At 70.0% G+C, this 56,540-nt stretch carries 52 protein-coding genes and 2 riboswitches (2 of these 54 cut by a window edge); of the genes, 26 read left to right on the top strand and 26 right to left on the bottom strand.

The window, feature by feature from the left end; genetic code table 11:
* The 11 genes from FCG67_RS15940 to FCG67_RS15890 all read right to left on the bottom strand — a co-directional run.
* Positions 1–1,041, bottom strand: the 5' portion of a protein-coding gene (locus FCG67_RS15940; protein WP_169310545.1) for an amidase. It extends 387 nt beyond the left edge of the window; only the first 1,041 of its 1,428 coding nucleotides appear in the window; it begins with the start codon at positions 1,039–1,041; its stop codon lies beyond the left edge, outside the window.
* Between the two features lie 156 nt (positions 1,042–1,197).
* The gene (locus tag FCG67_RS15935; RefSeq protein WP_097211899.1) at positions 1,198–1,557 is read right to left on the bottom strand and encodes a hypothetical protein; all 360 of its coding nucleotides are present in this window, start codon (positions 1,555–1,557) and stop codon (positions 1,198–1,200) included.
* A gap of 83 nt (positions 1,558–1,640) precedes the next feature.
* Positions 1,641–2,048 carry an arsenate reductase/protein-tyrosine-phosphatase family protein gene (locus tag FCG67_RS15930; RefSeq protein WP_136910708.1) on the bottom strand — a complete coding sequence of 136 codons (408 nt, stop codon included), beginning with the start codon at positions 2,046–2,048 and terminating at the stop codon, positions 1,641–1,643.
* A gap of 13 nt (positions 2,049–2,061) precedes the next feature.
* Positions 2,062–3,144, bottom strand: coding sequence for an ACR3 family arsenite efflux transporter (gene arsB, locus FCG67_RS15925; RefSeq protein WP_136910707.1), 1,083 nt, complete (start codon positions 3,142–3,144; stop codon positions 2,062–2,064).
* Positions 3,141–3,512: an ArsR/SmtB family transcription factor gene (locus FCG67_RS15920; RefSeq protein WP_136910706.1), complete on the bottom strand. Its 372-nt coding sequence runs from the start codon at positions 3,510–3,512 to the stop codon at positions 3,141–3,143. The genes arsB and FCG67_RS15920 overlap by 4 nt, the downstream gene beginning before the upstream one ends.
* Positions 3,513–3,601: 89 nt before the next feature.
* Positions 3,602–5,929, bottom strand: a complete 2,328-nt coding sequence (gene lon / locus FCG67_RS15915; RefSeq protein WP_136910705.1) for an endopeptidase La — start codon at positions 5,927–5,929, stop codon at positions 3,602–3,604.
* A 396-nt stretch (positions 5,930–6,325) separates the two neighbouring features.
* Positions 6,326–7,564, bottom strand: coding sequence for an APC family permease (locus FCG67_RS15910; protein WP_281282343.1), 1,239 nt, complete (start codon positions 7,562–7,564; stop codon positions 6,326–6,328).
* 53 nt (positions 7,565–7,617) lie between these two features.
* Positions 7,618–8,430 (bottom strand): ABC transporter, encoded by an 813-nt coding sequence (locus tag FCG67_RS15905; protein WP_136910704.1) that lies wholly within the window; start codon positions 8,428–8,430, stop codon positions 7,618–7,620.
* 58 nt (positions 8,431–8,488) lie between these two features.
* The gene (locus FCG67_RS15900; protein ID WP_136910703.1) at positions 8,489–8,803 is read right to left on the bottom strand and encodes a DMT family transporter; all 315 of its coding nucleotides are present in this window, start codon (positions 8,801–8,803) and stop codon (positions 8,489–8,491) included.
* A 14-nt stretch (positions 8,804–8,817) separates the two neighbouring features.
* Positions 8,818–8,880: riboswitch (guanidine-III (ykkC-III) riboswitch) on the bottom strand.
* 65 nt (positions 8,881–8,945) lie between these two features.
* Positions 8,946–9,938, bottom strand: a complete 993-nt coding sequence (locus FCG67_RS15895; RefSeq protein ID WP_136910702.1) for a GAF domain-containing protein — start codon at positions 9,936–9,938, stop codon at positions 8,946–8,948.
* Between the two features lie 19 nt (positions 9,939–9,957).
* Entirely contained in the window at positions 9,958–11,445 is a 1,488-nt protein-coding gene (locus FCG67_RS15890) for a cytochrome P450 (RefSeq protein WP_425467847.1), read from the bottom strand.
* A 408-nt stretch (positions 11,446–11,853) separates the two neighbouring features.
* Between FCG67_RS15890 and FCG67_RS15885 the strand changes: the two genes are divergently transcribed.
* Positions 11,854–12,564 (top strand): response regulator transcription factor, encoded by a 711-nt coding sequence (locus tag FCG67_RS15885; RefSeq protein WP_211243224.1) that lies wholly within the window; start codon positions 11,854–11,856, stop codon positions 12,562–12,564.
* A complete protein-coding gene (locus FCG67_RS15880) occupies positions 12,564–13,976 on the top strand; it encodes a sensor histidine kinase (RefSeq protein ID WP_136910700.1) in 1,413 nt (470 codons plus the stop codon). Before FCG67_RS15885 ends, FCG67_RS15880 begins: the two co-directional genes overlap by 1 nt.
* Positions 13,977–14,082: 106 nt before the next feature.
* Here FCG67_RS15880 and FCG67_RS15875 read toward each other — a convergent pair whose 3' ends face one another.
* From FCG67_RS15875 to FCG67_RS15865, 3 genes are read right to left on the bottom strand one after another with little or no spacing between them, the layout of a single operon-like run.
* Complete coding sequence (locus FCG67_RS15875) at positions 14,083–14,508, bottom strand: HIT family protein (protein WP_136910699.1); 426 nt, start codon at positions 14,506–14,508, stop codon at positions 14,083–14,085.
* A 7-nt stretch (positions 14,509–14,515) separates the two neighbouring features.
* Positions 14,516–15,139 carry a dihydrofolate reductase family protein gene (locus FCG67_RS15870; RefSeq protein ID WP_136910698.1) on the bottom strand — a complete coding sequence of 208 codons (624 nt, stop codon included), beginning with the start codon at positions 15,137–15,139 and terminating at the stop codon, positions 14,516–14,518.
* 43 nt (positions 15,140–15,182) lie between these two features.
* Complete coding sequence (locus FCG67_RS15865) at positions 15,183–16,019, bottom strand: alpha/beta fold hydrolase (protein WP_136910697.1); 837 nt, start codon at positions 16,017–16,019, stop codon at positions 15,183–15,185.
* Positions 16,020–16,197: 178 nt separating this feature from the next.
* On the opposite strand from FCG67_RS15865, the gene FCG67_RS15860 reads away from it, so the two are divergent.
* From FCG67_RS15860 to purB, 8 genes are all read left to right on the top strand, one after another.
* On the top strand, positions 16,198–17,433 hold the full coding sequence (locus FCG67_RS15860; protein ID WP_136910696.1) for a bifunctional glycosyltransferase family 2/GtrA family protein: 1,236 nt from the start codon (positions 16,198–16,200) through the stop codon (positions 17,431–17,433).
* The gene (locus FCG67_RS15855) at positions 17,430–19,541 is read left to right on the top strand and encodes a glycosyltransferase family 39 protein (RefSeq protein WP_425467846.1); all 2,112 of its coding nucleotides are present in this window, start codon (positions 17,430–17,432) and stop codon (positions 19,539–19,541) included. Before FCG67_RS15860 ends, FCG67_RS15855 begins: the two co-directional genes overlap by 4 nt.
* A gap of 10 nt (positions 19,542–19,551) precedes the next feature.
* Positions 19,552–20,805 carry a phosphoribosylamine--glycine ligase gene (gene purD / locus FCG67_RS15850; RefSeq protein WP_136910695.1) on the top strand — a complete coding sequence of 418 codons (1,254 nt, stop codon included), beginning with the start codon at positions 19,552–19,554 and terminating at the stop codon, positions 20,803–20,805.
* Between the two features lie 246 nt (positions 20,806–21,051).
* Entirely contained in the window at positions 21,052–22,641 is a 1,590-nt protein-coding gene (locus FCG67_RS15845) for a GMC oxidoreductase (protein WP_211243223.1), read from the top strand.
* A gap of 321 nt (positions 22,642–22,962) precedes the next feature.
* Positions 22,963–24,546, top strand: coding sequence for a GMC oxidoreductase (locus tag FCG67_RS15840; protein WP_136910693.1), 1,584 nt, complete (start codon positions 22,963–22,965; stop codon positions 24,544–24,546).
* A 289-nt stretch (positions 24,547–24,835) separates the two neighbouring features.
* A complete protein-coding gene (locus FCG67_RS15835; protein ID WP_136910692.1) occupies positions 24,836–26,005 on the top strand; it encodes a pyridoxal phosphate-dependent aminotransferase in 1,170 nt (389 codons plus the stop codon).
* A 76-nt stretch (positions 26,006–26,081) separates the two neighbouring features.
* Positions 26,082–26,711 carry a TetR/AcrR family transcriptional regulator gene (locus FCG67_RS15830; RefSeq protein WP_136910691.1) on the top strand — a complete coding sequence of 210 codons (630 nt, stop codon included), beginning with the start codon at positions 26,082–26,084 and terminating at the stop codon, positions 26,709–26,711.
* A 61-nt stretch (positions 26,712–26,772) separates the two neighbouring features.
* Complete coding sequence (purB, locus tag FCG67_RS15825; RefSeq protein WP_136910690.1) at positions 26,773–28,194, top strand: adenylosuccinate lyase; 1,422 nt, start codon at positions 26,773–26,775, stop codon at positions 28,192–28,194.
* 62 nt (positions 28,195–28,256) lie between these two features.
* Here purB and FCG67_RS15820 read toward each other — a convergent pair whose 3' ends face one another.
* Positions 28,257–28,676, bottom strand: a complete 420-nt coding sequence (locus tag FCG67_RS15820; RefSeq protein ID WP_136910689.1) for a MarR family winged helix-turn-helix transcriptional regulator — start codon at positions 28,674–28,676, stop codon at positions 28,257–28,259.
* Between the two features lie 87 nt (positions 28,677–28,763).
* On the opposite strand from FCG67_RS15820, the gene FCG67_RS15815 reads away from it, so the two are divergent.
* The gene (locus FCG67_RS15815) at positions 28,764–30,620 is read left to right on the top strand and encodes an ABC transporter ATP-binding protein (RefSeq protein ID WP_136910688.1); all 1,857 of its coding nucleotides are present in this window, start codon (positions 28,764–28,766) and stop codon (positions 30,618–30,620) included.
* On the opposite strand, the gene FCG67_RS15810 is transcribed toward FCG67_RS15815, so the two are convergent.
* Positions 30,561–32,036, bottom strand: coding sequence for an FAD-dependent oxidoreductase (locus tag FCG67_RS15810; protein ID WP_136910687.1), 1,476 nt, complete (start codon positions 32,034–32,036; stop codon positions 30,561–30,563). The genes FCG67_RS15815 and FCG67_RS15810 overlap by 60 nt on opposite strands.
* A gap of 110 nt (positions 32,037–32,146) precedes the next feature.
* On the opposite strand from FCG67_RS15810, the gene FCG67_RS15805 reads away from it, so the two are divergent.
* Positions 32,147–32,599, top strand: coding sequence for an HIT family protein (locus FCG67_RS15805; protein ID WP_136910686.1), 453 nt, complete (start codon positions 32,147–32,149; stop codon positions 32,597–32,599).
* Positions 32,600–32,607: 8 nt separating this feature from the next.
* On the top strand, positions 32,608–33,618 hold the full coding sequence (locus FCG67_RS15800; protein WP_136910685.1) for a 1-aminocyclopropane-1-carboxylate deaminase/D-cysteine desulfhydrase: 1,011 nt from the start codon (positions 32,608–32,610) through the stop codon (positions 33,616–33,618).
* A 4-nt stretch (positions 33,619–33,622) separates the two neighbouring features.
* Here the strand turns inward: FCG67_RS15800 and FCG67_RS15795 are convergent, their stop codons facing one another.
* Genes FCG67_RS15795 through FCG67_RS15775 form a run of 5 tightly spaced genes read right to left on the bottom strand, consistent with a single transcriptional unit; the run spans position 33,623 to position 37,506 of the window.
* Positions 33,623–33,916 (bottom strand): Rdx family protein, encoded by a 294-nt coding sequence (locus FCG67_RS15795; protein ID WP_136910684.1) that lies wholly within the window; start codon positions 33,914–33,916, stop codon positions 33,623–33,625.
* On the bottom strand, positions 33,913–34,665 hold the full coding sequence (locus FCG67_RS15790; RefSeq protein ID WP_136910683.1) for a (2Fe-2S) ferredoxin domain-containing protein: 753 nt from the start codon (positions 34,663–34,665) through the stop codon (positions 33,913–33,915). Before FCG67_RS15790 ends, FCG67_RS15795 begins: the two co-directional genes overlap by 4 nt.
* Positions 34,662–35,474, bottom strand: a complete 813-nt coding sequence (locus FCG67_RS15785; protein ID WP_136910682.1) for an ABC transporter ATP-binding protein — start codon at positions 35,472–35,474, stop codon at positions 34,662–34,664. Before FCG67_RS15785 ends, FCG67_RS15790 begins: the two co-directional genes overlap by 4 nt.
* Complete coding sequence (locus FCG67_RS15780; protein WP_136910681.1) at positions 35,471–36,529, bottom strand: FecCD family ABC transporter permease; 1,059 nt, start codon at positions 36,527–36,529, stop codon at positions 35,471–35,473. Before FCG67_RS15780 ends, FCG67_RS15785 begins: the two co-directional genes overlap by 4 nt.
* The gene (locus FCG67_RS15775; RefSeq protein WP_246045105.1) at positions 36,526–37,506 is read right to left on the bottom strand and encodes an ABC transporter substrate-binding protein; all 981 of its coding nucleotides are present in this window, start codon (positions 37,504–37,506) and stop codon (positions 36,526–36,528) included. Before FCG67_RS15775 ends, FCG67_RS15780 begins: the two co-directional genes overlap by 4 nt.
* 31 nt (positions 37,507–37,537) lie before the next feature.
* Positions 37,538–37,722, bottom strand: a riboswitch (cobalamin riboswitch).
* A gap of 67 nt (positions 37,723–37,789) precedes the next feature.
* Here FCG67_RS15775 and FCG67_RS15770 point away from each other — a divergent pair.
* Genes FCG67_RS15770 through FCG67_RS15755 form a run of 4 tightly spaced genes read left to right on the top strand, consistent with a single transcriptional unit; the run spans position 37,790 to position 42,732 of the window.
* Positions 37,790–38,683 (top strand): phosphoribosylaminoimidazolesuccinocarboxamide synthase, encoded by an 894-nt coding sequence (locus FCG67_RS15770; RefSeq protein WP_136910679.1) that lies wholly within the window; start codon positions 37,790–37,792, stop codon positions 38,681–38,683.
* 37 nt (positions 38,684–38,720) lie between these two features.
* A complete protein-coding gene (locus FCG67_RS15765) occupies positions 38,721–40,859 on the top strand; it encodes a S9 family peptidase (protein ID WP_136910678.1) in 2,139 nt (712 codons plus the stop codon).
* A 32-nt stretch (positions 40,860–40,891) separates the two neighbouring features.
* A complete protein-coding gene (locus FCG67_RS15760; protein ID WP_136910677.1) occupies positions 40,892–41,560 on the top strand; it encodes a hypothetical protein in 669 nt (222 codons plus the stop codon).
* Positions 41,557–42,732 carry a PrsW family intramembrane metalloprotease gene (locus FCG67_RS15755; protein WP_136910676.1) on the top strand — a complete coding sequence of 392 codons (1,176 nt, stop codon included), beginning with the start codon at positions 41,557–41,559 and terminating at the stop codon, positions 42,730–42,732. Before FCG67_RS15760 ends, FCG67_RS15755 begins: the two co-directional genes overlap by 4 nt.
* Positions 42,733–42,750: 18 nt before the next feature.
* Here the strand turns inward: FCG67_RS15755 and FCG67_RS15750 are convergent, their stop codons facing one another.
* Positions 42,751–43,392 (bottom strand): TetR/AcrR family transcriptional regulator, encoded by a 642-nt coding sequence (locus tag FCG67_RS15750; protein WP_136910675.1) that lies wholly within the window; start codon positions 43,390–43,392, stop codon positions 42,751–42,753.
* Between the two features lie 85 nt (positions 43,393–43,477).
* Here FCG67_RS15750 and FCG67_RS15745 point away from each other — a divergent pair, with 85 nt between their 5' ends.
* Genes FCG67_RS15745 through FCG67_RS15735 form a run of 3 tightly spaced genes read left to right on the top strand, consistent with a single transcriptional unit; the run spans position 43,478 to position 46,337 of the window.
* Positions 43,478–44,260, top strand: a complete 783-nt coding sequence (locus tag FCG67_RS15745) for an SDR family oxidoreductase (RefSeq protein ID WP_077043901.1) — start codon at positions 43,478–43,480, stop codon at positions 44,258–44,260.
* Between the two features lie 47 nt (positions 44,261–44,307).
* Positions 44,308–45,375, top strand: coding sequence for an NAD(P)H-dependent amine dehydrogenase family protein (locus FCG67_RS15740; RefSeq protein WP_097211933.1), 1,068 nt, complete (start codon positions 44,308–44,310; stop codon positions 45,373–45,375).
* Complete coding sequence (locus tag FCG67_RS15735; protein WP_136910674.1) at positions 45,372–46,337, top strand: NAD-dependent epimerase/dehydratase family protein; 966 nt, start codon at positions 45,372–45,374, stop codon at positions 46,335–46,337. Before FCG67_RS15740 ends, FCG67_RS15735 begins: the two co-directional genes overlap by 4 nt.
* 4 nt (positions 46,338–46,341) lie before the next feature.
* Here FCG67_RS15735 and FCG67_RS15730 read toward each other — a convergent pair whose 3' ends face one another.
* On the bottom strand, positions 46,342–47,031 hold the full coding sequence (locus tag FCG67_RS15730) for a response regulator (protein WP_136910673.1): 690 nt from the start codon (positions 47,029–47,031) through the stop codon (positions 46,342–46,344).
* Complete coding sequence (locus FCG67_RS15725) at positions 47,028–48,596, bottom strand: sensor histidine kinase (RefSeq protein WP_136910672.1); 1,569 nt, start codon at positions 48,594–48,596, stop codon at positions 47,028–47,030. Before FCG67_RS15725 ends, FCG67_RS15730 begins: the two co-directional genes overlap by 4 nt.
* A gap of 123 nt (positions 48,597–48,719) precedes the next feature.
* Here FCG67_RS15725 and FCG67_RS15720 point away from each other — a divergent pair, with 123 nt between their 5' ends.
* Together FCG67_RS15720 and FCG67_RS15715 are read left to right on the top strand one after the other, a co-directional pair.
* Positions 48,720–50,141: a cation:dicarboxylate symporter family transporter gene (locus FCG67_RS15720; protein WP_136910671.1), complete on the top strand. Its 1,422-nt coding sequence runs from the start codon at positions 48,720–48,722 to the stop codon at positions 50,139–50,141.
* On the top strand, positions 50,138–50,629 hold the full coding sequence (locus FCG67_RS15715) for a glutathione peroxidase (protein ID WP_027503422.1): 492 nt from the start codon (positions 50,138–50,140) through the stop codon (positions 50,627–50,629). The genes FCG67_RS15720 and FCG67_RS15715 overlap by 4 nt, the downstream gene beginning before the upstream one ends.
* A 54-nt stretch (positions 50,630–50,683) precedes the next feature.
* Here the strand turns inward: FCG67_RS15715 and FCG67_RS15710 are convergent, their stop codons facing one another.
* Complete coding sequence (locus FCG67_RS15710; protein WP_136910670.1) at positions 50,684–51,250, bottom strand: TetR/AcrR family transcriptional regulator; 567 nt, start codon at positions 51,248–51,250, stop codon at positions 50,684–50,686.
* Between the two features lie 80 nt (positions 51,251–51,330).
* Between FCG67_RS15710 and FCG67_RS15705 the strand changes: the two genes are divergently transcribed.
* The 4 genes from FCG67_RS15705 to FCG67_RS15690 all read left to right on the top strand — a co-directional run bounded on the left by FCG67_RS15705 (position 51,331) and on the right by FCG67_RS15690 (position 55,223).
* Positions 51,331–51,699, top strand: coding sequence for a DUF4267 domain-containing protein (locus tag FCG67_RS15705; RefSeq protein WP_136910669.1), 369 nt, complete (start codon positions 51,331–51,333; stop codon positions 51,697–51,699).
* Positions 51,696–52,196 carry a cupin domain-containing protein gene (locus FCG67_RS15700; protein ID WP_136910668.1) on the top strand — a complete coding sequence of 167 codons (501 nt, stop codon included), beginning with the start codon at positions 51,696–51,698 and terminating at the stop codon, positions 52,194–52,196. The genes FCG67_RS15705 and FCG67_RS15700 overlap by 4 nt, the downstream gene beginning before the upstream one ends.
* 77 nt (positions 52,197–52,273) lie before the next feature.
* Complete coding sequence (locus FCG67_RS15695; protein WP_136910667.1) at positions 52,274–52,978, top strand: DUF2334 domain-containing protein; 705 nt, start codon at positions 52,274–52,276, stop codon at positions 52,976–52,978.
* 94 nt (positions 52,979–53,072) lie between these two features.
* Positions 53,073–55,223 carry a phosphocholine-specific phospholipase C gene (locus tag FCG67_RS15690; RefSeq protein WP_136910666.1) on the top strand — a complete coding sequence of 717 codons (2,151 nt, stop codon included), beginning with the start codon at positions 53,073–53,075 and terminating at the stop codon, positions 55,221–55,223.
* A gap of 47 nt (positions 55,224–55,270) precedes the next feature.
* Here FCG67_RS15690 and FCG67_RS15685 read toward each other — a convergent pair whose 3' ends face one another.
* Positions 55,271–56,540, bottom strand: partial view of a long-chain fatty acid--CoA ligase gene (locus FCG67_RS15685; RefSeq protein WP_136910665.1) — the 3' portion only. Its footprint extends 353 nt past the window's final position; only the last 1,270 of its 1,623 coding nucleotides appear in the window; its start codon lies off the right edge, out of view; the stop codon is at positions 55,271–55,273.

The following is a 56,540-nucleotide window of genomic DNA, read 5'->3' as shown; positions in this document are numbered from 1 at the left end:
GTGCTTGCCGCGCGGCGCGACCAGCTCCGGCAGCGACAGGGGATGGGCGCCCTCCCCGCGCATGATCTCCGCGAAGCTGATGCCCGTCTCCTCGGCCAGGACGATGGTGGTGAACAGGCCGATCTGGCGCAGCGACGTCATCGTGACGTGCTCGACCTTCGCGCCCGCGTCCTCCAGCGCGGCGGCGGCCCGGTCCCGCGCGCGCAGCATCTCGCGACCGGTGCCCGGCAGGAACGCGTCCTCGACGAGGGTCACCCGGACGCCGGTCAGCGAGGTCGACGCGGGGTCTTGCAGCGGCAGCTCCCGCACGAGGGGGTCGACACCATCGGGTCCCGCCATGATCTCCAGCAGGGGCATCAGGTCCTGGGCGCGGCGCGCGAGCGGACCGTTCGCGCACATCCGCGCGACCCCGTAGGGCGGGGGCCAGGATCCGGTGACCGGCAGCAGTCCGGTCGAGGGCCGGTGCCCGAAGACGCCGTTGCAGAAGGCCGGAATGCGAATCGAGCCCAGCGTGTCGGTGGCGATCCCGATCGGGGACCCGCCGCTGCCGATCACGGCACCCTCGCCGCCGGAGGAGCCGCCCGCACTGCGCCGACGGTCGTAGGCGTTGTTGGTGCGCCCGTAGACCCGATTGTTGCTCTCGATCCACATGCAGCCCTCGGACGTGTTCGTCAGGCCGAGCACGATCGCGCCCGCGTCGAGGACGCGCTGCACCACCGGCGCGTGTGCCGCGGGGCGGATGTGCTTGCGCGCAACGACTCCCGCGGTGTTGGGCATGCCTGCGACGGCGAGCGACTCCTTGACGGTCACCGGAACGCCCGCGAGCGGCGGCAGCGCGTCCGGCCCGTCGGCGGCCAGCCGCGCGTCGACCTCGTCCGCGTCCCGTCGGGCCGCGTCGTACCGTTCGACCACCACCGCGTTCAGCGACGGGTTGACCCGCTCGAGCACCGCGATGTGCGCTTCGACCACCTCACGCGAACTGAGCGATCCCGCCCGGATCGCGCCCGCCAGCGCGACGGCCGACTCCTCGGTGATCTCCACGTGCCCTCCTGACCGTGCACTCTGGACGAGCCCTGCGGCTCGTGCGTGACAGTTTGACATGAGATGTCAACGTGCATCGAGCTGTGGCCGGGGACCGACGAGAACGCCCCCGCCGAGCAGGTCGGCGGGGGCGTTCTCGTCACGGTGGGGGAGCGGTCAGCACTCGCCCTTGATGCCGGCGTCCACGCCGCGCTGGAAGTCCTTCTGATCCTGCTCGGACTTGGTGGCCCAGTCCGGCGCGGCCTTCGCGAGGTTCGCGAACTCGGCGCCGATGGCCTCCGGCGTGGCGGCCTCGTCGGTGATGCCTGCGTCCTTGAGGGTCTTGATGTACTCGCTGATCCCGACGCAGGTGTCGTGGTAGATGTCGCCGGTCAGCTGCGGGGTCTCGCCGATCGCCAGCTCCTCGACCGTACTGGCGGCGGAGTCGCTCGTCTTCTCCTCGGAATCAGAGCTGCAGCCGACGAGGAGGAAGGGCACGGCGGCGGCCGCGACGGCGGCGATCAGGGTTCGTTTCATGCCCGTATCAGTACCAGACGATCGGGCCGGCTCCGACAGCGCACCCCGTTCCGTCCGATCCCGGATCCGTTGTCCCACAAGAGCTAGTCGGTCGGGGCCAGCTCGGCGATCAGGGCTTCGACGCGGGACCTGATCTCGTCGCGGATCGGGCGCACCTGCTCGACGCCCCGGCCGGCCGGATCCGCCAGCTGCCAGTCGCGGTAGCTCACGCCGGGGAACACCGGGCAGCTGTCCCCGCAGCCCATGGTGATGACCACGGTCGAGGACTCGACCGCGTCGGGGGTGAGGATCTTCGGGGACTGTGCGGAGATATCGATGCCCAGCTCGGCCATCGCGGCAACCGCGGCCGCGTTGACGGCGTCGGCGGGCGCGGAGCCTGCGGAGCGGACCTCGATCGCGTTGCCCGCGAGGTGGGTGAGGAAGCCGGCGGCCATCTGGGACCGCCCGGCGTTGTGCACGCAGACGAACAGGACGCTGGGTGTGGTTGCCATGATCGGCCTTTCGTCAGGCGGGAAGGTCGGCGGAACGGAAGCGCCCGCGCAGCGCGAGCGAGACATAGACGAGCCCGACCAGGACCGGAACCTCGATCAGTGGTCCGACCACCCCGGCCAGCGCCTGCCCGGAGGCGGCGCCGTAGGTGGCGATCGCGACGGCGATGGCGAGCTCGAAGTTGTTGCCCGCGGCGGTGAACGCGAGGGTCGTGGTGCGCTGATAGCCGAGGCCCAGGCCGGCGCCGAGCGCGTAGCCGCCGCCCCACATCACCGCGAAGTACACAAGCAACGGGATCGCGATGCGGACGACATCGAGGGGGTGCGAGGTGATCTGATCTCCCTGCAGGGCGAAGAGCACCACGATGGTGAACAGCAGCCCGTACAGCGCCCACGGCCCGACCTTGGGCAGAAACGTGCCCTCGTACCAGTCTCGGCCCCTTGCTTTTTCGCCGAGTCGGCGGGACAGGTAGCCGGCGACCAGCGGGATGCCGAGGAAGATCAGCACCGACCTCGCGATCTGCCACGGTGAGGTGTCGATGGTGGTCTGCTCGAGGCCGAGCCAGCCGGGCAGCACGGAGAGGTAGAACCAGCCGAGGGCAGCGAACATGATCACCTGGAACACCGAGTTGATCGCGACCAGGACGGCGGCGGCCTCGCGGTCCCCGCAGGCCAGGTCGTTCCAGATGATGACCATCGCGATGCAGCGGGCCAGCCCGACGATGATCAGTCCGGTGCGGTACTCGGGCAGGTCGGGAAGGAAGATCCAGGCCAGCGCGAACATCAGCGCGGGGCCGAGCACCCAGTTCAGCACCAGTGAGCTGATCAGGAGCTTGCGGTCGCCGGTGACGGTGTCGAGCCGGTCGTAGCGGACCTTCGCCAGCACCGGGTACATCATGATCAGCAGGCCGAGGGCGATCGGCAGCGAGATGCCGTCGATCTCCACCGCGCCGAGCACGTCGTCGAGTCCCGGGATCATGTTGCCGAGCAGCAGCCCGGCGACCATCGCGGCGCCGATCCACACCGGCAGGAAGCGGTCGAGGGTGGAGAGTTTGCCGACGACGGCCGGGTGGCCCTCGGTGGTCGCGGGCGCGCTCACGCGGTCACCGCGGCGGTGGGATCGGCATCCGCGAGTGCCGACGAGAGTTGGTGCAACGCGGCGGGGATCACCCGGTAATAGACCCAGGTGCCGCGGCGCTCGGAGTCCAGCAGGCCCGCCTCGCGCAGCACCTTGAGGTGATGCGAGATCGTCGGCTGGGACAGATCGAAGGAGGGGGAGATGTCGCAGACGCAGGCCTCACCGCCGTCGTGGCTCGCGATCAGGCTCAGCAGCCGCAGTCGGACCGGCTCGCCGAGGGCCTTGAACGTGCGGGCGATCTCGTGCGCGCGGCCCGCGCTCAATGGTTCGCGGACCAGCGGCGAGCACCGCTCGGTGGCGTCGGTCAGCGCCAAATCTTGATTCGACATGTGTCTATATTTACATCTGTCGATGTAAAGCGCTACCGCGACTGTGCGCGATCCGTACCCCGGTCGGGGTACGGACCGCGCACCAGCGGCTATGCCGCCTGCACCGCCTGCTCCTCGGCGGACGTGATGGCCGACCGCAGCAGGTCCGCGACGTCGGACACCAACCGCACCTCGACGGATTCGAGGACGTCAGCGGGGACGTCGTCCAGGTCCGGCTCGTTGCGGGCGGGCAGGAACACCGTGCTCAGCCCCGCCCGCTGCGCCGCCAGCAGCTTCTGCTTGGCGCCGCCGATCGGCAGCACCCGCCCGTTGAGCGTGACCTCGCCGGTCATGCCGACGTCGGAGCGCACCGGGCGACCCAGCGCCAGCGAGACCAGCGCCGTCGCCATCGTCACCCCGGCGGACGGCCCGTCCTTGGGCACCGCACCCGCGGGGACGTGGATGTGGATGCTCCGGTCCAGGGCGGCGGGGTCGACGCCCAGTTCCGTCGCGTGTGAGCGGACGTAGGACAGCGCGATCTGCGCCGACTCCTTCATCACGTCGCCGAGCTGCCCGGTCAGGGTCAGCCCCGCCTTGCCCTCGGTGGCGTTCGCCTCGATGAACAGCACGTCGCCGCCGAGCCCGGTGACGGCGAGCCCGGTCGCGACCCCGGGAACCGAGGTCCGCTCGTGTGCCTCGGGGGTGAAGCGCGGCCGGCCGAGGAGGTCCCTGAGCTGGTCGACGCCGATCACGACCCGCTCCGGTGCGGCGACGCCCGCGAGCCGGGTCGCGGCCTTGCGCAGCGCCTTCGCCAGCAGCCTTTCGAGCTGCCGGACCCCGGCCTCCCTCGTGTAGTCGGCCGCGATCTCGCGCAGCGCGTCCTCGGTGACCTCGACCTCGTCCGCGGTGAGCGCGGCGCGTTCGAGCTGACGGGGCACCAGGAAATCCCTCGCGATCGCCACCTTGTCGTCGGCGGTGTAGCCGTCGACGGTGACGAGCTCCATGCGGTCCAGCAGGGCGGCCGGGATCGACTCCACCACGTTGGCCGTCCCGATGAACACCACGTCGGACAGGTCGAGGTCGAGATCGAGGTAGTGGTCGCGGAACGTGTGGTTCTGCGCCGGGTCCAGCACCTCGAGCAGGGCCGCAGCGGGGTCGCCGCGGTAGTCCGAGCCGACCTTGTCGATCTCGTCGAGCAGCACGACCGGGTTCATCGACCCGGCCTCGTTGATCGCGCGGACGATCCGCCCGGGCAGCGCGCCGACGTAGGTGCGCCGGTGCCCGCGGATCTCCGCCTCGTCGCGGACGCCGCCGAGCGCGACGCGAACGAACTTGCGTCCCAACGCCCGTGCGACGCTCTCGCCCAGCGAGGTCTTGCCGACGCCGGGCGGGCCGGCGAGCACCATGACCGCGCCCGAGCCGCGACCGCCGACGATCTCCATGCCCCGCTCCGCGCGGCGCGCGCGGACCGCCAGGTACTCCACGATCCGGTCCTTGACCTCCTCCAGGCCGTGGTGGTCGGCGTCGAGGACCGCGCGGGCCGCCGCGACCTCGGTGCTGTCCGCGGTGCGGACCGTCCACGGGAGTTCGAGCACCGTGTCGAGCCAGGTGCGGATCCAGCCGGACTCGGGGCTCTGATCGCCCGCTCGCTCCAGCCGGCCGACCTCGCGTAATGCCGCCTCGCGCACCGAGTCCGGCAGGTCCGCGCCCTCGATGCGGGAGCGGTAGTCGTCCGCCCCGTCCGCCTCGCCCTCGCCGAGTTCCTTGCGGATCGCGGCGAGTTGCTGCCGCAGCAGGAACTCGCGTTGGCTCTTCTCCATGCCCTCGCGGACGTCGTCGCCGATCTTGTCGGCAACCTCGACCTCGGCGAGGTGCTCCTTCGTCCAATCGATCAACACGGTCAGACGCTCTGTCGCCGAAGGCGTTTCGAGGAGCTGCCGCTTCTGCAGGTCGGTCAGGTACGGGGCGTATCCGGCGGTGTCGGCGATCGCCGAGGGGTCGGTGAGCCGGTTGACCGAGTCGATGACCTGCCAGGCCTCGCGGCGCTGCAGGACCGCGACCACCAGGTTCTTGTACTCGTGGGCGAGTTCGGTGGTCCGGCCGTCGGACGCCTGGTCCTCGACGAGTTCGGCCTCGACCCACAGCGCGGCGCCCGGTCCGGTGACGCCGGTGCCGATGCGGGCGCGCCTGCCGGCCTTGAGGACGGCGGCCGGGGCCCCGCCGCTGAGCCTGCCGATCTGTTCGATGGAGGCGACCACGCCGAACGCCGCGTATCGGTCCTCGAGGCGTGGGGCGAGCAGCACGCGGCCGTCGCTGCTGCTGCGGGCCGCATCGATGGCGGCCTGTGCCGGTTCGTCGAGCTCGATGGGGACGACCATTCCTGGCAGCACCACCGGTTCCGCCACGAACAGCACGGGGAGACGTTCGGTTGTTGTCATTTCCCTGCCCTTCTGAAGTTGAGCGTGTGATGCTCAACCTCGTCGACCAGGGGTCTGTTCCCGCCGCTGCGGCGTTTCGCCGTGGGCGGACGAGGCGCTGATATGCGGCACCCTAGATAGGTGAGGCTATCCTGTGTTCTTGTTCACAAAGAGGGCCCTCTCGGGATGTAGCCAAGGCATGCCTAGCCTAAGTCTGTGTAGCGTTCCGGTCGCATCACCAGGTGCGACCCATTCCTCGAAAGGCTGACCATGTTCCCCGCGCTGACCCAGTTCCTCAACGACTTCGCCCTGTTCGGCGGCGACCTCTTCAGCTTCGCGATCCACGTCAACCTCTGACGCACGCAGCGCGATGCAGAGGGGGCGCCTCCCGGCGGGGAGGCGCCCCCTCTTCGTGCGTCACGGGGAGATCGTGTGCCGCCTGACCGCGTACACCAGCGCGCCCGCGCCGAGCACCGCCAGCCCGCTGAGCACGGAGGCGAGGGGCAGCGCGAACCCCAGCACCACGCAGCCGAGCGCGCCCAGGATCGGGATCCCCGGCCACACCCTGCCCTCCTTGCGGGTCAGCGTCAGCGCCGAGCAGTTCGCGATCAGGTAGTAGGCCAGCACGGCGAACGACGAGAACCCGATCGCGTGCCGCAGGTCAGCGACCGCGGCGAGCACCGCGACGACCGCGCCCACCAGCAACTCCGCGCGGTGCGGCACGCCGAAGCGCGGGTGCACGGCGGCAAGCCCGCGTGGCAGGTGGCCGTCGCGCGCCATCGCGAGGGTGGTGCGCGAGACCCCGAGGATCAGCGCGAGCAGGGAACCGAGTGCGGCCAGCGCCGCACCGACCCGGACCACCGGTTCCAAGCCGGGTGCTCCCGCGGCCCGCACCACCTGCGCGAGCGGATCGGTCGCCTCCGCCAGGCCCTGCGGGCCAAGGGTTTTCAGTGCCGCCGCCGCGACCAAGGCGTACACGACCAGCGTGACGCCCAGCGCGATGGGGATGGCCAGGCCGATGGTGCGGCGCGGGTCGCGGACCTCCTCGCCGAGCGTGGCGATCCGGGCATAGCCGGCGAACGCGAAGAACAGCAGCCCGGCGGCCTGCAGCACACCTACGGCGCCGCCCGAGCCGCCGTCCGCCCAGCGGCCCGGCGCCGAGGAGCCCAGGCCCACGACAACCACGAACGCCAGCACGGCGAGCACCACCGCGACCAGGACCCGGGTCAGCAGCGCCGACTTCTGCACTCCCACATAGTTGACCGCGGTCAGCGCGAGCACGGAGGCCACCGCGACGGCGTGTGCGTGCGCGGGCCAGGCGTAGGCGCCGACCGTCAGGGCGATCGCCGCGCAGGACGCGGTCTTGCCGATCACGAAGCCCCAGCCGGCTAGGTATCCCCAGAACTCGCCGAGCCGCTCGCGGCCGTACACGTAGGTCCCGCCCGAGCTCGGGTACCGGGCGGCCAGCCGGGCGGACGAGGTGGCGTTGCAGTAGGCGACGACCCCGGCGACGGCCAGCGCGAGGGGCAGCGCCGCCCCGGCAGCCCGCGCGGCCGGGGCGAGCGCGGCGAAGATCCCGGCCCCGATCATCGAGCCGAGGCCGATCATCACGCAGTCGCGGACCCCGAGCGTTCGGGCGAGTTCGGGCACCGTCACACCGTAGGGGCGGATTAGGCTCGGTGCCACCGGAACCGGTCGCCGCGCGGCGGCTAGCTGTACTCGGCGCCGTTGCCCCTGCCGCCCTTGAGCCAGCGGCCGGGCAGCCGCCCGGCGAGGTCGCCGAGCGGGCCCACCGCCGCGCTGAGGACCCCAACCGTTTCGCGGAGCAGTTCGATGCTGTCGCCCATCTTCTCGAGGTTGGGCGCCAGCGACGCCAGCGTCTCGGAGAGGCTGACGATCTGGTCGAGCGGACCGCCGTCCGCGATGATCCGTTCGAGCGCGCCGTCCCTGGCCAGCAGGGTCTCGAGGATGCCGTCCTCCTCGAGCGCGCGCTCGATGAGACCACCCTCGCGGGTGAGGGTTTCGAGCGGCCCGGCGGTGGCGGTGAGGCGTTCGAGCGGTCCCTCCTCGGCGGTGAGCCGGTCGAGCAGCCCGCCGGGGGCGAGCAGTCGCTCCACCGGTCCGTCCACATCGAGCAGTCGGTCGACCGGGCCGCCGGTGGCGAGCACCCGCTCGAGCGGCCCGCCCGGTTCGATGATCCGCTCCAGGGTGCCGCCGGGTGCGGTGAGCCGGTCGACAACGCCGCCCGGTTCGAGGAGTCGGTCCAGTGGCCCGCCGGGGCGCATCGCCTGGCCGAGTGGCCGCTGGTCCGAGGCGAGCTCGGCGACCTGTTGCAGCAGCTTCAGCGGTCCGGAGGGGTTGGCCGCGGCGAATCCGCCGAGGCTCGCCGCCGCTCCGGGGGAGGTCGAGGCGGCGAGCATGACGCGGGCGGCGCCGAGTGCGGTTTCGGCCACCCCCAGCGCCGAGTCGGTGATCGCGAGGCTGGCCCGCACCGGGAGTGTGACCATCGCCACCAGGTTCATGAGGTAACTGTAACCCTGTGGTGACGGGCAACACGCCCGGTCCGGGCGCGGCGGTCGGTCAGTGCAGGACCTTGAGTCCGACTACGCAGCCGACGATGCCGAGGATCAGCAGGATCTTCACGATCGACGACGATTCGGAGCCGGTGATCATCGCGTAACCGACCGTGAGGGACGCGCCGATGCCGACCCACACCGCGTACGAGGTGCCGATGGGAAGGCTGCGCATCGCATAGGCGAGCCCGCCCATGCTGATCACGAGGGCGACGCCGAAGACGATCGAGGGGTTGAGCTTCGAGAATCCCTCGGACTTGCCGAGGGCGGTGGCCCAGATGGCCTCGAAGATTCCAGAAATGACGAGCACAATCCATGCCATGGTGTGATTCTCCCAAGGCACCGTCTTGTCGCTGGCCGGGTACGGTGCTGCTCGTCCGGATGTCATGTTGACGTCTTTACCGTAGCAAACGAAATGCCCCGGGTGCGGGTGTCTTCGGTCACCACCGCCGCAACGACGAGCGCTAGCTCTGCGGCACCCGCGAGATCTGAACGATCGCAAGCCGATTGCCCAGCCCGCCCGGATACGGCGAGATGCGCAGGCTGGACAGTGCCCACTCGTCCTCGCCCGCCCGAAGCCGTGCCTCCGCCTCGACGGGTTCGACGGACCCGGAATCGAAGCGGGCGCGGGCCAGCTCCAGCACGCCCTGATCCTCGGGGTGGATGACCCGGTTGCCGCCCTCGATGCCGCGCCAGTGCACCCACGGGGCCGGCTCCGCCAGCCACATCGTCAGCACCCCGAGCTCGGTCTCGAACAGCGCGGTGTAGATCCCGGCCCCCCGCATCACCTCCTGCATGCCGAGCTCGGCGAGCGTCGGCCTGCGTGGCTCGACCGTGTCGGTGACGTCGTGCCAGAGCAGACGCAGGCCCGCCTGCCCCGGTTCGGTCCTGGCCCTGGCCCAGCAGTGCCACCGCATGATCCGGCCGTCGGCGTGCAGCACGCTCATGTCGGCGTCCCATCGGGCGCCCGGCTGCGGATTGAAGGCCAGTGCGAACAGCGATTCCGACTCGTCGAATTTGACCGCCTTGGCGTAGTACTCGGCAGGCGTCCGTTCGGTGACGTGGTCGGCGGGGCTGACCCCGGACATCATCGACGCCTCGAGCGTCTGCGCGATCATGAGGCGCTCGAGCAACCAGGAGATACCGGACGCCATCCGCGGTGGTGACGGCGGGGCGTCGGCCTCCCCGATCCACAGCTGGACGCCGTGGGTGTCGCCGGACGGTCCGAGGACGGGGAAGGCCTCGAGGCGGTACCGCTTGCGCTCGCCCCTCTGGCTCTGCGCCTCGAGGACCTCGCGGCGGCGGCCGGACCGCACGGCCTCGACCAGTGGTTCGACCCGGATGCCTGGGGCGGGGGACAGCCGGCCGGCCGAGGTCCACGCGCGCACCGTTCCTCCGGTGCTGACCACGGTCGGCGAGTCCTCGGCCAACGTTTCGATCAGGTGCCATTCGTTCACGGTGTCTCGACGCTCCCGGTCATCGCGATCGGATCCGGAGCGTGAAGCCGCGTGGCTTGAGGGTGACCGCTTCCTGGATGTCGAGTGTGTACGCCGGGTCGCCGGTGAACTCGTACTGGCGCAGCAGTTCCGCCAGCGTCAGCACGGCCTCGTGGAGCGCGAACTGGCGCCCGATGCAGGACCGGGGGCCGGTCCCGAAGGGCCGGTACGCGTCGCGAGGCCGCTTGCGGACTTGTTCCGGCAAGAAACGGTCCGGGTCGAAGGTCTCGGTGTCCTTGCCCCACACCGGGTCTCGATGCAGCTGCGGTAGCAGCACGAACACCCAGGATCCCAGCGGCATCGCGTACCGGCCGCCGAGCACCGTGTCCGTCCGGACCTTGCGGAAGTAGCCAGGCGCGGCGGGCCACAGGCGCAGGGTCTCGTCGACCACCCGGCGCAGGTACCGCAGCTTCCCGATCTGGTCGAAGGAGAGCGGGGCGTCGCCGGGGGCCACGGCGTCGATCTCCGCGCGGGCGGCGGCCGCGATCTCCGGGTGCTTGGCCAGGTAGTAGAGGGCGAATCCGAGTGTCCCCGCGGTGGTCTCGTTGCCAGCGACCAGAAACGTGAGTACCTGGTTGCGGATGTTCACCGGGTCGAGGGATTCCCCGCTGGCCGGGTCGACGGTGCCCAGCATCAGGTCGAGGAGGTCGTCGTGACCACCCGGGTGTCGGCTCCGCTCCGCGATCACGTCGTCGACGACCGAGCGCATCAGTGCGATGTCGGCCTTGTGCTGTATGGCGGCCTTTCTGCCGAACAGCTTTCGAATGAAAGGAAGGTCGTTCGAGGTGCGGTTGATGTGAGCCAGCGCCCGCGACATGGCCGTCACGAACGGGTCCTCTGACACTGGTCGCTCCGCGGGCTCCGCTCCTGCGGACTTCGTGAACGAGCCGAAGTCGTAGCCGAACCCGGCCAGTCCGATCACGTCGAGGGTGAGCCGGTTCATGTCCCGGGAGACGTCGACCGGGTCTCCGGTGGCCGCGGCACCGTCCCACGCAGACCGAAGGCCTTCGAGGGCCCGGAGCATCGAACCGTGATAGCCACGCAGCGCGGCCTGGCTGAAGCCGGGGGCCAGGATGTTGTGTGCCTTGGCCCAGTTCGGCTCGTTGTTGAACGCCGTGAACAACCCGTCCTCCGCAATGCTGCGGAGTTTGCGGATCGGCTGGCCGAGGGACTTCGCCCAGGTCGATTCGTCGTTGACCTCCGACACCAGGTCGACGCCCGAGACGACGACGAGGCGCTGGCCGACGATCTTGCGCTCGAAGATCGGGCCCAGTTCGGCGGCCATCCGCATTTCCTTCTGCACCGGCTTGGCCGGGTCGACGCTCAGCAGATCGCCCAGCACCGGTAGCCGGTGTCGGGGCCTCGGGATGACGGTTGCCGGTCCCACCCGCGCGGCCGGCGCGGCCGGCGCCGGATCGGTCGCAGGGGTCGGCCCGGTGATGGTGTGCGGGCACTTGTCGGCGGTCACACCCAGAGTCTGCCGCATCGCCGGGTGCGCGGATCCGCGGTGTCGGCAGGTGTTCGTCGGTGGGTCGTCCGCCGGGCGAATCCCAGGTGGGACCGCCCGGCGGGCGCCTCGCGATCCGGACCCCTCGAGAATGCGTGAGCACCCGATTTCCGGATCGAGTCGGAGGACGGCACGAAAGGGACGCCGGACGGCGCGCGTCCGGTGCTGTGACCGTCGAGGTCGGCGTGGCCCCGGAGAATCAGGCGAGCCACACCGTGAGTGCTGCATCCGGTTCCGACGTCGACAGGAACCGGGGAACTCCCGAGGGAGCGCAGGGGAAACTCTAGCGCACGGGTCCCCGTGCCGACTCACAGGAAGTTCACAGCCGATGTCCAGCCTCCTGGCAGCGATCGCGAACAAGATGGGGGAGTGAGCGCCACCAGAACCGAGGCCAGGGTGTTGGTCGTCGACGACGAGCCGACCATCGTCGAACTGCTGTCGGTGAGCCTGCGGTTCCAGGGCTTCGAGGTCGAGACCGCCGCCACCGGGCCGGAGGCCCTCGACCGGGCGCGCGGCTTCCGGCCGGACGCGGTGATCCTGGACGTGATGATGCCCGGCATGGACGGCTTCGGCCTGCTGCGCAGGCTGCGGGCCGACGGCGTCGACGCGCCGGTGCTGTTCCTCACCGCGCGGGACGCGGTGGAGGACAAGGTCGCCGGGCTCACCCTCGGCGCCGACGACTACGTCACCAAGCCGTTCAGCCTCGAGGAGGTGGTGGCCCGGCTGCGGGTGATCCTGAGGCGGGCGGCGGGCGGCGCGCAGTCCGCCGAGTCCGCACGTATCCGGTTCGCGGACCTCGAGCTCGACGACGACACCCATGAGGTGTGGAAGGCAGGCAAGCCGGTGTCGTTGTCGCCGACGGAGTTCACGCTGCTGCGGTACTTCATGGTCAACGCAGGCGTGGTGCTGAGCAAGCCGCGGATCCTCGACCACGTGTGGCACTACGACTTCGGCGGCGAGGTCGGGGTGGTCGAGTCGTACGTGTCGTACCTGCGGCGCAAGGTCGACACCGGGGACCGGCGGCTGATCCACACCCTGCGCGGGGTCGGCTACGTCATGCGCGAGCCCAGGGAGCCGTGATGGCGCGCCGGGTCCCGCTGCGGTTGTCGCTGGTGGCGGCGCTCGTGCTGCTCGCGGGCCTGGGGTTGCTCGTGTCGGGGGTCGCGGTCACCTCGTCGCTGGAGAACTCGTTGGTCGCCCGCACCGACGAGATGCTGCGCGACGCGGCGCACGGCTGGGCGAAGCCCCAGGCGCTGCCGTTGCCGCCGCCTCCTTTCGCGCTGCCCGCGCCCGGGCCCGACCGGCCGCCGACGCCATTCTTCGTCCTCGTGCAGGCCCCCGGCGGACAGCCCCAGTTCGTCATCAACGACGACGCCAAACATCAACCGGATCTGCCGCAGGACCTCGGTCCGGAGCCGGTCACGGTGGGCTCGGTCGGTGACCCCGGGCAGCGGTGGCGGGTGCTGGCCAACACCTCGCCGATGGGCACGGTGACGGTCGCGGTGAGCCTGTCCGACGTCGACGCCACCGTGCAACGGCTGGTGATCCTCCAGCTCGTGATCGGGGCGCTGGTTCTGCTGATCCTGGCCGTGCTCGGGTATTTCGTGGTTCGGCGCAGCCTGCGCCCGCTGGTCGAGGTGGAGCACACGGCCGCGGCCATCGCGGCGGGGGACCTGCACAGCCGGGTGCCCGAGTACGGCGGCAGGACCGAGGTCGGCAGGTTGTCGGCGGCGCTCAATGGGATGCTCGCCCAGATCCAGACCGCGTTCGCGGCCACCGAGGCTTCCGAGGAATCGGCCCGCCGGTCCGAGCAGAAGATGCGACGCTTCGTCGCCGACGCCAGCCACGAGTTGCGCACCCCGCTGACCACCATCCGAGGGTTCGCCGAGCTGTACCGGCAGGGCGCGATGACCGACACCGGGCTGCTGATGTCGCGGATCGAGGGTGAGGCCGCCCGGATGGGTCTGCTGGTCGAGGACCTGCTGATGCTGGCCCGGCTCGACGCGCAGCGCCCGCTCGAACGCGCGCCGGTGGATCTGCTCACCGTCGCCTCCGACGCGGTCCACGATGCCAGAGCAGTTGCCCCGCAACGCGAGATCGGCCTCGAGGTGCTCGGCGGTCCCGGGCAGGCCGAGGTCCTCGGCGACGAGGCGCGCCTTCGCCAGGTGCTCGGCAACCTGGTGGGCAACGCGCTCAGTCACACCCCGGCCGATGCCGCGGTCACCGTCCGGGTCGGGACCGAGGGGCCGGATGCCGTGCTGGAGGTCGCCGACACGGGGCCCGGACTGGACGCGGAGACGCGGGAGCGGGTCTTCGAGCGGTTCTACCGCGCGGACAGCTCTCGTACCCGGGAGTCCGGCGGCAGCGGGCTGGGCCTGTCCATCGTGTCGGCGCTGGTCGCCGCGCACGGCGGCACGGTCGCGGTGGAGTCGCCGGAGGGCGGCGGCGCGGTGTTCCGGGTGCTGCTGCCGCGGATCGAGCGGCCCGACTAGCCCCACCGGTCCGCGGCAGCGTGTGCCCCGCCGAGTGTGCAGTTGTGTGCGCACCCACTCGACGTTTGCGACCGCAGGTGCACACTCGGCCGAACCAGCGGCGGAGTCAGTCCGGGACGTTCGCCCCGTGGCCGAGCTCGCGCAGTGTCGCCTTGATGGTGGCCTGCGCCTCGTCCAGGGACTCAGGCGAGGGGTTCGGGTCGGCGCCCGAGATGTTGAAGTCGCCGAGGCTGAACGCCGGGAACACGTGCAGGTGCAGGTGCGGCACCTCCAGACCGGCGATCAGCAGTCCGGCGCGCGGGGCGTCGAAGCCCTTGCGCACCGCCTGCCCGATGATCTGCGCGACCTTCGTGCACTCGGCGAGCACCTCGCCGTCGAGGTCCTGCCACTGATCGATCTCGGCGCGCGGGACCACCAGCGTGTGGCCCTGGGTGATCGGGTTGATGGTGAGGAACGCGACGACCTCGTCGTCCTCCCAGACGAACCGGCCCGGGAGGTCGCCGGCGATGATCATGCTGAAGACGGATGCCATGCCGCGATTATGCCGGGTTACCCGTTACGTCGGCGAGATGCACTTTGGCGTCGTCGTAGCCGACGGAGCCCGAGGCATCGGCGGAGGTGTAGATCAGGTGCAGCACCCCGGTGGTGAAGGTCTGGGCGGAGATGAGGCGCAGTGGGATCGGCGCGCCCTCCTCGAACAGCCGCTTGCCGCTGCGCAGGGCGACGGGGTGCACGAGCAGATGCAGTTCGTCGATCAGCCCTGCTGCCAGCAACTGCTGGACGATCGACGGGGAACCACTCATGGCGATATCCGTCGCGCCCGGCTGTTGCTTGAGCTCGGTGACGGCGTCGACCAGATCGCCCGCCAGCTGTTCGGAGTTGCGCCAGGTGAAATCGAGATCCTGGTGGGAGACGACGATCTTGCGGGCGTCGCCGAGGGCCTTGGCCATGCCGGCGTCCTCGCCGCCCGCGGCCTCCCGTCCCGGCCAGGCTCCGGCGAAGCTGTCGTAGGTCTCGCGGCCGAGGAGCAGGGTGTCCGCCGACGCGAGCTGTGCGCCGACGGCCGCGCCCATCTCGTCGTTGAAGTAGGGGAAGTGCCAGTCCTGAGGTTCGCCGACAACGCCGTCGAGCGAAACGAACAGGCCTGCGGTGATTCTGCGCATGGGAGTACTCCTGGCGGTGTTGTCGGACGTGGGTGCGGTCGGATCAGACGGCGTAATTGGCTGTACCGGTGAGGAATTCACCGGCTGGTGGGGTGAGCAGCGCGATGTTCGGGTTGTGGCTCAGCTTGGCCAGTTCCACGTGCTGGGCGTTGGGCAAGACCGCGGTGATCGCGCGGGCGGCGGTGCGCAGCAGATCGCCGCTCTTTCCGCCGGAGATGACCAGGGTCGGCACGGTGATGTCGGACCAGTCCGCCGCGCGCAGCGGTTCACCGCGCATGTAGTCGCCCATGACGGCCCAATCATGGGCGGTCGCAGGGGCGGTCGCCTTCAGGCTCTTCCAGAACGGCGTGAATCGCATGACGGCGACGAAGGGGCGGGGCATGCCCATGGCGTGGGTCATGTAGAACTTCACGACCTCGGCGCGGCGGTCCTCGGCGATCAGCTTGTGCAGCGTCACATCAAGATTCGCGGCGGGAACGAAGTCCTCGTTGTTCACGACGAACGGCGGCTCGAAGGCGATGACCTTGGTGATGCCGGGCACCCGGCCCGAGGCGGCCGCCAGCAGCGCGAGTCCCGCGCCGGAGGACCAGCCGAACAGGGCGGCGGATCCACCCGTCGCCTCGACCAGTGCGGCGATATCGTCGATCTCGTTCTCGACGTCGTACACGCCTGGCGAATCGCTGCTGTCGCCCCGGCCGCGGCGGTCGTAATTGATGACGGTGAGACGGTATTCATCGGCCAGCTTCTGGGCCAGCTCCACCATTTTCGGGAATGTGCGGTAGCTGAATGCACCACCGACGAGAATGACTGTTCCGGCATCGCCACCGACGTAGCGGTCGAAGGCGACTGTGATTCCGGCGGGCGTGGTGATGGATTCCATGATCTGAGTCCTTTCGTCGAACTCTCTTGTCACCGTGCGGTGGGTTCAGCAATAGAGACGGCGGTCGGCTCCGGTATTCATCGCCACCATGATGTGACGTAAGTCACATCATGCGTCCGCAGGAAGTTGCCAGCCGCGGTCCAGGGACACCACAGGTTCGGCCGCGAGGGTGGGCCGCATGACGAACTCACTGGTCCGGGGCGAGACGGCGCCGGAACCGCCACCGGAGACCCAGACCGTGGCGCTCGACGTGGTCATCCCGGTGTACAACGAGGAACGCGACCTCGAGCGCTGCGTGCGGCGGCTGCGCGCGCACCTCGACGCGTCGGTTCCGTACCCGAGCCGAATCACCGTCGCGGACAACGCGAGCACCGACTCGACCCTCTCGGTCGCGGCGCGGCTCGCCGCCGAGTTCGACGGGGTCCGCGTGGTGCATCTCGACGAGAAGGGCCGCGGCCGGGCACTGAGCGCGGTGTGGGGCGGATCGGACGCACGGGTCGTCGCGTACATGGACGTGGACCTGTCCACCGACCTCAACGCGCTGCTGCCGCTGGTGGCGCCGCTGCTGTCCGGGCACTCGGACCTCGCGATCGGATCGAGGCTCTCCCGCTCGTCACGGGTGGTGCGCGGGCCCAAACGTGAGGTGATCTCCCGCTGCTACAACCTCATCCTGCGCGGCGCCCTGCGGGCGAAATTCACCGACGCCCAGTGCGGTTTCAAGGCGATCCGGACGGACGTGGCGCGCCGGCTGCTGCCGCTGGTGCAGGACACTGGCTGGTTCTTCGACACAGAACTGCTGGTGCTGGCCGAGCGGGTGGGTCTGCGGATCCACGAGGTGCCGGTCGACTGGGTCGACGACCCCGACAGTTCCGTCGACCTCGTCGCGACCGCGCTCGCCGACCTCAAGGGAGTGGTGCGGGTGGGACGGGCGCTGGCCACCGGCGCCCTGCCGGTCGCCGCGCTGAGGGAGGGACTCGGTCGGGAGCCGCTGGTTCCTGGCGTGCCGCGCGGGATGGTCGGGCAACTGGCGCGGTTCGCGGTCGTCGGGGTCGCCTCGACTGCCGCCTATGCGCTGCTCTACCTGGCACTGCATCCCGCGATCGGCGCCCAGGCGGCGAATCTCGTCGCGCTGCTCGTCACCGCGGTGCTCAACACCGCCGCCAACCGGGCGTTCACCTTCGGGGTGCGCGGCCGGTCGGATGCCGCCAAACACCAGGCCCAGGGCCTTGCGGTGTTCGCGTTCGGGCTGCTGCTCACCAGCGGATCCCTGTTCGCCCTGCACCGCTGGCTGCCCGACGCCTCCAAGCATCTCGAACTCGCGGTGCTCGTCGCCGCGAACCTCGTCGCCACCGTCACCCGGTTTGTCGCGCTGCGCTGGGTGTTCCGCAATCACCACGAAGGAGTCACGCAGTGACCACCACCACCGCTGCACCGCCGAACGTGACGGCGCACCCCGATCCCGCGCCGCCGCGCCGCCTGCCGGAGCCGTGGCTGCTGGCGGCGCTGCTGATCGGGACCGCCGTCGCGTATCTCTGGGGACTCGGCGCCTCCGGCTGGGCCAACTCGTTCTACTCCGCCGCGGTGCAGGCGGGTTCGGTGTCCTGGAAGGCCTTCTTCTTCGGCTCGTCCGACGCCGCGAACTCGATCACCGTCGACAAGCCGCCCGCCTCGTTGTGGGTGATGGCGCTGTCGGTGCGCGTGTTCGGCCTCAGCTCGTGGAGCATCCTCGTGCCGCAGGCGCTGATGGGGGTCGCCACCGTCGCCCTGCTGTGGGCGACGGTGCGGCGGTACTTCGGCGCCGCGGCCGGGTTGCTCGCCGGGCTCGTGCTGGCGCTCACGCCGGTCGCGGTGCTGATGTTCCGGTTCAACAACCCGGACGCGTTGCTGGTGCTGCTCATGGTGGCCTCCGCCTGGGCGCTGCTGCGCGGCGTGTCCGACGGCCGGACCCGGTGGCTGGTGCTGGCGGGCGCGTTCGTCGGGCTGGGCTTCCTGACCAAGCAGCTGCAGGTGATGCTCGTGGTGCCGCCGCTGGCGCTGACCTACCTGCTGTTCGGGCCGCCGAAGCTGGGCAGAAGGGTGCTGCAGCTGTTCGCTGCGCTGGCCGCGATGGTCGTCGCCGCCGGCTGGTGGCTGCTGACCGTGGAGCTGTGGCCCGCCGACTCCCGTCCTTGGATCGGCGGCTCGCAAGACAACTCGATCCTGGAGCTGACCCTCGGTTACAACGGGTTGGGCCGGCTGAACGGCAACGAGCGCGGCAGCGTCACGCCAGGGCGGGGGCCGGGGCCGGGCACGGAGGCCGCCGGGATGCCGCCTTTCGTTGAACTGCCCGGTGGTGGTCCCGGCGGGATGTGGGGGAGTACCGGCATCACCCGGATGTTCGACCTGGAGCAGGGCGGTCAGATCGCGTGGCTGATACCCGCCGCGCTCATCCTCGGCGTGCTCGGAATCGTGTTGTGTGGCAGGAGTGCCCGCGTCGATCCCCGGCGGGCGGCTTTCGTGCTGTTCGGGTCCTGGCTGGTCGTCACGGGGCTGGTGTTCAGCTTCATGGCCGGGATCTTCCACTCGTACTACACGGTCGCGATGGCCCCGCAGGTCGGCGCTCTGGTCGGCGCGGGCGCGGTGCTGGCCTGGCGCAGGCGGGCCGACTGGTGGGTCCGCGTCGTGCTGGCGGGCACCCTGGCCGCGAGCGCCGCGTGGGCATGGGAGTTGCTCGGTCGAAGCTCGTCCTTCCTGCCGTGGCTGCGCTGGACGGTGCTGGTGGTCGGCGCCCTCGCGGCGGTGGCCCTGCTGTGGCCGCGCCTGAGCGGGCGGGTGGCAGCGGCGGCCGCGGTGGCGGGGATGCTCACCGGGCTGGCGGGCCCGGCCGCGTACGCGGTAGACACCATCGGGACCCCGCACGGCGGCGCGCTGCCCACCGCGGGGCCGAGTGCCTGGGGACTGCCGTTCGACCTCGGCGAATATGCCGGTGCGGGCTGGATGATCGTCCAGGACGGCAAGGTGATGGTGGGTCCGCCGCAGACGGGTGCCGCCCTCGGGACCCCGGGGACCGGGCCTGCGCCGGGCGGACCTGCCGGGAACCCGCCGGGCGGACGCGCGGGAAACCGGCCGGGCGGGCCAGAACAGATGAGTGGGGGCGGCCCCGGCGGTGGGTTGCTGAACGGTAGCGAGCCCAGTGCTGACATGACCGAACGGCTCGAACAAGACGCAGACCGCTACACCTGGGTGGCCGCCACCGTCGGCTCCAACAGCGCCTCCGGGTACCAACTGGCCACCGGGGATCCGGTGATGCCGATCGGCGGCTTCAACGGCAGCGACCCCTCGCCGAGCCTGGCGCAGTTCCAGCAGTACGTGGCCGAGGGGAAGATCCACTACTTCATCGGGGGCGGCGGCATGGGCCCCGGCGACTCCGGCGGCAGCGGTGCGCAGATATCCGAATGGGTCGCACAGAACTTCGCCGTCACCACGGTCGATGGCGCAACTATGTACGACCTGACCGCGCCGCGGGTACAGGCCGGGCCGTAGTCTGAGGTCCGTGCGCGTACTCGTTATCGGCTCCGGAGCCCGTGAACATGCCCTTCTTCTCGCCCTCGGGCGCGACCCGGGTGTGACGGCCCTGATCGCCGCACCCGGAAACGCCGGGATCGCCAAGATCGCCGAGCAGCACCCCGTGGACGTCGCGTCCGGGGAGGCCGTGGTGGCACTGGCACAGAAGGTCGCCGCGGACCTGGTCGTGATCGGCCCCGAGGTGCCGCTGGTGGTCGGCGTCGCCGACGCCGTCCGCGCGGCCGGGATCGCGTGCTTCGGGCCGTCCGCCGACGCCGCGCGGATCGAGGGTTCCAAGGCGTTCGCGAAGGACGTGATGGCGGCCGCAGGCGTGCGGACCGCGCACAGCGAGATCGTCGACAGCCCGGCCAACCTGGATGAGGCCCTTGACCGCTTCGGCCCGCACTGGGTTGTCAAGGACGACGGGCTGGCCGCAGGCAAGGGCGTCGTCGTCACCACCGACCGCGGCGCCGCCCGCGATCACGCCGCCGAGCTGCTCGAGACCGGGCATCCGGTCCTGCTGGAGTCCTACCTCGACGGGCCGGAGGTGTCGCTGTTCTGTCTGGTCGACGGCGAGACCGTGGTCCCGCTGCTGCCCGCACAGGACCACAAGCGGGTCGGTGACGGTGACACCGGGCCGAACACCGGCGGCATGGGCGCCTACACCCCGCTGCCGTGGCTGCCCGAGGAGACGGTGACCCAGATCGTCGACGAGGTCGTCGTCCCCGTGGCCGCGGAGCTGGTCAAGCGCGGCAGCGGCTTCTCGGGGCTGCTGTATGCCGGACTCGCGATCGGCAAGGACGGCCCCGCCGTTGTCGAGTTCAACTGCCGCTTCGGCGATCCGGAGACCCAGGCGGTGCTGGCGCTGCTGGAGTCCCCGCTCGGTGAGCTGCTGAACGCCACCGCGACCGGAACCCTCGCCGAGGTGGCCCCGCTGCGCTGGCGCGACGGTGCCGCGGTGACCGTGGTGCTGGCCGCCGAGAACTACCCCGGACGGCCCCGCACGGGCGACGTGATCAGCGGTGCCGATGCGAAGGATGTGCTGCACGCGGGCACCGGCCTGCGCGAGGACGGCGCCGTGGTGTCCTCCGGCGGCCGGGTGCTCAGCGTCGTCGGGGTCGGCGCCGACCTGACCAGTGCGCGCGAGGACGCCTACGCCAAGCTCGCCGAGGTCCGGCTGGCAGGCGGGCACTTCCGCCGCGACATCGGGCTCGCCGCCGTCGAGGGCCGCATCACCATCTAGTTGGTCGCTGGTCCAGGTCGCGATGCGTAAAACAGTACCGGCGATTGTGTTCTCGCACTGTCGTTTCCGCGATCCATTCCGGACTGTGAGCGGCGTCAGGATTACCGAACGGTAACGTGCGACTTCTCTCGTATAACAGGTTCCAGTTTTGTTGGCCCTGACAGAGAGGTTCCGTTGAGCGAGTACCAGGCGTCGCGAGGCACGGCAGCGACCACTTTCAATCCCCAGCTTTCCCGCAGGAAGTTCATGGCGGCAACGGGTTTCGCGGTGGGGGCCGCGGCGCTCTCCTCCTCGTGGACCTCGGCGGCGGCATCGCCGCGGCGCGCCCTCAACAGCGGTGACCGGGTGCCAGCCCTGATCATCGGCAGCGGGTACGGCGGCGCGGTGGCGGCGCTGCGGCTGACACAGGCGGGTATCGACACCCACATCATCGAGATGGGCCGGGCCTGGACGACGCCCGGCTCCGACGGCAAGATCTTCTCCCCGATGCTCACCCCGGACAAGCGGGCCTACTGGTTGAGGACCCGTACGGCGCAGCCGGTTTCGCACTTCTCGGGTGGCTCGGTGGACAAGGACATCGAGAAGTACGTCGGCGTGCTCGACTGCGAGAACATGGGCGGGATCAACGTCTACCAGGGTCGCGGGGTCGGCGGCGGTTCGCTGGCCAACGGCGGCATGGCCGTGACGCCCAAGCGGGGCTACTTCGAGGAGATCCTGCCCTCGGTCGACTCCAACGAGATGTACGGGACCTTCTTCCCGAGGGCGAATGCCGGTCTCGGCGTGAACAACATCGATCAGGCCTGGTTCGAGTCCACCGACTACTACCAGTTCGCCCGGGTCGGTCGGAAGACCGCGCAGCGCTCCGGATTCCAGACGACCTTCGTACCCAACGTCTACGACTTCGACTACATGAAGAAGGAGGACGCCGGTCAGGTCGCCAAGTCCGCGCTGGCGGGCGAGGTCATCTACGGCAACAACGCCGGTAAGAAGTCGCTGGACAAGACCTATCTGGCGCAGGCATCGGCCACCGGCAAGCTCACCATCACCACGCTGCACGAGGTGACCAAGGTGGCGCCCGCCGCCAGCGGCGGCGGGTACTCGGTCGAGATGAAGCAGATCGACGAGCAGGGCAACACCGTCGCGACCAAGACGGTTACCGCGGACAAGGTCTTCTTCGCCGCGGGCAGCGTCGGCACCAGCAAGCTGCTGGTCGCGATGAAGGCGCAGGGTCACCTGCCGAACCTTCCCGGTGCCGTCGGTCAGGGCTGGGGCAACAACGGCAACGTCATGGTCGGCCGCGCCAACCAGGGCTGGGACCCGACCGGCGCAAAGCAGTCGTCGATCCCGACGATGGGCATCGACAACTGGGCCGACCCGGCCGGTCCGGTCTTTGCGGAGATCGCGCCGTTCCCGGCGGGCACCGAGCTGTGGGTCAGCCTCTACCTGGCGATCACCAAGAACCCGGAACGTGCCCAGTTCCAGTACAACTCGTCGACCGGCAAGGTGGGGCTGTCCTGGCAGGCCTCGCAGAACCAGCCCGGTATCAACATGGCCAAGCGGGTGTTCGACAAGATCAACTCCAAGGAGGGCACGATCTACCGCACCGACCTGTTCGGTGTGTACAAGACGTGGGGCGACGGACTGACCTACCACCCCCTCGGCGGCTGCATCCTGAACCAGGCGACCGACAATTTCGGGCGGCTCCCGGAGTACCCGGGCCTGTACGTGATGGACGGGTCGCTGGTGCCGGGCAATGTCGGCGTCAATCCGTTCGTCACCATCACCGCCCTCGCGGAACGGAACATGGCCACGATCGTCGCGAACGATCTGCATTAGTTCCACCCGTAGGTGAACGTGTTCTCGCGATACCGGGGGCGCCTCGGTGTGGGCCTGCGCCTGCACGGGGGCGTCCCCGGTGTCCGAGAATCGTTGAACAGTACTGGTGATAACGCTGCAGCACAGGCATTTCGAGCATTTCGATATGAGCTGCGGGATTTCGATTTATTACCGGTCGGTATTGCGAATCTCAACGCTGTTACGGCTGTATAACGAGTTCTACTTTATTGGCCCGTGATCAGAGAGGTTCCGTTGACCGAATACCAAGCGTCACGAAGCTATACAGCGACCGCGAAGTCGCAGTTCTCCCGCCGTAGGTTCATGGCGGCGACGGGCCTGGCGGCGGGCGCCGTTGCCCTCGCGCCGTCGCTGGCTGCCACCACGGCCGCGGCATCCCCGCGTCGCGCACTCAACACCGGTGACCGGGTGCCCGCCCTGATCATCGGCAGTGGTTACGGCGGTTCGGTGACCGCACTGCGACTGGCGCAGGCGGGCATCGACGCCCACATCGTCGAGATGGGCAGGGACTGGGGCACGGCCGCCTCCGGGGTCTTCACCTCCACCACCGCGCCGGACAAGCGTGGGTTCTGGCTGAGGAACCGCACCGCGCAGCCGATCTCGCACTTCTCCGGCGGCTCGATCGACAAGGACATCGAGAAGTATGTCGGAATCCTCGACTGCGAGAGCATGGGCGGGGTCAACGTCTACCAGGGCCGAGGCGTCGGCGGCGGCTCCCTGGTCAACGGCGGCATGGCCGTCACGCCCAGGCGTGGTTACTTCGAGGAGCTCCTGCCCTCGGTCGACTCCAACGAGATGTACGGGACGTTCTTCCCGAGGGCAAACGCGGGGCTCGGCGTCAACAACATCGACACGGCCTGGTTCGAGTCGACCGAGTGGTACAAGTTCGCGCGCACCGGACGGAAGACCGCGGAACGGTCGGGCTTCAAGACCACCTTCGTGCCCAACGTGTACGACATGAACTATATGAAGCAGGAGGCGGCGGGCTCCGTGCCCAAGTCCGCCCTGGCGGGCGAGGTCATCTTCGGCAACCACGCGGGCAAGAAGTCGCTGCCCAAGACGTATCTCGCGCAGGCGGCGTCGACCGGCAAGGTCACCATCACCACGCTGCACCGCGTCACCAAGGTCGTCCCGAGCGGGGCCGGCTACTCCGTCGAGATGGAGCAGATCAACGAGCAGGGCGGCGTCGTCGCGACCAAGACGGTCACCGCGGACAAGGTGTTCTTCGCGGCCGGCAGCGTCGGCACCAGCAAGCTGCTGGTGGCAATGAAGGCACAGGGGCATCTGCCGAACCTGTCCGGCGAGGTCGGTCAGGGCTGGGGCAACAACGGCAACGTCATGGTCGGCCGTGCCAACCATCTGTGGGACGCCACGGGCGGCAAGCAGTCGTCGATCCCCACGATGGGCATCGACAACTGGGACGATGCCGGGGGACCGGCGTTCGCGGAGATCGCGCCGTTCCCGACCGGCTTGGACATGTACGTCAGCCTGTACCTGACGATCACCAAGAACCCGGAACGCGCGCAGTTCCAGTACAACTCGTCGACCGGCAAGGTCGACCTGTCGTGGCAGACCTCGCAGAACCAGCCCGCCATCAACATGGCCAAGCGGATCTTCGACAAGATCAACTCGAAGGAGGGCACGATCTACCGCACCGACCTGTTCGGCGTCTACAAGACCTGGGGCGACAACCTCACGTACCACCCCCTCGGCGGCGCCATCCTGAACAAGGCCACCGACAACCACGGCCGGCTGCACGGGCACCCGGGCCTGTACGTGATGGACGGTTCGCTGGTGCCGGGCAACCTCGGCGTCAACCCGTTCGTCACCATCACCGCCCTCGCGGAGCGGAACATCGCCACCATCATCGCGAACGACATGCACTGACATCAGCACAATCGGTACCGAATAGCAGCCCCCCTGCCGGCAGCGGCCCCGAGGATTCGATCCTCGGGGCCGCTGTCGTCGCGGTTGCGGTCGGCCAAACGGTCCGGGCGCCGAGTGCCCCGCGCCCGAAGTCTTCTTGCGCTTGCCGGGGCCCACGCGGCGCCTCGCGGCGTTGTCGCAGGTCCAGATAGAACCCCGCTACCTGGACCTGCTCCGCCTTGCGACGCATCCACGTGGATCCCCGGCAATCATCAATGGACTTCGAGCGCAAGGCACTAGCCTCGTCCCGGTGCGAGAAGAGTCCCAGCGATCCCAGGTCCCCACGTTTCACGTGATGGACGTCTGGAAGGCCGCCACCGAGCGGGCCCGAACCCACGGCGATGTCCTGACGCTGGCCGCGGGGCAGCCGTCCACCCAGGCGCCCGGCCCCGTGCTGCGTGCGGCGCACGAGGCCCTCAGCGCCCAATTACTCGGCTACACCGAGACGTTCGGGATCCTGCCGCTGCGGGAGGCGATCGCCGGGTACCACAGCGCGAAGTCGTCGATCGAGGTCGATCCGGACGAGGTCGTGGTGACCACCGGCTCGTCCGGCGCCTTCACCCTGATCTTCCTCGCGGCGTTCGACGCGGGCGACACGGTGGTGGTGGCGCGGCCCGGCTACCCGGCGTACCGCAACACGCTCACCGCGCTCGGCTGTCGGGTGCTCGAACTCGACTGTGGGCCGGACACCCGCTTCCAGCCGACGGTCACGATGCTCGAGGCGCTGGACGAGCCGCCCGCAGGCCTGGTCGTCGCGAGCCCGGCCAACCCGACGGGCACCGTCATCGACCCGACCGAACTCGCCGCCCTCGCGCGCTGGTGCGAGGAGCACGGCACCCTGCTGATCTCCGACGAGATCTACCACGGCATCGAATTCGGCTCCGGCCACTCGGCGACGGCGTCGGCCTGGGAGACCTCGCGCGAGGCCGTCGTGGTCGGCTCGGTCTCCAAGTACTTCTCGATGACCGGCTGGCGCCTGGGCTGGATGCTGGTGCCTGCGTCGCTGCGCCGCGCGCTGCAGCGACTCGCCTCGAACATGACGGTGTGCCCGCCCGCGATCTCGCAGTACGCGGCTGTCGCGGCCTTCACCGACGAATCCATGGCCGAGCTGGACGGGCACGTGCGGCGGTACGCGGCCAACCGTGACCTGGTGCTGGCCGCGCTGCCTACACTGGGAATCACGGACCTGGCCCCGGCGGACGGCGCCTTCTACGCCTACGCCGACATCGGCCATCTCACCGACGATTCGACGTCCTGGTGCGCGGAACTGCTCCGGGAGACCGGGGTGGCGCTGGCGCCGGGCGTCGACTTCGACACGGTCCGCGGCGACAGGACCGTGCGGATCTCGTTCGCCGGCGCGACGGCCGACGTGCAAGAGGCCCTGGAGCGATTGGGGCGAAGTGCTGCACTCGGACACTGACGGGACGGCGGCCTCGCCCGCGCCCGCTCAAACGAAATCGACTCGGCGCAGCGCTTCCGCTGGCACGATGGGCCGGGTGTCTTCCGCGGCGACTCCCAAGGGCGAACGACGCCGGATGGCGCTCGTCGAGGCCGCGGCCGACCTCATGCTCGAGGGCGGGTTCGAGGCGGTCCGCCATCGGGCGGTGGCGCAGCGCGCCTGCCTGCCGCTCGCGTCGACCACCTACTACTTCGATTCCCTCGACGACCTGATCGCGCGGGCGGTGGAGCTGAGCGGCAGCCGGGAGATGGACGCCATGCGCGCCCGGATCGACCAGATCACGCAGACCGACCGCGACTCCGCGGCCGTCGTCGAGCTGATCATCGAGCTGTTGGTCGGTCCGATCGAGGGCGTCACGCGGGAACACCTCATCGCCAGGTACGAGTGCTTCATCGCGTCCGCGCGGCATCCCCAGCTGCACGAGGTGCAGAAGCGGCTGCGGGTCCGGTTCGACGATGCCCTCGGTGAGGTCTTGCGCCGGTCCGGACGGCAGGTCCGGCAGGAGGGACTGCGCAGGCTGATCTGCGTGGTGGACGGGGCCATCGTCGGAGCGCTGAGCGAGTCCGACCCCGACCCCGAGCAGCTGGCAAGGGAGATGCTGTCGGACGTCATCGAGGTCGCGGCGCCGCCGCTCCCGCCGCTCCAGCCGGAGGAGCCGGAGCTGTAGCCGCGCGCCCCGGGTGGCGCGGCTGCCGGTCCCGCAGGCGGCGGCCGTAAACTGGGCGCTCGTGAGCCGCATCCCCAACGTCCTTGCCAACCGATACGCCAGCCCCGACCTGAGGGAGCTGTGGTCGCCCGAGCACAAGATCGTGCTGGAGCGTCAGCTGTGGCTGGCGGTGCTGCGGGCGCAGGCCTCGCTCGGCATCGACGTGCCGGAGGAGGCGCTCGCCGACTACGAGCGGGTCCTCGAGCAGGTGGACCTCGACTCCATCGCGGACCGAGAGCGGGTGACCCGGCACGACGTCAAGGCACGGATCGAGGAGTTCAACGCCCTCGCCGGACACGAGCATGTGCACAAGGGCCTGACCAGCCGCGACCTCACCGAGAACGTCGAGCAGCTGCAGATCTTCCGTTCGCTCGAGCATGTGTACGCGCACGGCGTCGCGGTCGCCGCGCGGCTCGCGGAGAAGGCCGCCGAGTACTCGTCGCTGGTGATGGCGGGTCGCAGCCACAACGTCGCCGCGCAGGCCACCACCCTCGGCAAGCGTTTCGCCTCCGCCGCGGACGAGATGCTGGTCGCGCTGACCCGCCTGCGCGAGCTGATCGACCGGTACCCGCTGCGGGGCATCAAGGGCCCGATGGGCACCGCCCAGGACATGCTCGACCTGCTCGGCGGCGACACCGAGAAGCTCGACTTCCTCGAGGCGAAGGTCGCCGAGCACCTCGGCTTCGCGCACGTGCTGACCAGCGTCGGCCAGGTGTACCCGCGCTCGCTGGACCACGACGTGCTGTCCGCGCTGGTCCAGGTGGGCGCGGGCCCGTCCTCGTTCGCGCACACCATCCGCCTGATGGCGGGCCACGAGCTGGTCACCGAGGGCTTCCAGCCCGGCCAGGTCGGCTCGTCGGCGATGCCGCACAAGATGAACACCCGCTCCTGCGAGCGCGTCAACGGACTGCAGGTCGTGCTGCGCGGCTACGCGTCGATGGCCGCGGAGCTGGCGGGCGCGCAGTGGAACGAGGGCGACGTGTTCTGCTCGGTGGTCCGCCGGGTGGCGCTGCCGGACGCGTTCTTCGCGATCGACGGACAGATCGAGACCTTCCTGACCGTGCTCGACGAGTTCGGCGCGTACCCGGCGGTGATCGAGAAGGAGCTCACCCGCTACCTGCCGTTCCTGGCCACCACCAGGATGCTGATGGCCGCCGTGCGCGCGGGCACCGGCCGCGAGACCGCGCACGAGGTCATCAAGGAGCACGCGGTCGCCGTCGCGCTGGCGATGCGCGAGGACGGCCGCGAGCCGGACCTGCTCGACCGCCTGGCCGCCGACGACCGCTTCCCACTGGACCGCGCGCAGCTGGACGCCGCGCTGGCCGACAAGTCCGCCTTCATCGGCGCGGCCGAGTCCCAGGTGGCCACGGTGGTCCGCCGGGTCGGTCTGCTGGTGGAGCAGAACCCCGAGGCGGCGAAGTACTCGCCGGCACCCATCCTCTAGGCGGCTTCGCTGCCCGTGCGCGGTTGACGAGTGTCTGGACTCGTCAACCGCGCACAGGCGCGTCAGCGCAGTTTGTCGAGGATGCGGCGCAGCTCGGCGCGATCGTGCTCGTCGAGCGCCGCGAAGAAGTCCTCGGCGTCGTCGGCTCGCGCCGTCTCGAGTTCGCCGATGATGCGGCGGCCGGCCTCGGTCAGGCGGACGCACGTGGCACGCCGGTCGGCGGCGTCCGGGACCCGTTCGGTGAGCCCGCGTTCCTCGAGCCTGTCGACGACCTCGGTCGCGGACCGCGGCGCGATGCGCAGCGCCTTCGCGACGTCGCCGAGCCGAGGATGCCGGTCGGTGTCGCGGTAGATCACCTGCAGCGCGCGGTATTCGTGCGGCGACAGTTGCCAGGGCTCCAGTGCGACGAACCAGCGTCGGCGCAGGGCGCGGGCGCTGGACATCAGGAGATCCCGGAGGGTGTCGGGGCGCTGCTGGTCCATGGTGGTTAGGCTACCTCACTTGACAGGAACCTCATAGTGAGGGAACCTCAGTATGTCTTCCCCCGACATACCGAGAGGGGTGGTTGTATGACAAGCCCCCGAAGCGGCGAGCCCGGACCGGGTTCCCGCTCACGCAAGATCGATCCCGCCGACCGCGCCCAGCTGGCCGAGTCGCCGGTGAGCCTGCGGCGGATCGGCGCCCTGTTCTCGCCCTACCGCCCGCAGATCGCGGTGGTCACCGTGCTGATCATCGCGGCCTCCGCCGTCTCGCTGGCCAACCCGTTCCTGGTCCGCGCCGTCATCGACAAGGCCATCCCCGACCAGGACGTCACGCTGCTGGTGTGGGCGGTGATCGGCATGCTCGCGGTGACCGTCGTCGGCTCGGTGCTCGGCGTCGTGCAGACCTGGATCTCGACCACGGTCGGCCAGCGCATCATGCACGGACTCCGGACGCGGGTGTTCGCGCACCTGCAGCGGCAGTCGCTCAGCTTCTTCACCCGCACCAGGGGAGGGGAGATCCAGTCCCGCCTCACCAACGACATCGGCGGCATGCAGACCGTGGTCACCTCGACCGCCACCTCGATCGCCTCGAACGTGACCACCGTCGTCGGTACGGCCATCGCGATGGCCGTGCTGAGCTGGCGGCTCTCGCTGCTCTCACTGATCGTGCTGCCGCCCGCGATCTGGTTGACCCGCAAGGTCGCCCGGATGAGACGGGAGATCACGGCACAGCGCCAGCGCACCCTCGCCGACATGCAGACCCAGATCGAGGAGTCCCTCTCGATCAGCGGAATCCAGCTCGGCAAGACGCTGGGGGCGGGCCCGGCGATGTCGGAACGCTTCGCGGACACCTCCCATGTCCTCGCCGATCTCGAGGTCAGGTCGCAGCTCTCCGGCCGCTGGCGGATGGCCACGATGAACATCGTCTTCGCCGCCATCCCGGCGCTGCTCTACCTCGCGGCCGGCCTGCCGGCGACGTCCGGCGGCATGACGATCGGCACCCTGGTCGCCTTCACCGGGTTGCAGGCGGCGCTCTTCAGGCCGCTGATGAGCCTGCTCGACGTCGGTGTCTCGGTGACCAGTTCGCTCGCCCTGTTCAGTCGAATCTTCGAGTACCTCGACCTTCCCGTCGAGATCGACGATCCCGAGCACCCCGTGCACCTGCGACGGGAGGACGTGGCGGGCGCGGTTCGCCTGGCGGACATCTGTTTCCGCTACGAGGGGTCGGACCGGAACGCCCTCGACTCCGTGAGCATCGAGGTGCCCGCCGGGTCCTCGCTCGCCCTGGTCGGCGAAACCGGTTCGGGCAAGACCACTCTCGCCTCCCTGGTGGCGCGCCTCCACGACCCGAGCATGGGTTCGGTGCGCATCGACGGGGTCGATCTGCGGTCGATTCCGCTGGCGGAACTGTCCGAACTGGTCGGCGTCGTATCCCAGGAGACGTACCTGCTGCACGCCACCATCCGCGAGAACCTGCGGCACGCCAGGCCCGACGCCACCGACGCCGACATCGAGGCGGCGGCGCGCGACGCCCAGGTGCACGAGCTGATCGCGTCCCTGCCCGACGGCTACGACACCGTCGTCGGCGCGCGCGGTCACCGGTTCTCGGGCGGCGAGAAGCAGCGCATCGCGATCGCGCGCACCCTGCTGCGCGACCCGCGGGTGCTGATCCTCGACGAGGCGACCAGCGCGCTGGACAACGAGACCGAGCGGGCCGTGCAGGCCGCGCTCGACACCGTCAGCCGGGGACGCACCACGATCACCATCGCGCACCGGTTGTCCACGATCCGCGAAGCGGACCAGATCGTCGTGCTCGATCGTGGACGCGTCGCCGAACGCGGCACCCACGCCGAACTGGTCGAGCTCGGCGGTAGGTACGCGGCGCTACTGGCGCGTGGCGGCGGCCACGCCGGCGCGGCGGCCGAAGAACGTGCCGTCGCCTAGCGACGTGCCGCTGATGTAGCCCCAGGAGTGCAGCCCCGAGGTGGCCCGGCCTGCGGCGAACAGCCCCTGGATCGGGTCGCCGTCGAGGTCGAGGACCTGGCCGTCGACGGTGGTGCACAGCCCGCCGATGGTGAACACCTCCGCGCCGCCGCGGCCCGCTTCGCCGTACTCCGGCGGGGCGATGCCGCGCTGGACGTCGATCGCGGCGAACGGCGACTGCAGCGGTCGCAGCCACGTCGCGGACTTGTGGAAGTACGGATCCTCGCCCTCGGCGGCGTGCCGGTTGTACTGGCCGACGGTGGTGACCAGTGCGCCGGGCGGCATGCCGATCTGCTGCTCCAGGTCCTCGAGCGTCTCGGCCACGAAATGCGGTTGCACGCCCCAACGTTCGTTGACCGGCACCTCCTCATAGGCCTGCTCGTCGAGGATCACCCATACCTTCAGTCCGTGCTTGTACAGTGCTGCCTGCCCGACCAGGCCGGGGTAGACGTCCTCGTTGATGAAGCGCTGGCCGACGCTGTTGACGATCATGCCGCGCACCATCATCCCGGGGATCAGCGAGATGCCGACCTGCCCGGCCGACATGTGCTTGACGGCGGCGCCGACGGCCTGGGCCATCACGATGCCGCGGCCGTCGTCGCCACCATCGCTGTTGACGCCGAGCCCCACCAGCTGCGGGGCGTGCTGCGCGACCATCTCCGCGTTGTCGGCGAATCCGCCGGTGGTGAGCACCACGCCACGGCGCGCCCGGTAGGTGTAGGTCTTGCCGTACTGGCGGGCGGCCACACCCACCACCCGGCCGGCCTCGACGATCAGCCGGGTCGCGTAGGTGTCGGTGTGCACCGCCGCGTCGGTGGCCGTGACGGCCTCGGACAGCTTGTGCATCAGGACCTTGCCGCCGAACCCGTCCGAGGTGACCCGGTGTCCGCGGGGCGCGGGCCTGGCGAGCTCCGCGAAGGGATAGGAGTTCTCGCCCATCCACATCAGGCCGTCGTCGGTCGGCGGCACCCAGGTGGGGGAGTTCCACAGCGACGGCTTGAACGGCACGCCGTGGTCGACCAGCCACTGGTAGTGCGCGACGCTGTCCCGGCTGTAGAGGCCGACCTTCTCCTTGTCGGCGTCGGGCCCGAGGGCAGCCAGCAGGAACGCCTCCATGTCCTGCGCGGAGTCCTCGAATCCACAGGCCCGCTGGATCTCGGTGCCGCCGCCGAGGTACATCTCGCCACCGGACAGCGCCGACGATCCGCCGCCGCCACTCGCCTTCTCCAGGATGACGACCTCGGCGCCCGCTGCCGTCGCCTCCAGGGCCGCGGCCGCGCCCGCGCAGCCGTAGCCGACGATCAGGACGTCGGTCTCGTGGTCGAAATGTTCGACGTCGCCCGCATCAAGGGGCGCCACCGGATTGCCTGCGCTCATGTCGCAACTCCCATCCACTGTCGGTGGGCATACCCTAGGACCGCCGCGCCGGCGCGAGAAGGGGATTGCCCGTCAGCCGGGAGGGCTTGTGGGGCTTATCATCAATCCCCATGAGCCACTGCATATTTTGTGCCATCATCGCGCGCGAGGCGGAGGCGAGCCTCGTGTACGAGGACGAGCACACCGTGGCGTTCATGGACATCCGCCCGTTCACCCCTGGCCACCTGCTGGTGGTCCCGAAACGGCACGCGTCGGGGCTCGCGCAGCTCGACCCACAGGACGGGGGCCGGATCTTCGCCGTCGGCCGGCGATTGGCGGCCGCGTTGCGGGACAACGGCACCGGCGCGGCGGGCCTGCCCGCCGACGGCCCGCGCGCCGACGGGGTGAACCTCTTTCTCGCGGACGGCGCCGTCGCCGGCCAGGAGGTCTTCCACGTGCACCTGCATGTCATCCCGCGCACCTCCGGCGACGGTTTCGGTCTCCGCGGCCGCCCCGTCTCCGCACGCCGGCCGGATCTCGACTACCTGGCCGGTGCGCTCCGCCGCCGGCTCGACTCGGTCTAGGCGATCACATGGACCAGACGACCGGCCCCGCGCTGCACCGGCTCTTCCCGGAACTCGAGGCGACCCTCCCGTACCGCAGGCTCGGCTCCGGCCCGACCCCGATCACCCACCTGGACGGGCTGGGCCCGGCGAACCGGCTGTGGTGCAAGGACGAGGGCGTGTACGGGGCAGGCGGCTGGGGCGGCAACAAGGTGCGCAAGCTGGAGTGGATCATCCCGGACGTCCTCGCCCGTGGCTCCAGGCAGATCTTCAGCGTCGGCGGCCAGGGCACCAACTGGGGGCTGGCGACCGCGCTGTACGCCCACGAGTTCGGCATCGACACGGCCCTGGCCCTGATCGATCAGCCGATGGACGAGCATGTGCACGCGCAGCTCGAACGGCTGCGGCGCTCCGGTGCCGCACTGCATTTCACCCGGACCAAGTCCCGCACGATCGCGGCGGCGCCGTGGCTGTTGCTGCGGCACGCGCGCGGCGGCCGCCTGCCCTACTTCCTGCCCGCGGGCGGATCCTCGCCGCTCGGGACGCTCGGCTATGTGGAGGCCGCGCTGGAGCTGGGCGCGCAGGTCGAGGCGGGCGTGATGCCGGAGCCGACGCACGTGGTGACCCCGGTGGGCTCGGGCGGCACCGCCGCCGGGCTGCTGCTGGGACTGCGCCTTGCCGGCCTGCGCACCCGGGTGGTCGGGGTGGTCGTCAACGACACCCTGCCGCTGGCCGAGCGGGACCTCGTCGGGCTGGCGCGCAAGACCGCGCGGCTGCTCACCCGGCGCGGGGCCGCGCTCGGGCCGGTCGAGTTCGAGCCGGGAGCGATCACGGTGACCCGCGACTGGCTCGGGCCCGGATACGGGTACGCCACGCCCGAGGGGTCGGCCGCGGAGCGGATCGGCGCGGACCACGGGCTGACCCTCGATCCCGTCTACACCGCGAAGGCACTCGCGGGCGCGCTGGCGATGGACGCGGACGGCGCTCTTGGCGACGGGCCGGTCCTGGTGGTCGACACCTACGGCCCGCGGGGGGACTGAGCGATCAGTCGCCGCGACCGCGGTCCGCGTGACCCAGATCTCGCTCCGGCGCCACCACGTCGCGCACGCGTTGCTTGAGCGTGACGATGTCGGGAAAACCGCTGTCGCGCTTGCGGTCCCACAGCAGGTCATCGCCGACCGCGATCCGGAAGACGCCGCCGGTGCCCGGTATCAGCGCCACCTCGCCGAGATCGGTGCCGAACGTGTTCAGCAGTTCCTGCGCCATCCAGCCGGCCCGGAGCAGCCAGTTGCACTGAGTGCAGTAGGTGACGGTGACGCGGGGCGCGGCGGTGGTCATGCCTCCAGGGTGACAGACGACCGCCGCGCACCGCTCCATTCGGTGATGGGCCTGCCCTCGACCAGGTGCTCGTCGACGAACCGTTCGACCCGGTCGGCGCAGAGTTCCGCGTACCAGGAGTTGTCGGGATACACCGCCACGACGGGCGCCTGCGAGCACGGGAACAGGCAGCCGGTCTGGGTGACGAGGACGTCGTCGTCGCCCAGGCCACGGGCCTCGAGCGCGCTGTCCAGTGCCTGCGCGGCCTCCGGTCCGCCGCGGGCCGAGCAGCGCGGACCCCGGCACACCAGGACGTGCCGAGCGAAGCCCGGCACCTCGTCCCACGCGGGGGAGGTCAGGGGAGCGGTGGTGGTGCGGGCAGGGGCGGTGGGGCCCGAGATCGCGGCGTCGAGCAGGTCGACGTACGTGTCGGTGTCGCTCAGCGGCCCGGCGAGGCGGACATCGGGGGCATCCGGTCCGCGCTCGCGCAACCAGTGTCCGATGACGCGGCGGAACCACGCGTCCATCTTGCGGTCCAGCACCGTCTGGGCGCTGACCACCACGACCTCGGCGGCGCCTGCCGCGACCGCCTCGTCGAGCGCCGTGGTGACGGATGTCCCCGAGCCGCCGAGCACCGCCGTCACGAAGACGGTGTCCGGGTGCCGGTCCCGCAGCACTCGCAGCGCGCCGAGTACCTGGTCGCGGGGATCGGCGCCGCGGTCGGTTGGCGCGGTGACGATCACCCATCGATTCCGCTGAATCGTGTTCACGAGAAAGACCTTTCGGCGGTGGCATCGACGGTGCCGCACAGCACCACCAGCGGTCGCCCTGTCCGTGGATGGGGCTGCACCAGGGCGTCGAGGCCGTACACCTCCGCGAGCAGCTCGGCGGTCAGCACCGACTCCGTCGGGCCCTCGGCGACCACCCGTCCGTCGCGCAGCACCACCAGGTGATCGCAGTACATCGCGGCCAGGTTCAGGTCGTGCATCGCGGCCACCGTTGTCAGTCCCCTGGCCCGGATCAGTTCCAGGAGTTCGAGCGAAGCCGAGACATCGAGGTGGTTGGTCGGCTCGTCCAGCAGCAGCACGCAGGGGCGCTGCGCGAACGCCCTGGCCAGCTGGGTCTTCTGCTTCTCGCCGCCGGACAGGCTCTGCCACAACCGGTGTCGCAGATCGGTTATCCCGGCCGTCGCGAGGCATTCGGCGACGAGTTCGCCCGTGCCGCGTGCGGCGGGGCGAGCCCAGCCGCCGCGCTGCGGGATGGTGCCGAGTTCGACGATCTGTTCCACCGTCAGGTCCAGTTCGGTGGCCGAATGCTGTTCCACCAGTGCGACGGTCCGCGCGAACTCGCGCCGGTTCATCGCGGTCGCCGGTTCGTCACCGAGCAGCACCCGTCCGCTCTCGGGACGCTCGAGCCGCGCGATGGCCGACAGTAACGACGTCTTCCCCGAGCCGTTCGGACCGATCAGCCCGGTGACCTGTCCGGCCGGGGCAGTGCATGCCACCCGGTCGAGGATCCGACTTCCCCCGGCCGACCAGGTGACGTCCTCGACCCGGATCTCCGGAGTGTGGTGGCTCATGCGCGGGCCCCTTGGCGTCGGAGCAGCCACACGAACGCGGGCACCCCCACGATGGCGGTGACGATGCTGATGGGCAGTTCTCGCCCCGGCATGACGGTGCGGGCGGCGATGTCGGCCCACACCAGCAGCAGCGCACCGATCAGCGCCACCACCGGGAGCAGGCGCGCGTGCAGTGGCCCGACGAGCATGCGGGCCGCGTGCGGCACCACCAGCCCGACGAACCCGATGATGCCTGCCTGCGCGACCAGCGCCGCCGTGCACAGCGACGCCACCACGTACAGCACCCAGCGGGAGCGCTCGACGTTGGTGCCCAGGCTCGCGGCCGCACGCTCACCGAATGCGAACGAGTCCAGCACCCGGCTGTAGGCGAGGACGATCGTCATCGTCACCGCGACGACGACCAGGATGCCGACCAGACCGGACCAGCGCACGCCTGCCACCGAGCCGAGGGTCCAGCTCAGCACCCGGTGGGCGGCGTCCCGGTCGCCGAACAGCACCAGCGCCGAGGTCAGCGCCGCCGCCAGCTGCCCCACCGCTATCCCGGCGAGGACGAGCCGACCGGGCAGCAACGCCCCGGACCGGGACGTCGCGATGAGGAACACCAGCAGCAGGCTCCCGATGGCGCCGAGGAATGCTGCCGTCGAGACGGCACCGAATCCGAGGGCACCCACCGCACTCGCGCCGGTGGTGAGCGCCAGGACCGCGCCCAACGACGCGCCCCCCGACATGCCGAGCAGGTAGGGGTCGGCCAACTGGTTGCCGGTCAGCGACTGGAGCACCGCGCCGCACAGGGCGAGCCCCGCGCCGATAGCCGCGGCCGCCAGCACCCGCGGCAACCGCAGGTCGACGACGATGTGCGTGGTCAACAGGTCGGTGCCGGGGCCGATGCCGAACCGTCCGGCGATCGACTCGACGACCGTGCCGATCGACAGGTCGGCCGCGCCGATCGCGACCCCGGCCGCGCAGCTCAGCGCGAGCAGGGCGACCAGGATCACCGACCATGCGGTGCTGGTCGTGGTGGCTGCCCGGGCGGGGGCCCGGGTGGACGCGGTCACGCCCCGTCGCCGCCCAGCTGCCCGGCGACCAGACTCGCGCCCTCGATCGTGCGCGGACCCGGCGTGGTCGTCGAGAACGGGAGGACGACGAAGGCGTCCTCGCGCACGGCCTTCAGGTCCTTCAGCGCCGGGTCGCCGCGCAGATAGTTCTTCTTCTCCTCGGCCGTGTCCCATGAGGCGTCGGCGAGCACGATGACGTCCGGGTTCGCGGCCAGCACCGTCTCCCAGCTGCCGTCGGCCCAGGATCCGTCCGTGCCTGCGAAGACATTGGTGCCGCCGACCGCGTCGATGATCAGCTGCGGCCCACCGGCATTGGCCCCGACGTATGGCGTCGTGGTGTTGCTGTCGTACCAGAAGATGCTCTTGCCCTTCGCGGGTGCCGCCGCCTCGATGCCGGTCAGCGTCTCGCGCATCTGCGCGACCACGGCGTCGGCCTCGTCCTCGCGGCCGAACATGATCCCGTAGTCGGTGATCTCGGTCGCGATCGAATCCCAGGCGACCGCGGGTCGCTTCGACTTGTCCTTGCAGCCGAAGGGGGAGACATAGGTGGCGATGCCGAGGTCGTCGAACGACTCGTGCGAGCCGACCGCCTTGTCGTCGAACGCGCTCGAGTACGACGCCGTCACCAGGTCGGGCTTGGTCTCGAGCAGGGCCTCGCGGCTCGGGAAGTCCTTCTCGTCGAGAGCCGGGACCTCGGCGTACGCCGCCTGCCATTGGGGGGCGATCGTGTCGTCGAGGTAGGCGGTGCCCGCCATCTGGCCCTTGGCGCCGATCGACAGCGCGGTCTCGGTGGCGCCCTGGTTGAGGGTGACGCCCCGTTCGGCGGGCCCGCTCAAGGTGACGGTGCGGCCGCAGTTCTCGAGGGAGATGGTCGCGGCTTCGGAGTTCGACGATCCGCCGCACGCGGACAGGGTGAGGGCGGCAGCGAGCGACGCTGCGGCTGATGCGATGACTCGGTGTGAAACAGGGGTGCGCAAAGCGACCCGCCTTCCATGACTCGTGGAAAACATGCAGGTATGCGTCACGGCCGGTCTCCTGGCTCGGCAGGGATGGCCGCCGGCTACGCCTTCCCGGACGCTTGCGCATCCAGTGGCTGGGGTAGACCCCGAGTAGCCGACGTACCTGCTCACAGTGGCGAGTACCGCGCCGGCTTTGCACCGGACTTCCCGAACACCGCGACAACGGTTGCAGGATAGACCAATGCCCGCGCTGGGCGATCGCCCGCGAATCGGCGGGGGAGTGACCGGATAGGGTGCCGGTGTGCGCCCCTCACTCAGCGACTACACCCACCTGGCCGGCGGCAAGGTCCGCGACCTCTACACGATCGACGACGAGCACCTGCTGCTGGTCGCGAGCGACCGGATCTCCGCCTACGACCACGTGCTGAGCACCCCGATCCCCGACAAGGGGCGCGTGCTCACCGCGATGAGCGTGTTCTTCTTCGAGCGGCTCGGCGGCACCAACCACCTGGCCGGTGCGCCCGACGACGAGCGGATCCCGGCCGAGGTGCTCGGCCGCGCCCTCGTGGTGCGCAAGCTGAACATGGTGCCGGTCGAGTGCGTGGCCCGTGGCTACCTCACCGGATCCGGGCTCGCCGACTACCAGCGCACCGGCGCAGTCTGCGGCGTCGAGCTGCCCGAGGGCCTCGTCGAGGCGAGCAAGCTGCCCGAGCCGATCTTCACCCCGGCCACCAAGGCGGTGCTCGGCGAGCACGACGAGAACGTCGACTTCGCGACCGTGATCGATCAGCTCGGTCAGGAGTTGGCGATCAAGCTGCGCGAGGACACCCTCGACATCTACTTCCGGGCGGCCAGCTTCGCCGCGGACCGGGGCATCATCCTGGCCGACACCAAGTTCGAGTTCGGCCTCGACGCCGACGGCAACCTGGTTCTCGCGGACGAGGTGCTCACCCCTGACTCGTCCCGCTACTGGCCCGCCGAGGGTTACGAGCCGGGCCGGGTGCAGCCGAGCTTCGACAAGCAGTTCGTCCGCAACTGGCTCACCGGCCCGGAGTCCGGCTGGGACCGGGCGAGCGACACGCCCCCGCCGCCGCTGCCCCAGGAGATCGTCGACGCCACCCGGTCCCGGTACATCGAGGCCTATGAGCGCATCTCCGGGCTCTCCTTCGACGACTGGGTCCAGACCCCGGTGTAGCCGTCACGCCGCGGCACGCACCGCCTAGGCTGGCGGCATGACTTCGTCCGTCACCCCGGTCAGCAGCCCCATCGCAGCCCCGGTCGCCAAGAAGGTCCCCCTCGAGCGCACCCATCACGGCGACACCTTCGTCGACAACTACGAGTGGCTGCGCGAGAAGGACGACCCCGAGGTGCGCGCGTACCTCGAGGCGGAGAACGCCTACACGGAGCAGCAGACCGAGCACCTCGCGCCGTTGCGGGAAACGATCTTCCAGGAGATCAAGGCTCGCACCCAGGAGACAGACCTGTCGGTGCCGTCCCGGATGGGCCAGTGGTGGTACTACTCCCGCAGCTTCGAGGGCAAGCAATACGGCGTGCAGTGCCGATGCCCGATCTCCGGCCCGGACGACTGGACGCCGCCGGTGCTCTCCACCGACACGGAGATCGAGGGCGAGCAGGTGCTGCTCGACAGCAACCTGCTCGCCGAGGGGCACGACTTCTTCTCCCTCGGTGCGTTCTCGATCACCCTCGACGGGCATCTGCTGGCGTACTCCGTGGACACGGCGGGCGACGAGCGGTACACCCTACAGTTCAAGGACCTGCGCACCGGTGAGCTGCTCGCCGACGAGATCCCCGGCACCGCGCCCGGCGCCACCTGGTCGGTGGACAACGAGCACGTCTTCTACATGACGGTGGACGAGGCCTGGCGGCCCGACACCGTCTGGCGGCACAAGTTGGGCACCGCGCAGTCCGAGGACGCGCAGGTCTTCCACGAGCCGGACGAGCGGTTCTGGGTCGGCTTCGGGTCCACCCGCAGCGAGAAGTACCTGATGATCTGGATCGGCTCCAAGATCACCTCGGAGATCCGCTGCCTCGAATCGGACGACCCCGAGGGCGAGTTCCGGGTGGTGCTGCCCCGCGTCGACGGCGTCGAGTACAGCGTCGAGCACGCGGTCGTCGCGGGCGAGGACCGGTTCCTGATCCTGCACAACGGCGACGTCGACGGCGTCAAGGCGGAGAACTTCACCCTGGTCGACGCCCCGGTGGCCGACCCAACCGACCAGCGCACCCTGCTCGCGCCCCGCGAGGACGTCCGGCTCGAGGACGCCGAGGCGTTCGCCGGTCACCTGGTGCTGAGCTACCGGCGCGAGGCGCTGACCCGGCTCGCGGTGTGGCCGTTGACCGCGGACGGCTACGGCGAGCTGCGCGAACTCGAGTTCGACGAGGAGCTGTACTCGGTCGGCGCCGGGTCCAACCCGGAGTGGACGGGTCCGCTGCTGCGGCTGGGCTTCACCTCGTTCATCACGCCCAGCCGGGTCTACGACTACGACGTGGTGACCGGCGAGCTGATGCTGCGCAAGTCGCAGCCGGTGCTCGGTGGCTACGACCCCGACGACTACGAGCAGCATCGGGATTGGGCCACCGCGGCGGACGGGACCAAGATCCCGATCTCGATCGTGCAGCGCAAGGGAGTGACCGCGCCCGCGTCGATGCTGCTCTACGGCTACGGGTCCTACGAGTCCAGCATGGACCCGGGCTTCTCGGTGGCCCGCCTCTCGCTGCTCGACCGCGGCGTGGTGTTCGTGGTCGCGCACGTGCGCGGCGGCGGCGAGATGGGCAGGCACTGGTACGACAACGGCAAGATGCTGACGAAGAAGAACACCTTCACCGACTTCGTCGACTGCGCCCGGCATCTCATCGGCGCGGGCCGCACCACGCCCGCGCAGCTGGTCGCGGACGGCGGCAGTGCCGGTGGACTGCTGATGGGGGCGGTCGCGAACCTGGCGCCGGAGTTGTTCGCGGGCATCCTGGCGAACGTGCCGTTCGTCGACCCGCTCACCTCGATCCTCGACCCCTCGCTGCCGCTGACGGTGATCGAATGGGACGAGTGGGGAAACCCGTTGGCGGACAAGGGCGTCTACGAGTACATGCGGTCGTACAGCCCGTACGAGAACGTGGCGGCCAAGGACTACCCGGCGATCCTCGCGATCACCAGCATCAACGACACCCGGGTGCTGTACGTCGAGCCGGCCAAGTGGGTGGCCGCGCTGCGGGCGACGAAGACGGGTGACGCGCCGCTGCTGCTCAAGACCGAGATGAGCGCCGGACACGGCGGCGTCAGCGGCCGTTACGAGAAGTGGAAAGAGGTCGCGTTCGAGTACGCCTGGGTGCTCGCCACGGTCGGCGCGATGTAGTCGTTCGCGGCGCGAACAACTACATTCATCCCATGACCGACGCAGCGACCCGCCACCACCGCGACCCGGTGCCGCGAGAGGAGCGGGACGACTGGGTGCCTGTCGACCGCCGGATCCTCGGCCTCGATCGCCGAACCCTGTTGCCTGCCTTGGGAATTCTCGTGCTGGCGTTCCTGTACGCCACCGTCGTCCCGGCGATCGACAGGTCGATCGCCTACGACGACCCGATAGCGGCGGGTGAGGTGCTGGTGCTCAAGGACGGGGTGACCGTCGACCCGCCGGACGGGTGGAATCTCGTGTCCGGCCTGCGCACGACCGACACCACCACGAGCGGTATCACGGGCACCGACGCGGTGTTCGGCAGCGGGACCATGGTCCTCACGATGCGCGCCACCGATTTCAGTGGGTCGGTCGACGCGCTACTCGACGAGGCGGCCGAACGCAGCGAGGGGATGAATCGCGCGGATGGGCTGCGGCTCACCGGGGAGCGGCAGGAGATCTACTCGACCGCGGGCACGCGGGGCGTCATCGAGAAGTTCACCGAGGCCAACCGGGAGGGTTTCTTCGCGGCCTTCGTCGACGACGGGACCGCCGTCACGATCACCGCGGCGGGACTGCCGGGCGACGTGATCGCCGACAACACCGACGTCGAGGCGGCGCTCGGCAGCATCCGGTTCGAGCGCCAGGAGGCCGGCGAATGACCGCACTGACAGGTGACGCCACCGGTGATGTGGACAAGCAGCGCCAGCTGACCGCGATCGCGCGGTCCGGGTACGGCCGCCCGTACCGGATCTACCAGCCGCGCAACCTCGCGTTCTGGGTGTATTGGCTGATCATGGCGGCTGGGGTGGTCCGGCTGCTGGAGAACCTGGTCCCCGGGGCGCCCGTGCTGACCACCGCACTGGTCGCAGGGGTGGTCGTGTTCACCCTCTACACGGTGCCGTTCTGGCTGATCATCAGCCATGTCGACAGGTTCAGGAGCGTGCCCGTCAAGGTGCGCGTCCTGGCCTTCCTGTGGGGCGGCATCGGCGCGACCTTCGGCATGGTGATCGCCGCGAACGACCCGATCCGGTCGATCTACACCAAGCTCTACGGTCAGGCCTTCGCGCTGGACTGGAGCGCCGCGCTGACCGCGCCGTTCACCGAAGAGATCGGGAAGGCCGCCGGATTCGTGCTGATCCTGCTGCTCGCGCCGCGTGTCGTGCGGACCGCCTTCGACGGGGCCATCATCGGCGCCTTCATCGGACTCGGCTTCCAGGTCTTCGAGGACCTGCTCTATGCGGTCTCCACCGCCGCCGGGGCGTTCGGCGCGGAGCAGGGGCCCGCCGTCGTGCAGACGATCGTCATGCGCGCCGCCACCGGCATCGCCTCACACACCGTGTTCAGCGCGATCTTCTGCATGGGCCTGGTGTGGGTGATCGGCCGACCGGACGAGCCTCGGCGCATCGGCCGTGGCCTTGCGCTCATGGTGGCCGCCATGGCGCTGCACGGCGCCTGGGACTGCGCGGCCGCGCTCTCGCACGGCACGATCGTCGGCGTGATCGGGGTCTGGATCCTGGTGCCGATCGTGATGTTCACCCTGCTGGTGATCGGCCTGCGCCGGGCCGCCGAGCCCGAGCGCGCCTGGGTTCGCGCGATCCTCACCCCCGAGGTCGATCGCGGGGTCCTCACTGGACCCGAACTGGCCGCGGTGAGCGGCACCGGCCGCGAACGCAGGGCCTTCGTCAAGGCCACGGGTGATCGCGCCGCGCGACGGCGCGCGGGGCACGTGCTGACCGCGGCCGGCGAGCTCGCCGAGCAGATCGCGGAGGACGGCGGGCGCGAGACCCCCGCCACCGCGTTCGCCCGATCCGAGGTCACCAGGCTCCGCTGATCGATCTCGGGTCCGCGCCTACGGCGCAGGCGGGGGACCGGCCACGCCGCCGAGGAGGATGTCCGGCATCCGGCGGGCGAGCACCTCGGCCTCGTCGTCGGCCATCAGCAGTCGCATCACCATGCTGCCGCCGACGATGAACAGCATGGTGGCCTGGGCGTCCAGTGCCGCGGCATCGCGCTCGCCCGGTCCTCGTTCGTCCTCGCCGCCCCGACGCAGGGTGTCGGCCAGCATTCCGACGCCGGGTCCGCCGAAGTCGGTCCACAGAGCGGTCAGCAGGTCCTCGCGATCGCGGAACGCGGCCAGCAGGCCGGGCAGCGCGGCCTTCACCTCCGGCCGGCCGAAGAGCTCGAGGGTGTACGCGCAGGACCGGCGGATCCATTCCGCCGGATCGGCGGCGTCGGCGACCGGCGTCGCGTCGTCCACCCAGCCGAAGATCGCCTCGAACACCAGGTGTGTCTTGGACGGCCAGCGGCGGTAGAGGGCCGGCTTGCCCACCCCCGCGCGTTCGGCGATCGCCACCATCGTGGTCTGGTCCCAGCCCGTCTCGGCCAGTAGCTCCCGGGCGGCGGTCAGCGCGGCGTCGTCGATCGCCGGATTCCGCGGTCGCCCGCGCCTGCGCTCGCCGTCCTTCTCCGCTGTCTCTTCGCCAGAAGTCATTGTCATTAGCGTAACGCGGTGTTACGTTGCAAAAATCGTAACTCGACGTTACGTAATGACTTGGATCACACCGGAGGAAGCTGGCATGGCGGAGCTGTTGGAGGGCAAGACGGTCGTGGTCTCGGGGGTCGGCAACGGCCTCGGGCGGGAGATCGCGCTGGCCGCGTACCGCGACGGCGCGAACGTCGTGCTCGGGGCGCGGACCGAGGCGAACCTCAAGGCGGTCGCCGAGGAGGTCGACCCCACCGGGGAACGGGTCGCGTACGCGGTCACCGACATCCTCGAGAAGGAGGCCTGCGGGGAGTTGATCCGCACGGCCGCCGACCGCTTCGGGGGAGTGGACGCCCTGGTGAACGTTGCCGCGAAGGAGGACGTCTTCGGCGGGCTGGAGGGCGCCGACCTGGACGCATGGAAGTCGATGCTCGACGCCAACGTGATCGGCACGCTCACCCTGACCCAGGCCGCGCTGCCGGAGCTGAAGAAGCGGGGCGGGTCGGTGGTGTTGATCGGTTCGCAGGCGATGTTCCACCCGCAGCTCCCGCAGTCCGCGTACGCCACCTCGAAGGGCGCGCTCCACGCGGCGATGTGGTCGCTGGCAAAGGAGCTCGGTCCGTACAAGATCCGGGTGAACACCGTCGTCCCCACCTGGATGTGGGGCCCGCCGGTCGAGCTGTATGTCGGTCTCGCGGCCGCCGAGCGCAAGGTCCCCGAGGAGACCATCATCGGCGAGATCACCAAGAACATGCCGCTCGGCGAGGTGCCCGCCGACGACGACGTGGCCAACTCGGTGGTGTTCTTCGCCTCCGACCGGGCCCGGATGCTCACCGGTCAGACCCTGTTCGTCAACGCCGGCGAGTACTTCCGCTGATCGGCGAAACCTGTTGATGCACATCACTCTTTGAGAGGCAGCAAGGCATGAAGCACAAGGTCATCGTCTGGGGCACCGGCGTCGTCGGCAAGCTGGTCATCCGTGAGCTGATCGACCACCCGGCGTTCGAACTGGTCGGCGTCATCGTGCACGACCCCGCCAAGGACGGCGTCGACGTCGGCACCCTGATCGGTGTCGACCCGGTTGGTCTCGCCGCCACAACGGATTTCGAGGCGGCTCTCGCCGTCGAGGCCGACGCGGTGGCCTACTACGGCCCGACCGCGGAGTACGCGGTGCAGAACATCGACAACATGACCGCCGCGTTGCGCTCCGGCAAGCACGTGGTGTCCACCTCGATGACGCCGCTGGTCTACCCCGAGCCGTGCCCGCCGGAGATGAAGGTCGCGCTCGAGCAGGCCTGCCAGGAAAGCGGAAAGTCCTGTTTCACCACGGGAATCGACCCCGGGTTCGCCAACGACCTGTTCCCCATGACGCTGATGGGCGTCTGCGGCCGGGTCGACAGCGTGCGGGTGCAGGAACTGTTGGACTACGCCACCTACGAGGGCGACTACGGCCCCACCATGGGCATCGGCGCGCCGATCGAGCAGGCGGCGGTGCTCGAGATCCCGGAGGTGCTGATCTTCGCGTGGGGCCACACCATCCCGATGATCGCCGATGCGGTGGGGGTGAAGCTCGACCGGATCGACACCGTCTACGAGAAGTGGGCGGCCACCGAGCCGATCGAATACAAGTTCGGCGTCATCGAACCCGGCCAGTGCGCCGCGGTGCGGTTCGAGATCCGCGGCTGGGTGGGTGACGAGGCGAAGATCGTCATCGAGCACGTCAACCGGATCACCAACGACGCGGCGACCCACTGGCCGCGGGCCACCTCGGTGGACAACGACGTGTATCGGGTGATCATCAAGGGCAGCCCGAACATCACCCAGGAGACCGTGTTCCGCGGCGAACAGGATGACAACCCGATCACCGGTGGTTGCCTGGCGACCGGGATGCGCGCCATCAACGCGATCCCGTTCCTCGGCGACGCCAAGCCCGGGCTGCTCTCGGCGCTCGACTTGCCGCTGATCGCCGGCAGGGGCACCATCCGATCATGAACCTCCTGCTGACCGGCGCGTTCGGCAACATCGGCTCGCACGTGCTCGCCGAGTTGCTGGGCCGCGGTCACCGGGTGCGATGCCTGGCCCTGGACACCCCCGAGGACCGGCGCCGGGCGCGCGGGTTCGCGGGGGTGGACGCGGTCTGGGGCGACATCCGGGACGCCGAGGTCGTCGCGGCGGCAGTCGCGGGCGTCGAGGTGGTGCTGCACCTCGCGGCGATGATTCCACCCGCCAGCGAGCTCGATCCGGAGCTGGCCAGGCAGATCAACGTGGACGGCACCCGCAACGTCATCGATGCCTGCCTGGCGCAGCCGCGGCCGCCGAAGCTGTTGTTCGCCTCCACCTTCGACGTGCACGGTCACACGCTGGACCGGGACCCGCCACGGCGGGTGGACGACCCGCGGGTCGCCACCGATGCGTACACCGCGCACAAGATCGAGGGCGAGGACATGGTGCGGGAGTCGGGCCTGGACTGGTTCATCCCGCGCTTCGCGGATGTCCCGATCCTGGGGCTCCGCAAGCCGGACCCGATCATGTTCGAGATCGGCCTGGAGAACCGGATCGAGGTGCTGCACCCCGCCGACGCCGCAGTCGCGGTCGCGAACGCCCTCGAGACACCGGCGGTGTGGGGCCGGGTGTTGTTCCTCGGCGGCGGCGAGGGCTGTCAGATCACCTATCGCCAGTTCCTGACCGAGATGCTGGGCGCGATGGGCCTGGACATGCTGCCGGAGGACGCGTTCAGCGGCAAGGTCTATGCCACCGACTGGGTGGACACGGCGGCCAGTCAGCGACTGCTCGGCTACCAGCGTCGCGTCTTCGACGACATCGTCTCGGACATCGCCGCGACTCTGGGGTGGCGGCGGCACCTGATGCCGCTCGCCAGGCCGTTCGCGCGGCGGGCCATGCTGCGGATGAGTCCCTACGCGGGCGCCACGCGGGTCCCCGCCGAGCCGCGGTGAGGTGTCAGCGCCAGACGTAGCGCACCTGCGGCCGCCCTGCGCGCCCGTACTCCGTGTGCCGGTCCACCAGTCCGTCCTCGGCCATCCGCTCGAGATACCGCCAGGCGGTGACCCGGGAGACGCCTGCGGCCTCCGCCGCCTGCGAGGCGTTCAGGCCGGACTCCGAGGCTCGCAGGGCAGAGGAGATCTCCTGCAGTGTCTGCGGCGCAACACCTTTCGGCGCGGAGGAGCGCTCATCGGTGCTCCGCAGGACGGCCATCGCGCGGTCCACGTCCCGCTGGCTGACCGCCTTCTCTCCGGTCGGCAGCGCCCGGCGGAACTCGAGGTACCGCTCGAGCTTGTCCCGGAAGGCCGCGAAGGTGAACGGCTTGAGCAGGTACAGCACGACGCCCTGTGCCACGGCGGCGCGGACCATCGACAGGTCGCGGGCCGAGGTGATCGCGATGATGTCGGGGGTCGGCCGCACCCCGCCGAGCGCGGCGGCGACGTCGAGGCCGCTGCCGTCGGGCAGCCCGAGGTCGAGCAGGATCAGGTCGATCGGTTCGTCGGTGGCGTTGGCCGCGGCGACCGCCCGGACCGCCGCGCTGCCGGTGTGCACCACCGAGTGCACCGTGAACCCGGGCACCCGGCCGACGTAGGTGCGGTGCGCCTCGGCGATGAGGGGCTCGTCCTCGACGACCAGTACGCGGATCATTCGGTGTCTCCGAGGGGTAGGCGGACGAGGACCACCGAACCGTAGGTCATCTCGGCGGTGATGGTGCCGCCGTGCCGGGTGACCACCTGCATCACCAGCGCCAGGCCGAGCCCGCGTTGATCGGACTTGGTCGAGTATCCCCGCGCGGTGGCCCGCTCCAGTGCCTCGGGTGACATCCCCGGTCCGCTGTCCGCGACCCGGACGCTGAGCTCGGGACCGTCGGAGCGCAGCGTGACCTCCACCCACGGCCGCTCGTCCCCGGTGCCCTCGCCTGCCGCGTCGATGGCGTTGTCGACGAGATTGCCCACGAGCGTGACCAATTCGCGGGCGGTGAGGGGGCCGGTGGCCGGCAGCGCGGTGTCGTCGGTGACCGTGAGGTCCACCCCCCGCTCGGCGGCCTGGTTCACCTTGCCCAACAGCAGGGCTGCAAGTGCAGGCTCGGCGATGGCCGTCGTCAACCGGTCGATGAGGTGCTGCGACAGCGCGAGTTCGGCCGTGGCGAACGCGACGGCCTCCTCGGTGCGGCCGAGTTCGACCATGGTGACGACCGTGTGCAACCGGTTCGCCGACTCGTGCGCCTGGGAGCGGAGCGACTCGGTGAACAGTCGCACGGAATCGAGTTCCCCTGTGATGCTCTGCAATTCGGTGTGGTCGCGCAGGGTGGTCACCGTGCCGATCACCCGGCCCTCGAAGGACACCGGATCCTGGTTCACCACGAGCACGCGGTCCCCGGTCAGGTGGACCTCGTCCTTCACCGGGCTCGGCCCCATGGTTCGCAGCGACTCCGGCAGCTGCGCGCGGGTGACTGGGCCGTCGGGCAGCGTCAGCAGGCGTCGAGCCTCGTCGTTGACGACCTCGGCGACGTCCGAGCCCGCGTCGAAGACGAGCAGTCCCTCGCCGATCGAGTGCAGTACCGCGTCGTGGTGTTCGTAGAGGGTGCGCAACTCGGCAGGGGCGAGGCCGAGCGTCTGACGACGCAGTCGCCTGCTGAGCAGGACCGAGCCGAGGGCCGCCACGACGAGGGCGACGGCCGTCACCCCGAGCAGCAGCGGCAGCCCGTGCAGGAACTGGTCGACGATCTTCTCCCTGGTGACACCCGCCGCCACCAGGCCGACGATCCGGCCGTCGTCGTACACCGGCGTGACCGCGCGTATCGACGGGCCGAGCGATCCGGCGTAGGTCTCGGTGAAGGTCTCGCCCGCAAGCGCGCGGTCGATGTGGCCGCTGTACTCCTGCCCGATCATGGCGGGATTGGTGTGGGTGTACCGGGTTCGGTCCGGCGCCATCACGACGATGAAGTCGATGCCGGTGGCCAGTCGGATCCGCTCGGTCTGTGGCTGCAGCGCCGCGCTGGGGTCGGGGGAGAGCAGGCCCGCCGCCGTCGAATCGGCCCAGGCGATCGACTCGGCGACCGCCGTCACCTCGCGCTCGGTGGCCGCGTCGGCGTCGCGCCGCTCGTCGAGAATCGTCACCACGCTGCCGGTCAGCACGACAACGGCCAGCACCAGCAGTTGAAGCACCAGCACCTGGCCGGCGAGGCTCGCGCGCCGTCGGGACCTGATCATTCGTCCGTCCTCTCGTGAACGAAATGCACGCAACCGTGACTGCCGTCGCGGCGCGCTACACCATTCTTCATGAGGCGAAGTGATGCAGCTCACTTCCTTGAGAGGCAGTCAAGAGGACCAGGCATGACCATCGATTCGAAGCGGGACGATACGCCACCACCGCCGACCGCGGGCAAGCGTGACCGGACCCATTGGCTGTACCTGGGAGTGATCGTCGCCGTCGTCGCCGGTGTGCTCGTCGGCTGGCTCGCACCGGAATTGGGCAAGTCCCTCGGGGTGCTCGGCACCCTGTTCATCAGCCTGATCAAGATGATGATCAGCCCGGTCATCTTCTGCACGATCGTGCTGGGCATCGGCTCGGTGAAGGCGGCGGCGAGCGTCGGCAAGGTCGGTGGGTTGGCACTGGCCTACTTCCTCGGGATGTCCACGGTCGCGCTCGGCATCGGCCTGCTCGTCGGCAACCTGCTCGACCCCGGCAGCGGACTGCACCTGAGCGCCGCGACCTCCTCGGCCGGCGCGGACCTCGCCGAGAAGGCGCACGGCGCGGGCGGCACCATGGACTTCATCGCCGGGATCATCCCGACGTCGCTGCTGTCCTCCCTCACGGTCGGCAGCGTGCTGCAGACGCTGTTCGTGGCGCTGCTGGTCGGGTTCGGGCTGCAGTCCATGGGCAAGCAGGGCGAACCGATCCTGCGCGGGATCGGCTACGTGCAGAAACTGGTGTTCCGGATCCTGGCGATGATCCTGTGGCTGGCGCCCATCGGCGCCTTCGGGGCCATCGCGAACGTGGTCGGCCAGACCGGTCTCGGCGCCGTCGTGCAGCTGGGCACGCTGATGGTCGGCTTCTACATCACCTGCGCGATCTTCGTCTTCGGTGTGCTCGGCCTGATGCTCCGGGCGGTGTCCGGGTTCTCGATCTTCAAGCTGGTCCGCTACCTGGCCCGGGAATACCTGCTCATCTTCGCGACCTCCTCCTCCGAGTCGGCGCTGCCGCGGCTGATCGCGAAGATGGAGCACGTCGGGGTGCAGCGCACCACCGTCGGCATCGTGGTGCCGACCGGGTACTCGTTCAACCTCGACGGCACCGCCATCTACCTGACGATGGCGTCGATCTTCATCGCCGACGCGATGGGGCAGCCGCTCGCGGTCCCCGAACAGCTCTCCCTGCTGGTGTTCATGATCATCGCGTCGAAGGGCGCGGCGGGCGTCAGCGGCGCCGGCCTGGCGACCCTCGCCGGTGGGCTGCAGAGCCATCGGCCGGAACTGCTCGACGGCGTCGGGCTGATCGTCGGCATCGACCGGTTCATGTCCGAGGCCCGCGCGGTCACCAACTTCTCCGGCAACGCGGTGGCGACCCTGCTGATCGGGACCTGGACGCGCACCGTCGACGCGTCGAGGGTGCGGACCGTGCTGGACGGAAAGCTGCCGTTCGACGAGACGACCATGGTGGACGACCACCTGCCCGAGGACGGTCCGATCGCCGTCCCGCACGATGGCAGCGAGAAGGTCGGCGCCGCACGAGTTCCCGTACCGTTGGCCTCATGACGAACCCCCTGAACATCGAGATCAACACCCTCGGCGGCTCCCCGACCTCGCTCGGCGCCTACGACGGAAACGCGATCCTGCTGGTCAATGTCGCCTCCAAGTGCGGGCTCACGCCGCAGTACACGGCGCTCGAGCAGCTGGCCAAGGACTACGCGGACCGCGGCCTCACCGTGGTGGGCGTGCCCTGCAACCAGTTCATGGGGCAGGAGCCCGGCACCGCCGAGGAGATCGAGACGTTCTGCTCGACGACCTACGGCGTCTCGTTCCCGCTGCTGGAGAAGATCGAGGTCAACGGCGAGGGCAGGCACCCGCTGTACGCCGAGGTCACCAAGGCCGCCGATGCCGAGGGCGCGGCAGGCGACGTGCAGTGGAACTTCGAGAAGTTCCTTCTCGCGCCCGACGGCACCGTGGCGAACCGCTTCCGCCCGACCACCGTGCCGGATGCGCCCGAGGTCGTCGCGGCCATCGAGGCCGTGCTGCCGAAGTAGCAACGCAGCCGACGAAGGCGGTCACGCACCTGGTGCGTGACCGCCTTCTCGCGTTCAACCGAACAGTGCGGCGAGCTGCTCGACGCGCGCGGCCTCGTTGTCCGGCGCGAGCCGCTGCCCACGCGTGAGCACGCACATCCCGTGCAGCGCGCTCCAGAAGACCTCGGCCCTCGTCCCGACGTCGCCGGTCGAACCGCCTCCGATCGCCGACACCAGCGTCTCGAATCCCGCCCGTAGTTCCGGCGGGGTCGATTCGTGTGCGAACCGCACCCCCAGTCGCATCGAGAACATGGCCTCGTAGGTCGCGGGATTGTCCGCCGCGAAGTCCAGGTAGGCGCGGATGAACGCCGTCAGTCGTCCCGCCTCGTCGGCGCCCTCCAGTGCCCGCCGCATGGCCGTGGTGAAATCCCCGAATCCGGCCAGCGCGACCGCGCTGACGATGCCGTCCCTGCCCTCAGGGAAGTGCCCGTACAGCACCGGAGGGCTGTACTCGATCTCATCGGCCAGGCGCCGCGTGGTCACGGCGGGCCAGCCCTCCTTCTCAGCGACGGTCCGAGCGCATTCGACGATCCTGTGCGCGCGATCCTGCCGCTCCCTCTCCTTGCGTTCTCGAACTCCCATACCAAAACTCTATCACTGATAGACAACCGTTCATCGTTAAGCTACCGTTGGTAGAAATACTACAAACGAAAGGCTCGGCCATGTTGAACTGGATCGGACTCGTCATCAGCTGGATCGGTGCGCTCGGGATCATCGCCATCGGTGTGGCCTATATGGGGAAGAACGCGAAGAACGCGGCCGGCTTCGGTCTGCCTGCCAGCCCGGCGCCGGAGGCGCGCGGCTGGTGGCAGGTCAAGGGCATTCGCGACATCGCCTCGGGCCTGCTGGTGATCGTCTTCACCTTCGTCGCGCGCGACCAGCTCGCGCTCCTGATGCTGCTGCTCGCCGTCGTTCCCCTCGGTGACATGTGGATCGTGTTGACCAACGGTGGTCCGCGCAAGGCCGCGTTCGGAATCCATGGGGCCACCGCGGTCGCGATGATCGCCGCTGCCGGGCTGCTGGTCGCATGACCGGCGAGGAGCGGGCGGCCTCGGCCCGGGCGGACCAGGCCGAGGTGGTGGGGAACGACCGGGCCTCGATGCATCTGCTGTACGACGCCTCGGACACGGCGGGTGCGCTCAGCTCGCTCGAGGTCCACCTCGGGGTCGGGGCGGACGGCGCCGCGCCACATTTCCACACCAGGTCGTCGGAGCTGTTCTATGTCCTCGACGGCGAGCTGCGCGTCATGGCAGGCGACGAGATCGTGACCGTGGCGGCGGGCGGATCCCTCGTGGTGCCCAAGCTCATGCCGCATGCGTTCGGTGCGACGCCGGACTCCGCGGCTCGGGTGCTGATCGTGCTGACCCCGGGGGTGCAGCGGTTCGAGTACTTCCGGTTGCTCGCGAGGATCCAGGCGGGGGAGGCGTCGGTGGAGGAGCTCGCGCCCGCCCAGGAGGAGTACGACAACCACTTCGTCGATGCGCCGCAGTGGTGGCGGGACCGCAACGGGTCGCGCGCCCGCCAGTAGGTTGGCCCGCGCTGGTGCTCGCCGAATGCTCACGTCGACGTCAGCGGCCGTACATCTTCGGGTGCGACCCTGGGCGCATGGCCGGACAGCTGATCGTGTCGCTCTCGGGGATCCGGCCGGAGACCCGGGACCTCGCCGCCGACTTCGCCCGGGAGATGGACGGGCGCGGGGTGCAGCTCTCGCTGCTCGTCGCCCCGCGCCTGAAGGACAAGTACCGGCTCGTCCGCGACGCGGACACCCAGGAATGGCTGCGGAGGCGGCAGGCGGGCGGCGACGCCATCGTGCTGCACGGATACGACCAGGCCGCCACCAAGAAGCGTCGCGCCGAGTTCGCGGCGTTGCCCGAGCACGAGGCCGCTCTGCGGTTGCTGGCCGCTGACCGGGTGATGGAGGAGACCGGGCTGCGCACCCGCGCGTTCGCCGCGCCCCGCTGGCTGGCCTCGCCCGGCGCGGTGGCCGCGCTGCCCCGCACCGGGTTCCGGCTGCTCGCCGGGGCCGCAGGCATCCACGACCTCGAGCGCGGCACGGTGGTGCGGGCCCGGGTTCTCGGCATCGGTGAGGGTTTCCGGGCGGAGCCCTGGTGGTGCCGGGCGCTGGTGCTTGGCGCGGGCCGCACCGCCCGTCGCGGCGGTGTGGTGCGTCTCGCGATCTCCGCCAAGCAGCTCGGGCGGTCCGGCCCGCGGCAGGCCCTGCTCGACGCCATCGACCTCTCGCTGCACCACGGCGCCCAGCCGACCGGATATCGCTGGCGGGCCAAGGGTTCCGGGTCGCGGGTGGCCTGAGTCGCCAATATCTCGAGATCTGCCACGCCAACTGGACGTTTGGTCTAGTGTCCGATTCGTTTGACGTACGGACCAATCGGACAGTGGAGGTCGCGTGACCCGGAAATCTCTCTCCCGGCGGAGGTTTCTCACTGCCGGCGCCGGCGCGGCCGCCGCTGTCGCCGCCACCTCGATGCTGCCGCCGTCGCTGCAGCGTGCGCTGGCTACGCCGGTGCGCCCGGGAGGACTCGAGTCGGTCGAGCACGTCGTCCTGATCATGCAGGAGAACCGGTCGTTCGATCACTACTACGGAATGCTGCGCGGGGTACGCGGATTCGGTGACCCCAACTCGTTGCGGTTGCGGACCGGGGGCTCAGTATTCGAGCAGCCGGGCCCGAACGGCCCGGTGCTCCCGTTCCCGATCCGGGACTCCGCCGCCGCCCAGCGGATGGACACCCAGAACGTCACCGGGCTCGACCACAGCTGGGAGGGCGGACACCAGGCCCTCGCCGACGGCTGGCACGACGGCTGGATCGCGGCGAAGACGGGCACGACGATGGCCTACTACGACCGCCAGGACATCCCGTTCCACTACGAGCTCGCGGACGCGTTCACGATCTGCGACGCCTACCACTGCTCGGTGCCGACGTCGACCAGTCCCAACCGCAACTACTGGGTGTCCGGGTACACCGGATTCGAGCCCGCAGGCCTGCTCCCGGCCGGGGCGGCCGGGTTGACCGGGTCGGCGGGGCCGGCCGGGTCGTCGGAGCCGGGTCCCGAGGGGCGCGCCGTCACCAACGCCGCCTACGACCCCTGGCACGCCGGTTACGGGTGGACCACTGTCCCGGAGCGGCTGCAGGCCGCAGGCATCTCCTGGAAGACGTACCAGGAGTGGGACAACTTCGGAGACAACAACCTCGAGTACTTCACCACCTTCAAGAAGGTGGGGTCCCACCTGCTGGGGAACCCCGGCCTGGTCCCGTACGAGCTGCAGACCCTCGCCGGGCTCTACCTCGCGCTGCCCGAGTTGCCGCCCGCCGCCCAGGACGTGGCGCTGGGGGCACTCGAGGTCGCGGTGAACGGGCTTTCCCCCGCCGACCGTCAGCTCTACGACCGCGGGCTGTACCGGTCGCGGCCGGGCACGCTCGCCGCCGAGTTCCGCAAGGACGTCGAGTCGGGCAAGCTGCCGCAGGTCAGCTACCTGGTTCCGTCCGAGGTGGATTCGGAGCACCCGTCCGGATCGTCGCCTGCGGCGAGTGCGACGCTGCTGTACCAGGTGCTCGACGCCATCGCCTCCGACCCGGATCTCTGGGCGAAGACGGCCGTGATCGTCAACTTCGACGAGAACGACGGCTACTTCGACCACGTTCCGCCGCCCCGTCCGCCGCTCTCGGTCGGCTCGGAGTGGGTGGCCGGTCAGCCGCTCGGTCTCGGACCGCGGGTACCGATGACGATCATCTCGCCCTGGACCGTGGGTGGGTTCGTGTGCTCGCAGGTGTTCGACCACACGTCGGTGAACCAGTTCCTGGAGAAGCGGTTCGGGATCACCCAACCGGAGATCGACCCGTGGCGGCGCACGGTCAGCGGCGACCTGACCTCGGCCTTCGACTTCGCCAACCCGCGCAGTCGGCCGAACGTCGCCCAACCGCGGCCCACCCCGCCGCTGGAGCCGCGGTGGACGCCGAAGCCGCCTGTCCTGCAGCGAATGCCGGTGCAGGAGAGCGGTACCCGGCCCGCCCGGGCGCTGCCGTACCAGCCCGACGCCTACGCGACGGTGGACCCCGGCGCTCGCTCGGTGACGGTGCACCTGGTGAACTCCGGTGCCGCCTCGGCGCATCTGGCCCTGTACCCCTATGCGGGCGAGTTCGGCGCGCCGCGGCACTACGACGTCCGCGGTGAGACCGAGGACATCGTCGCCCTTCCCGGCCCGCGCTACAGCCTGACCCTCTTGGGCCCCAACGGCTTCAGGAGAGAGTTCGCCGGCTCGACCGACGGCGCCGCGGCCGCGCTCGAACTGTCCACCAGGGTCGACGCGGCGGCGGGAGCGCTCGACCTGACGGTGAAGAACCCCGGGGAGCGTGCGCTGGCCGTCGTGATCGACGGCCAGCGCCGCCTGATCGCGGCAGGCGGCAGGGAATCGCTGAGGGTGCGGTCGGTGGACGGCTGGTATCAGGCGACCGTGACCGTCGAGGAGGACCTGGACTTCCGGCGCAGCCTCGTCGGACACATCGAGAACGGCCGGGCCGGCGTCAGCCAACCGGTCTGAATCGGTGAACGGGGCGCGACCCATCGGGTCGCGCCCCGTTCACGCGATCAGAGTCGGGTGACCTTCAGCCCGCCCTCGTGATAGTCGGCGCGCAGGCGCTTCTTGTCGAACTTGCCGACGCTGGTCTTCGGGACCGCGTCGATCAGCGTCCAGTTCTCCGGCACCTGCCACTTGGCGACCTTGCCGTCGAGGAACTGCTGCAGCTCCTCGACGGTCGTCGTGGTGCCCTCGCGCAGCACCACCGCGACCAGGGGGCGCTCGTCCCACTTCTCGTCGGGCACGCCGATGACGGCGGCCTCGGCGACGGACGGGTGTCCCATCACGGCGTTCTCCAGGTCGACCGAGGAGATCCACTCGCCGCCGGACTTGATGATGTCCTTCGAGCGGTCCGAGAGGCTGAGGTAGCCGTCGGGGGTGATCGATCCGACGTCGCCGGTCTTGAGCCAGCCGTCGTCGAACTTGTCCGCCGCGTCGACCCCGTAGTAGGACGCGGTGATCCAGGGCCCGCGGACCTCGAGCTCGCCGACGGAGGTGCCGTCGCAGGGGAGGACGGTGCCGTCGTCGCCGACGAGTCGGGCCTGCACGGATGCGGGGAACCGACCCTGGGTGTAGCGGTACTTCCACATCTCGTCGCCGGTGGTGCCCGCGGGCGGACGGGCAACCGATCCCAGCGGGGAGGTCTCGGTCATGCCCCAGGCGTGCAGCACCGAGACGCTGTGCTCGTCCTCGAAGGTGTGCATCAGGGCGGGCGGCACCGCGGATCCGCCGATCAGCACCTCCCGCATCGAGGAGATGTCCTGCGGGTGGTGCTCGAGGTGCAGGTGCAGGCCCTGCCAGATGGTGGGCACCGCGGCAGCGAGGGTGGGCTTCTCGGCGGCGATCAGCTCGGCGAGCGGCGCGGGCTGCAGGAACCGGTCCGGCATGATCAGCGAGGCGCCGATCATGAACGCGGCGTACGGCAGGCCCCAGGACATGGCGTGGAACTGCGGCACCACCGCCAGCGCGCGATCGCCCTGGGCGAGGTTCGGGCCGTCGGACATGCACACCTGCATCGAATGCAGGTAGATCGAACGGTGCGAGTAGACAACACCTTTCGGGTCACCGGTGGTGCCGGAGGTGTAACACATCGCCGCGGCGCTGCGCTCGTCGACCTCCGGCCAGTCGAACTCGCCCGGCTGGCCCTCGATCAGGCCCTCATAGGTGTGGACCTGCACCCCCTCGGGGGCCTCGAGCCCGGCGGTGGAGGAGCCGGTGACGATCACGTGCTTGACGGTGGTCAGCTGTGGCAGCTGCGGCGCCAGCAGCGGGATGAGGGAC

The organism is Rhodococcus oryzae (assembly GCF_005049235.1).
GTDB lineage: Bacteria > Actinomycetota > Actinomycetes > Mycobacteriales > Mycobacteriaceae > Rhodococcus_G > Rhodococcus_G oryzae.
This window is presented reverse-complemented; position numbering and strand designations above follow the sequence as displayed.

What these genes read in the sequence shown, in the direction of transcription:
- FCG67_RS15935 (WP_097211899.1), bottom strand. Translation starts at nt 1,557, where the DNA reads ATGAAACGAACCCTGATCGCCGCCGTCGCGGCCGCCGCCGTGCCCTTC.
- FCG67_RS15930 (WP_136910708.1), bottom strand. Translation starts at nt 2,048, where the DNA reads ATGGCAACCACACCCAGCGTCCTGTTCGTCTGCGTGCACAACGCCGGG.
- FCG67_RS15920 (WP_136910706.1), bottom strand. Translation starts at nt 3,512, where the DNA reads ATGTCGAATCAAGATTTGGCGCTGACCGACGCCACCGAGCGGTGCTCG.
- lon (WP_136910705.1), bottom strand. Translation starts at nt 5,929, where the DNA reads ATGACAACAACCGAACGTCTCCCCGTGCTGTTCGTGGCGGAACCGGTG.
- FCG67_RS15905 (WP_136910704.1), bottom strand. Translation starts at nt 8,430, where the DNA reads ATGAACCTGGTGGCGATGGTCACACTCCCGGTGCGGGCCAGCCTCGCG.
- FCG67_RS15900 (WP_136910703.1), bottom strand. Translation starts at nt 8,803, where the DNA reads ATGGCATGGATTGTGCTCGTCATTTCTGGAATCTTCGAGGCCATCTGG.
- FCG67_RS15880 (WP_136910700.1), top strand. Translation starts at nt 12,564, where the DNA reads ATGGCGCGCCGGGTCCCGCTGCGGTTGTCGCTGGTGGCGGCGCTCGTG.
- FCG67_RS15875 (WP_136910699.1), bottom strand. Translation starts at nt 14,508, where the DNA reads ATGGCATCCGTCTTCAGCATGATCATCGCCGGCGACCTCCCGGGCCGG.
- FCG67_RS15870 (WP_136910698.1), bottom strand. Translation starts at nt 15,139, where the DNA reads ATGCGCAGAATCACCGCAGGCCTGTTCGTTTCGCTCGACGGCGTTGTC.
- FCG67_RS15865 (WP_136910697.1), bottom strand. Translation starts at nt 16,019, where the DNA reads ATGGAATCCATCACCACGCCCGCCGGAATCACAGTCGCCTTCGACCGC.
- FCG67_RS15860 (WP_136910696.1), top strand. Translation starts at nt 16,198, where the DNA reads ATGACGAACTCACTGGTCCGGGGCGAGACGGCGCCGGAACCGCCACCG.
- FCG67_RS15845 (WP_211243223.1), top strand. Translation starts at nt 21,052, where the DNA reads ATGGCGGCAACGGGTTTCGCGGTGGGGGCCGCGGCGCTCTCCTCCTCG.
- FCG67_RS15840 (WP_136910693.1), top strand. Translation starts at nt 22,963, where the DNA reads ATGGCGGCGACGGGCCTGGCGGCGGGCGCCGTTGCCCTCGCGCCGTCG.
- FCG67_RS15820 (WP_136910689.1), bottom strand. Translation starts at nt 28,676, where the DNA reads ATGGACCAGCAGCGCCCCGACACCCTCCGGGATCTCCTGATGTCCAGC.
- FCG67_RS15815 (WP_136910688.1), top strand. Translation starts at nt 28,764, where the DNA reads ATGACAAGCCCCCGAAGCGGCGAGCCCGGACCGGGTTCCCGCTCACGC.
- FCG67_RS15810 (WP_136910687.1), bottom strand. Translation starts at nt 32,036, where the DNA reads ATGAGCGCAGGCAATCCGGTGGCGCCCCTTGATGCGGGCGACGTCGAA.
- FCG67_RS15805 (WP_136910686.1), top strand. Translation starts at nt 32,147, where the DNA reads ATGAGCCACTGCATATTTTGTGCCATCATCGCGCGCGAGGCGGAGGCG.
- FCG67_RS15800 (WP_136910685.1), top strand. Translation starts at nt 32,608, where the DNA reads ATGGACCAGACGACCGGCCCCGCGCTGCACCGGCTCTTCCCGGAACTC.
- FCG67_RS15795 (WP_136910684.1), bottom strand. Translation starts at nt 33,916, where the DNA reads ATGACCACCGCCGCGCCCCGCGTCACCGTCACCTACTGCACTCAGTGC.
- FCG67_RS15785 (WP_136910682.1), bottom strand. Translation starts at nt 35,474, where the DNA reads ATGAGCCACCACACTCCGGAGATCCGGGTCGAGGACGTCACCTGGTCG.
- FCG67_RS15765 (WP_136910678.1), top strand. Translation starts at nt 38,721, where the DNA reads ATGACTTCGTCCGTCACCCCGGTCAGCAGCCCCATCGCAGCCCCGGTC.
- FCG67_RS15760 (WP_136910677.1), top strand. Translation starts at nt 40,892, where the DNA reads ATGACCGACGCAGCGACCCGCCACCACCGCGACCCGGTGCCGCGAGAG.
- FCG67_RS15755 (WP_136910676.1), top strand. Translation starts at nt 41,557, where the DNA reads ATGACCGCACTGACAGGTGACGCCACCGGTGATGTGGACAAGCAGCGC.
- FCG67_RS15750 (WP_136910675.1), bottom strand. Translation starts at nt 43,392, where the DNA reads ATGACTTCTGGCGAAGAGACAGCGGAGAAGGACGGCGAGCGCAGGCGC.
- FCG67_RS15745 (WP_077043901.1), top strand. Translation starts at nt 43,478, where the DNA reads ATGGCGGAGCTGTTGGAGGGCAAGACGGTCGTGGTCTCGGGGGTCGGC.
- FCG67_RS15740 (WP_097211933.1), top strand. Translation starts at nt 44,308, where the DNA reads ATGAAGCACAAGGTCATCGTCTGGGGCACCGGCGTCGTCGGCAAGCTG.
- FCG67_RS15735 (WP_136910674.1), top strand. Translation starts at nt 45,372, where the DNA reads ATGAACCTCCTGCTGACCGGCGCGTTCGGCAACATCGGCTCGCACGTG.
- FCG67_RS15730 (WP_136910673.1), bottom strand. Translation starts at nt 47,031, where the DNA reads ATGATCCGCGTACTGGTCGTCGAGGACGAGCCCCTCATCGCCGAGGCG.
- FCG67_RS15725 (WP_136910672.1), bottom strand. Translation starts at nt 48,596, where the DNA reads ATGATCAGGTCCCGACGGCGCGCGAGCCTCGCCGGCCAGGTGCTGGTG.
- FCG67_RS15720 (WP_136910671.1), top strand. Translation starts at nt 48,720, where the DNA reads ATGACCATCGATTCGAAGCGGGACGATACGCCACCACCGCCGACCGCG.
- FCG67_RS15715 (WP_027503422.1), top strand. Translation starts at nt 50,138, where the DNA reads ATGACGAACCCCCTGAACATCGAGATCAACACCCTCGGCGGCTCCCCG.
- FCG67_RS15710 (WP_136910670.1), bottom strand. Translation starts at nt 51,250, where the DNA reads ATGGGAGTTCGAGAACGCAAGGAGAGGGAGCGGCAGGATCGCGCGCAC.
- FCG67_RS15705 (WP_136910669.1), top strand. Translation starts at nt 51,331, where the DNA reads ATGTTGAACTGGATCGGACTCGTCATCAGCTGGATCGGTGCGCTCGGG.
- FCG67_RS15700 (WP_136910668.1), top strand. Translation starts at nt 51,696, where the DNA reads ATGACCGGCGAGGAGCGGGCGGCCTCGGCCCGGGCGGACCAGGCCGAG.
- FCG67_RS15695 (WP_136910667.1), top strand. Translation starts at nt 52,274, where the DNA reads ATGGCCGGACAGCTGATCGTGTCGCTCTCGGGGATCCGGCCGGAGACC.